Raw genomic sequence first — 57,671 nt, 5'->3', positions numbered from 1 at the left:
CGACCATCGACCATCGAGGATTGAGGAGAACGACGTGGGGACCGTAACGCTCGGCGTTTCGATCGCGGTCCCGGAGCCCTACGGCAGCCTGCTCCAGGAGCGGCGCGCGAGCTTCGGGGATCCTGCCGCGTACGGCATTCCCACCCACGTCACGCTCCTCCCGCCGACCGAGGCCGAGGCGGCCGACCTGCCCGCGATCGAGGCGCATCTCGCGCAGATCGCCACGGGCGGCCGCCCCTTTCCGATGCGGCTGGCCGGCACGGGGACCTTCCGTCCCCTCTCGCCGGTCGTCTTCGTCCAGGTCGTCGAGGGGGCCTCGGCCTGCTCGTGGCTGCAGAAGCGGGTCAGGGACTCCTCCGGGCCACTGGTGCGCGAGCTCCAGTTCCCGTACCACCCGCATGTGACCGTGGCGCACGACATCGCCGAGCAGGCGATGGACCGGGCGTACGAGGAGCTCTCCGACTACGAGGCCGCCTGGACCTGCGGCTCCTTCGCGTTGTACGAGCAGGGCCCGGACGGCGTCTGGCGCAAGATCAACGAGTTCCCGTTCGGTGCCGGGGAGGGCGCGCCCGCCGTGCCCGCGCAGGGCGGCTCCTCCGTGGACGAGCCCTCCCTGCACCCCTGAGCGGCCCCGGCGGGCCCTCTTCACCCCCTGAGCGCCCCGGCGCCCGAGGATCAGACCGGCAGGCGTCGGAACAGCGGGCGCGGTACATGCCGCAGTGCCGACATCACTACACGCAGTGACCCCGGCACCCACACCGTCTCCGAACGCCGCCGCAGACCCGTCACGATCGCCGCCGCGACCGCATCCGGAGTCGTTGCGAGCGGCGACGCCTCCAGCGGTGCAGCGGCGAACCGTGCCGCGGTGTGCCGCGGTGTCGCGGGCCGGGCCGCCCTTGCCGACCGTACGACGCCGGGGCGTACGACCATCACATGCACCCCCGTGCCGTACAGCGCGTCCCCCAGCCCCTGTGTGAACGCGTCGAGGCCCGCCTTGCTGGACCCGTAGATGAAGTCGGCACGGCGCACGCGTTCGCCGGCCACCGAGGACAGCACCACCAGCGAGCCGTGCCCCTGCTCCTGGAGTGCTCCGGCGCACACCAACCCGGCGGAGACGGCCCCCGTGTAATTCGTCCGGGCGACCCGGACCGCGGAGAGCGGCTCCTCCTCGTCACGCTCCTGGTCGCCCGCGATACCGAAGGCGAGGAGCACCATGTCGATGTCGCCCTCGGTGAAGATCTTGCCGAGGGCGGTCTCGTGGGACTCGGAGTCGAGGGCGTCGAAGTCGACCGTGCGGACATCGGCGCCGCGTGTGCGCAGTTCGGCGGCGGCCGACTCCAGTCCGGGCGAGGGGCGGCCGGCCAGCCAGACCGTACGGGTCCGGCGGGCGATCAGCCTGCGCGCGGTGGCGAGAGCGATCTGAGACGTGCCGCCGAGAACGAGCAGGGACTGCGGGGCACCGAAGGCGTCCTTCACGGAAACACTCCTTGCGGATGAGGGGGCGAGGGGGCGAAGGGGGATGAGAGGGCGGAAGACCGCAGCGGTCAGAGCGACAGGCGGCGCGACAGATCCGAGCGGAACGCACCGTTCGGGTCCAGCTCGGCGCGCAGCGACCGGAATTCGGCCAGTCGTGGATACATCGCGGCCAGCATCTGAGGCCGCAGCCGGGAGTCCTTGGCCAGGCAGACCCGGCCACCGGCCTCCGCCACCTCCTCGTCCAGCGAGTCCAGGAACCCGGCCAGGCCCGGCAGCGCGGCGGGCAGATCGAGGGCGAGCGCCCAGCCGGGCATCGGGAACGACAGCCAGCCCGGGTCGCCTTCGCCGAACCGTTTGAGTACGGCGAGGAACGACGGGCAGCGCCGCCGGGAGATCCGGCGCACGATCCGGCGCAGTGTCTCCTCCTGTCCGTGCCCGACGACGAACTGGTAACGCACGGATCCGCCGCGCCCAGGGATCCGGTTCCAGTGCGGCAGGCAGTCCAGGGGGTGGAAGAACGCGGACAGCTTCTGGAGCTCGCCGATGCGGTACCTGGGGGCGCTGCGGTAGTGGAGCTCGTTGAAGAGGGCGACGGAGGTACGGCCGAGCAGCCCTTCCGGTACGAGCGCGGGTGCGACCGGCAACTGTCCCGGGCGGAACGCGAGCGGTGTGCGCCGGGCGCGCGCCGGGAGCGCATACCGGGGCACGTGCTCCCCTCGGGTGAGTACGGAGCGCCCCGTCGCCCGGCCGCGGGCGAGGAGATCGATCCAGGCGGCCGAATAGCGGTAGCGGTGGTCCCCGGCGGAGAGCCTGGCCAGCAGGTCGTCCAGGTCGACGGTCCGTTCGGTGTCCACCGACATCCAGGAGCTGGTGACCCGGTGGCACCGGAGCGTGGCGGAGAGGATCACGCCCGTCAGACCCAGGCCGCCCGCGGTCGCGTCGAAGAGATCGGTGCCGGGCCGGACCGTACGGATCTCGCCCTCGGCGGTCAGCAGCTTCAGCTCCTGGACGTGCCGCGAGAAGGAGCCGGAGAAGTGATGGTTGCGGCCGTGGACGTCGGCGCCGATCGCGCCGCCCACGGTGACATGACGGGTGGCCGGTGTGACGGCGACGAACCAGCCGAGCGGCAGCAGGACTTCCATCAGCCGGTGCAGGCTGACCCCGGCGTCGCAGACCACCAGGCCGGTCCCGGCGTCGATGGTGCGGATCCGGTTCAGCGCGGTCATGTCGAGGACGGAGCCGCCCGCGTTCTGTGCGGCGTCGCCGTGGGACCGGCCGAGCCCCCGGGCGATGGAACCGCGGGGCCCGCAACCGCGTACCGTCGCCGCCGCCTCCTCGTACGTACGGGGGCGGAAGCGCAGCGCGGTCGTCGGGGCGGTACGGCCCCAGCCGGTCAGGGACACGGTGTCGACAGACATGGTGGTGACCGTATCGCCCGAGAAAACCCTTTCGAGGGATTTGTTACAACACTCACCGATATGGGTGATTGAGGAAGTGGCAGTCCGTACGGCAGCGAAAGGGATGCCGGTTTTCCGTGCCCGGGAGGGTAGTCGTACGTCATGGACTGGCTGAAAAACCTCCCTGTCATCGGGCCGATCGTCTCCCGGCTGATGGCGACGCACGCCTGGCGCTCGTACGAAACGCTGGAACGGGTCCACTGGGCCAGGCTCGCCGCCGCGATCACCTTCATCAGCTTCCTGGCGCTCTTCCCGCTGATCGCGGTCGGTGCGGCGATCGGTGCCGCACTGCTCTCCACCGAGCAGATCCACAAGATCGAGGACAAGATCGCCGAGCAGGTGCCGGGTATCTCCGACCAGCTCGGCATCAGCAATCTTGTCGCTCACGCGGGCACGGTCGGGCTGGTCGCCGGTGCGCTGCTGCTCTTCACCGGCATCGGCTGGATCGGCGCGATGCGGGGCTGTCTGCGCGCCGTGTGGGGCATGGACGACATGGACCTGGGTAATCCGGTCATCCGCAAACTCAAGGACGTCGGGCTGCTCTTCGGACTGGGTGGGGCGGCGCTCGTGACTCTCGCCGTCTCCTCGGCCGGTTCCGTTGCCGTCGGCTGGACCGCCGGTCTGCTGGGCATCTCGGACCACGGCGCGGGCGGTGTGGTGCTGCAGGTGGCCGCCTTGGTCGTGGCGGCCCTCGCCGACTTCCTGCTGCTGCTCTATCTGCTGACGCTGCTGCCCGGCGTCGAGCCCCCGCGGCGCAGGCTACTGGTCGCCGCGGCGATCGGCGCGGTCGGCTTCGAAGTTCTCAAGCTGCTGCTCGGCAGCTATATGAAGGGCATCGCGTCGAAGAGCATGTACGGCGCCTTCGGGGTGCCGGTCGCGCTGCTGCTGTGGATCAACTTCACGGCAAAGCTGCTGCTGTTCTGCGCCGCCTGGACGGCGACGCGGAACAGCAAGGACACCGAGCAGGACTCCGCGGCCGTCAGCGACGGGGGAGGCGGCGCACCAGGTCCGGCAGCGGCCAGCGCCGGTTGACCAGGAACACCCCGCCGGCCAGCAGCACCAGGACGCCTCCGGCGATTCCCAGCGCGATCCCGACGCCCCCGTGGCCGCTGTCGGCGGCAGCGGCCTCGGTGTCGTGCGAGGGGCCGTTTTTGCCCTTGTCCTCCTCGTGCGCCGCCGCGGGACCCTTCCCGGTGCCGGTCCCGGTACTGGCGGACTTCGGGGGCACCAGTTCGCCGACCGGGGTCACCTTGCCGCTCGCGGCGAAGCCCCAGTCGAGGAGGCTGGCGGCTTCCTTGTAGACGGCGTGGCGCTCATTGGACGACGGGTTCATGACGGTGACGAGCAGCACCTTGCCGTTGCGTTCGGCGACACCGGTGAAGGTGTTGCCCGCGTGCGTGGTGTAGCCGTTCTTGACCCCCGCAATGCCCTTGTACGGGTCGACGCCGTCCGCACCGGTGAGCAGCCGGTTGGTGTTCTGGATCTTGAAGCTCTCGCGCTTCCCCTTCTTCTCCGCGCCGGGAAAGTCCGCCTCGGCCGTCGAGCAGTACTCCCGGAAGTCCGCCTTCTGGAGCCCGCTGCGGGCGAACAGCGTCAGGTCGTACGCGCTGGAGACCTGATCGGGCGCGTCGTAACCGTCGGGCGACACCACCTTCGTGTCGAGCGCCTGCAACTCCACGGCGTGTGACTGCATGTCGGCGACGGTCTTGGGGATGCCGCCGTACATCGAGGACAGCACATGCACCGCGTCATTGCCCGAACGCAGGAACACCCCGAGCCACAGGTCGTGGACCGTATAGCTGAGGTTTTCCTTGACGCCGACCAGGCTGCTGCCCTCGCCGAGATCGGCGAGGTCCTCCTCCTGCACCGTGTACGTCCGGGTCTTCGGCTGCAGTCCGGGCATCACGGTGTCCGCGAAGAGCATCTTCAGGGTGGAGGCGGGGGGCAGCCGCCAGTGCGGGTTGTGCGCCGCGAGGACCTCGCCGTTCTCCGCGTCCGCGACGATCCAGGACCTGCCCGTGAGGTCCTTGGGCAGTACCGGGGCGCCGACCCCCAGCTTGACCTGCGTGCCGGTCCGGCCCAGCAGCTCGCCACCGACCCGGGACATACCGGCGGGTGGTTTCGGCCGGTTGGCGGGGGTGTCCTTGTTGACCGCCGATGCCGGACTGACGACAAATGTGGACAACAAGGCGGCAGAAGTGACCGTCAACGCGATCTTTTTCAGAGCAGGCACGGTCGGAAACGTACAGGGCGAAGATATGAATGTGGGTACGGATGGCTTGACCCGCCGTGTGTACCGCCGGGACAGCCCACCCCGGGCGACTTCGCCGGAGCGCGGCGGAGATACTGGGGCCATGAAGCTCAGCCGCCCCGTCTCCTGGTTCCTGCTCGCCTTCGGGGTGTGGAGCTGGTTCATCTGGATCACTTTCGTCAAGAACCTGTGGAAGGACGGCAGCGGACTCGCCTTCGACGACGCGGGTGACCCGACTGCGTACTTCTGGGTTCATCTGCTGCTCGCCATCACGTCCTTTCTCCTGGGGACGGCCGTTGGTGTGATCGGGTTCCGTGGGGTCAGGGCCCTGCGCCGCGAAGATGCATAACAAGCCGTACGACGGGCGGGGGAGCGCAAGTGGCAGTGGCCGGTCTCGCGGTGGCGGCAGTCGTGGTGCTCGCGCTGCTCGTCGGCGTGCACCGCTATCTGTGGCGCCGCTTCGTCGGTGACACGACGGCCGAGGGCAGCGCCCTGCGCCGGACCGGCACGGTGGCCGCCTGGCTCCTGCCGCTGCTGACCATCGGCGCCCTGGTCTCCGGCCGTACGGGTGCGCCCTTCTGGCTCCAGCGGGTGCTGGCCTGGCCGGGGTACCTGTGGCTGGCCGCGCTGCTGTATCTGACGCTGGCTCTGCTGGTGGGCGAGGCGGTACGGCCGATTCTGCGACGGGTGCTCGCGGGCCGTGCGAACGAGTCGAGCCGGTCGAATCGTCCGTCGGTGACGAAAGTGCTCACGCCCGAGGCCGCCGGCGCCCCCGCAGCCCCCGCAGCGGACATCCTCGTCGCCGACGCCCCCGCAGCGGACACCCTCGCCGTCCCCACGCGCCGTCTGTTCGTCGCGCGGGCCGTCGGGGGCGCCGCCGCCGTCGCCGGGCTCGGCACGGTCGGCTACGGCACGTACGGCGTGCTGCGCGGGCCGCGGGTCAAGCGGATCACCGTCCCGCTCGCCAAGCTGCCCCGCTCCGCGCACGGCTTCCGGATCGCCGTCGTCAGCGACATCCACCTCGGCCCGATCCTCGGCCGCGCCCACACCCAGCGGATCGTCGACACGATCAACCGGACCCAGCCGGATCTGGTCGCCGTCGTCGGGGATCTCGTCGACGGAACCGTCGCCGACCTCGGTCCGGCCGCGGAGCCGCTCGCGCAACTGAGTGCCCGCCGGGGCAGTTTCTTCGTCACCGGTAATCACGAGTACTACTCCGGCGCCGCCCAATGGGTTGATCATGTGCGGGAATTGGGTCTTCATCCCTTGGAGAATGCCCGGACCGAGATCGACGGATTCGATCTTGCGGGTGTCAATGACGTTGCCGGGGAGAGCGAGGGGCAGGGGCCCGACTTCGATCGCGCGCTCGGTGACCGGGACCGTACCCGCGCCGCCGTCCTCCTCGCCCACCAGCCCGTCGTCATCCACGATGCCGTCGCCCACGGTGTGGACCTCCAGCTCTCCGGCCACACCCACGGCGGCCAGCTCTGGCCGGGCAATTTCATCGCAGGGCTGGCCAATCCCACCGTCGCCGGGCTCGACCGCTACGGCGACACCCAGCTGTACGTCTCGCGTGGAGCGGGCGCCTGGGGACCGCCCGTACGGGTCGGTGCACCCTCCGACATCACCGTCGTGGAACTCGCCTCCCGGCAGGCCTGACACTCCGTCGATGGCCTGTTACAGACCTTGTTGATCGGCCCAAGGTTTCAAGTGCCGAACAAAAGGCTATGAGTACCAGTTTTGCTCTTCCAGATGTGAAAATCGTGTGATTGGCTGAGCGCGAGCATGCGGTGATGTGCGGATCTGAGCGCAACGCCGAGGTGGGGCTGGTAAGGGAGAGCACGACAATGCGGTCGATCCGGCTACGGATTCTCGCGATTCTCGCGGTTTTGGTCATCGCAGGCGTCGGCGCCTGGCAGCTGCTTCCCTCGGATGAGGTGAAGAAGGACCCGATCGCGGTCGGTACGACGGACGAAGTCACCTCGCTCGACCCGGCGGGTGCGTACGACGCCGGCTCCTGGGCGATGTACAGCAACATCTATCAGTCCCTCATGACGTTCAAGTCCGGGGCGATCGTCCCCGAACCCGACGCCGCGGAGAGCTGTGGGTTCATCGGCCAGAAGCTCCAGACGTACCAGTGCAAGCTGCGCGACGATCTGTCCTTCTCCAACGGCCGCAAGATAACCGCCGCCGATGTCAAGTACTCCATCGAGCGCATGATCAGGATCAAGACGGATGTCGGTCCGTCGGTGCTGTTCCCGAGCCTCAAGAACGTGGTGTCCGAGGGCCGCACCATCACCTTCAACCTCTCCTCGCGCGATGCGACCTTCCCGCAGAAGCTCGCCACGGGAGCCGGTTCGATCGTCGACCGCGAGTCGTACCCGCCGAACAAGCTCCGGGCCGGAAGCACGGTCGACGGCTCGGGCCCCTACATCCTGAAGTCGTACCGTCCGGGCGTCACCGCCGAACTGGTTCCCAACCCCCGGTACAAGGGTGCGCTGAGCAAGACCGGTGTCCCGGTCACCGTGCACTACTTCAAGGAGTCGGACGCACTCCTGGCGGCATGGAAGTCCGGACAGGTCGATGTGACGCACCGCCAGCTTCCGCCGGCCACGCTCGCCGAGCTGAACCCCGGCGACCCCGATCTGCGCGTCACCGAGGCGGACAGCGCCGAGATCCGCAATCTCGTCTTCAACGTCCGCGCCGGCTCCCCGTTCGCCGACAAGAAGGTCCGCCAGGCCATCGCGTCGCTCATCGACCGCGGGCCGCTGGTGACCGACGTCTACAAGGGCACGGTCGAACCGCTCTACTCGCTGATCCCGCAGGGCTACATCGGGCACAGCACACCCTTCTTCGACGCCTACCCCGCGCCCGACCTCGCGCGCGCCAAGAAGCTGATGAAGGAGGCCGGCGTACAGACGCCGCTGCACTTCACCTTCGGCTACCGCGGCGGCGACGAGGCGTACGCGACGGAGACCGCGGAACTGCGCCGCCAGCTGGAGGCGAGCGGCCTGTTCAAGGTCACGGTCAAGGCCGTCGACTGGCAGAAGTTCCAGAAGGAGTACGCGGCCGGCAAGTACGACGCGTACACCGTCGGCTGGCTCCCCGACTACCCCGACCCCGACACCTTCAGCCAGCCGCTGGTGGGCCACAGCAACAGCCTCCACAACGGCTACTCCAGCAAGAAGATGGACGCCCTGATCGGCGCCACGCTGCAGTACAGCGACCGCAGCCGTACCTCGGCGGACTTCAAGGAGCTCCAGGCGCTGGTCGGTGAGGACGTGCCGCTCGTGCCGCTGTGGCAGAAGAAGGACTACGTCGTCAGCACGACCGATGTCTCCGGTTCGCAGTACCTCTCGGACGGCACCGGCCTCTGGCGGCTGTGGGAACTGAAGCGGATCTGACGGTCCGCCGCGCCGGACCCGGCGCGTACGACAGGATCCGAGGGGCGGCCTCCCGGCACTGCAGGGAGGCCGCCCTTCTGCCTGGGGCCTGCCTAGGCCCGACGCTTCGCGGCGCCGGGCAGGAATTCCTCGAGCACTTCGTGAATCTGCCGCACCAGAGGTCGCAGCACCCGGAACCGGGAGAGTGCGATGGCACGGGCACCGATCGGGGCGGAGCGCTCGACCAGGCGGCGGCTGCGTTCGGTGTGCTCCGTCCGGTCGTACACCCAGTAGAGCACCAGACCCATCTGCATCAGCCACATCAACTGCGGCAACAGCTCGGCCAGTTCGGGATCGGTCTTGGCGTCCGAGCCGGCCAGGCACCGCCGGTGGATGGAGATCGCCGCCTCGCGGGCCGCGACCGAATCCGCCGAGAACGGGCTGAGCGGGCTCTCCGGGTCGGCGGCGTTCTTGAAGAACTGGGCGGCGAAGCGGTGGTACGGCTCCGCCACGTCCAGCCACGTGAGCAGGACCCCGCGCATCCGCACCGCGAGGTCCTTGTCGCCGTCCAGGACCGGCTGGACCGCCGCTTCGTGCTCGGCGGCGAGCCGGTCGTAGAAGCCCTGGACGAGGTGTTCCTTGTTCGTGAAGTAGTAGTAGGCGTTCCCGACGGAGACGCCGGCCTCCTGGGCGATGGCCCGCATCGTCGTCTTGTCGTAGCCGCGTTCCTGGAAGAGCCGGAGCGCGGTTTCGAGGATGAGTGTGCGGGTCTGCTCGCTCTTGGGAGCCTTGACTTCCTTCACGTCCTTCGCTTCCTTCACCACAGTCCCGAGGGTATCCGCCCCGGTCAGTCCCCGGATCCGGGGACCGTACAGGCACTGTCCCCGGCGCCGCACGGTGTCGCGGTCAGCGACCGGTACTTCGCGGCGGCGAGCACGGTCGCCCGGGCGAACGGGCGGCCCGCCGGGGTGGTCAGCCAGTGGGATCTGGGCCGGTGTTCGGCCAGCGCCCAGAGGCAGACGATCCATGCGTCGGTCCCGCGGTAGATCTGCCCCCGGTCGCCGATCACGGTGATCTCGGCGAGCGTCCCGGCGTGATCGAGTCCGGGGAAGCAGCGTCGTGCCTCGTCGGAGGCCGCCGGGACGAGGTCGAGCGGGACGAGTTGGCGCTGCTTCAGCAGCCACTGGCGCAGATGGACGCAGAGCGAGCACTGTGCGTCGTACAGCACCGTGAGGCGTTCGACGGACAGTCGCTGCCCGCCTGTTCCGGCCGTCATGGCGCGCTCAGGCCCCGGTGGTGGGTGCGGCCCACGGACCGTTTCCCGGACCTGTCCAGCCCTGCGGCGGTACGGGCGGGGTCTGCTCACGCTCCATCAGTCCCCTGCGGCGGATCTTGTTGAGCACATAGACGTTGCCGAGGTGCAGCACGCCGAGGACGAGCAGGACGACGCCGAGCTTCACCGACAGTGCCTCGAAGAGCCCGCGGGCGTCGGCGACCCCGTCGTCGTTCCTCAGATAGAGGGTGACGAAGCCCAGGTTGACCAGGTAGAAGCCGACCACCAGCAAGTGGTTGACGGCATCGGCGAGTTTCTCGTTCCCGTGCAGCACATCGGCGAGGAACACCCTGCCGTTGCGGCTGAGCGTGCGCGCCACCCAGATGGTGAGCGCCACGCTGATCAGCAGGTAGATGACGTACGCGACAACAGTGAGGTCCATGCCCCACCCTCCCTTGAACGCGTTCAAAAGCTGTTGTCATGGACTGTAGACCTGTCTTTGAACATGTTCAAGCGGGTACCTCGGCGGCTCGTTCTTCCCGTTTGCCGGGCGCCCCGAAGCGCCGTACGCCCGGCACCGCCGCCGTCGCCAGACAGGCGGCGCCGACCGCCACCGCGGCGACGGCCAGGGGGACTTCGGCGCCCCAGGCCGAGGCGGCGAGCGGGGCCAGGGCATATCCGAGCGGCATCGCGCCGAGGGAGAGCAGCCAGTCGTACGAGGTCACGCGGGCCAGGGCGTGCGCGGGCACGGCGGACTGGACCGAGGTCTCCCAGACCGGGTTGAGGAAGCCGAGGCCGGCCTGTGCGATGCCGTACGCGGCGATGGTCACGACAACGGGTGCGTGGACGGCGAGCAGGCCGAGCGGGAGGGCGTACGTGGCGAGGCCCAGGTTGGCGATCAGGACCGGGCGGCGCGGGTGGGCCCGGCCGGCCAGCAGGGAGCCGAGGAGCAGGCCGACCGCGCCGGTCTGGAGGAGGGCGACCCAGACGCCCTTGCCGCCCAGCTCCCGGACGAAGAGCGCCGGACCCACGGTCATCAGGACGGCCGCCGCGCCGTTCCAGACGGCGTGGGCGATCAGGCTCGTCCAGTACCAGTCGCGGCCCCTGACCTCGCTCCAGCCCTCCTTGAGGTCGGTGAGCAAGGAGCGCCGGGGGATGGGTACGTGCCGGACTTTCATGGCGGACAGCAGCGCCGCGCTCACCGCGAAGCTCGCGCCGTCCAGCACGAAGGCCCAGCCCGGGCCCGCGGTGAGGACCAGGGCTCCGGCGAGGGCCGGGCCGCCGAGCCGGGTCGCGCTGTTGACCACCGCCATCAGTGAGTTGGCGCGCAGCAGCCCCGACTCCGCCACGGTGCCGCGGATCAGCGGTGACACGGTCGGCATCGCGAACGCCCCGGCGGCGCCACCGATCGCCTCGGCGAGGGCGATCTGCCAGAGCGCGGGGGAGCCGCCGAGCAGCTCCGCGCCGACGAAGAGCTGGGTCACGCACCGTACGAGATCGGTGGTGAGTGCGACGGTGCGGGCGTTGAAGCGGTCGCCCACGACGCCGCCCAGTGGCAGCAGGAGAAGCTTGGGGATCATCGCGCACCCAAGGACCAGGGCGAGTGCTCCGGTCGATCCTGTGGCCAGATAGACGGCCAGGGAGAGGGCGGTGGGGATGGCGGAGTCGCCGAGGAGGGAGAGGGTGCGTCCGATGAAGAGCAGGCGGAAGGCGCGCGTGCGCAAGGGGTGCGGCATGCGCGTAATCTATTTCGGTATCGAATTATTCGTCAACGAAATATCTTGTACCGAAGCATAGTTGGGGGCCGGGCGTACGCTTTCCCCATGGAGCGACGCGACTGGACCGACGGACATGTGGAGCGCTGGAAGCCCGTCCTTCCCCACCTCGATCCCGATGTCGAGGGCGCGGTGACCCGTATGAAGAAACTCTCCGTCCATCTGCGCCGGGTACGCGAACAGTCCCTGGTCGACTTCGACCTTGACCGCCAGGAGTTCGACACGCTCCACAAGCTGGCCGGACGCGGCGGGAAGGCGGCCCCCTCCGAGCTCGCCGCCGACCTCGACCTCGCGCCCGCCTCCGTCACCGGCCGGCTGGACGCGCTCGAAAGGCGCGGCTTCGTCCGCCGTACGCCCTCCACCACCGACCGCCGACGGGTCGATGTGGAACTCACCGACGAGGGCCGCTCGACCTGGCTGGGCGCGATGGATGTCCTCGGTCACGAGGAGTACCGGCTGCTCGGCGTCCTCGACAAGGACGAACGCACGCTGCTCAACGACATGCTGCGGCGCATCATGGTGGTCGCCGAGGACCGGGGCGGCGCCGAGTGGGACTGAGGCGCGGGGTGCCGGGCGCTCAGCCGGCTTCGTCGTCAGGGTCTTTGACGACGTGATCGGCCGGCTCCGCCCGGAATTCGTCCAGATCCTGCGCCAGGATGCGGCCGGGCATCTCGTTCCACTGCGCGGCCGCCTGCTCCACCGACGAACGGAAGCCGCGCCGCAGGGGGAACGCGGCGACCGGCCGCAGCAGCAGGCGCCCGTGCAGGGTCGGCGTGACATCGACGTACCGTCCGCCCGTCCGGCAGCACGATGTCCCGACCCCGGGCCCGGATGGATTCGGCGAGATCGCAGACCAGCCCGGCGTACGCGTGGAGCCGGTCACGATCCGGCGCGACGACGGTGACGGGGTGCTGGAGGCGGCCCATCCCCGCGGACCGTCAGATGCTCATCGCGCGGGCCGTGTTGAGCTGCGCCATCACCATAGGGAAGGTCTCCGGGCCCATCGCCGGGATCATCGTCGAGTGGTGCCTGCCGCCGCTGGTCACCGAGACCTGGATGAAGCCGGTCGTCTGCTTCTCCTTCATCAGGAGGAAGAGCAGACCGACCAGGCAGAGCAGCGCGAAGACGATCGCGAGCACGATCGCGACCGTCGGGATCTTCTCCTCGGTGCGCGACAGGTCCGTGGCCGTCCACACGGCGCCCTTGAGGGGCATCGTGCCGGCCGGCGTCACGATCTGGTCGTTCATGACGGCGATGTCGCCGAACGTCAGCATCGGCACACCGCCGCCGGGCAGTGCGCCCGGCTGCTGCGGGAAGCCGTAACCGGGCATGGTCGGCTGGGCCGCCTGGCCCTGCGGGTAGCCGTAACCGGGGCCGGGCTGGGCCGCGGAATCGGGCAGCTGCTGCGGGTAGCCGTAGGCCGGCGCGCCCGAGCCGGGCGGGCCATGCCCCTGGCCGTCCGCGACGGTGGGCGGATTGCCCGGCTGCTGGGGAGGCCCCCACTTGTATGAGTCGTCCGCGTACGGATTCGGATCGCTCAACGTTCCCCGCTTTCGATCAAGCCTGTGCGCCCCGTGCCTTGCTGCGCCGGAGGCGGCGAACCGGTGTCCGGTTCCGCATGACCGTACCGTCAAGACCCGAGCGATGCAGCAAGAGGCCCCGCTTCCCGCAGTGTTCGTGCGGAGAACGGGGCCTCGGATGCAACCGGTGCGCCGGTGGCGGTCAGAAGCGGCGCGTGATCAGCGCCCGCTTGACCTCCTGGATCGCCTTGGTGACCTCGATGCCACGCGGGCAGGCGTCCGTGCAGTTGAAGGTGGTGCGGCAACGCCACACACCGTCACGGTCGTTGAGGATCTCCAGACGCTGCTCGCCGCCCTCGTCACGCGAGTCGAAGATGAAGCGGTGCGCATTGACGATCGCCGCCGGGCCGAAGTACTGGCCGTCGTTCCAGAACACCGGGCACGAGGACGTGCACGCGGCGCACAGGATGCACTTGGTGGTGTCGTCGAATCGCTCGCGGTCCTCGGCGGACTGCAGACGCTCGCGGGTCGGCTCGTTCCCCTTGGTGATGAGGAAGGGCATGACATCGCGGTACGCCTGGAAGAACGGGTCCATGTCGACCACGAGGTCCTTGAGGACCGTGAGGCCCTTGATGGCCTCGACCGTGATCGGCTTCTCCGGGTTGATGTCCTTGATCAGCGTCTTGCAGGCGAGCCTGTTCTTGCCGTTGATCCGCATCGCGTCGGAGCCGCAGATGCCGTGCGCGCAGGAGCGACGGAACGTCAGCGTGCCGTCGACCTCCCACTTGATCTTGTGAAGGGCGTCGAGAACACGCTCCTTCGGGTCGATCTCGATCTGGAAGTCCTGCCACTGGGCCTCGTCGGAGACCTCGGGGTTGAAGCGGCGGATCCGGAAGGTGACCGTGATGTACGGGGAGGCGGCGGACTCCGCTTCCACCTTGTCCATAGTCGGGGTAGCCATCAGTACTTACGCTCCATCGGCTGGTAGCGGGTCTGGACGACCGGCTTGTAGTCGAGCCGGATCGACTCGGTGCCGTCGTCGGCGACCTCGCGGTACGCCATGGTGTGGCGCATGAAGTTGACGTCGTCGCGGTTCGGGTAGTCCTCGCGGTAGTGACCGCCGCGGGACTCCTTACGGGCCAGCGCGGAGGTCGCCATGACCTCGGCAAGGTCGAGCAGGTTGCCCAGCTCGATGGCCTCCAGGAGGTCCGTGTTGAACCGCTTGCCCTTGTCCTGGATGGACACGTTGAGGTAGCGCTTGCGCAGCTCGGCGATCTTGTCGACGGCCGTCTTGATGGTCTGCTCGGTACGGAACACCATCACGTTGGCGTCCATGCACTCCTGCAGCTCCAGACGGATCGTCGAGACCCGCTCGGTGCCCGTCGAGTTGCGCAGCCGCTCGACCTGGTCGACGACCATCTGCGCCGGGTTCTCGGGAAGCTCGACGAAGTCGTTCTTCGCGGAGTACTCGGCGGCGGCGATGCCCGAGCGGCGTCCGAAGACGTTGATGTCGAGCAGCGAGTTGGTGCCCAGACGGTTGGCGCCGTGCACCGAGACGCACGCGACCTCGCCGGCGGCGTACAGGCCCGGGACGACGGTGGTGTTGTCGGCCAGCACCTCGCCCTCGACGTTGGTCGGGATGCCGCCCATGGCGTAGTGCGCGGTCGGCTGGATCGGAATCGGGTCCGTGTAGGGCTCGATGCCGAGGTACGTACGCGCGAACTCGGTGATGTCCGGGAGCTTGGCGTCCAGCTGCTCCGGCGGCAGGTGCGTGAGGTCGAGGTAGACGTGGTCGCCCTCGGGACCGCAGCCGCGGCCCTCACGGATCTCCGTGTAGATGGAGCGGGACACGACGTCACGGGAGGCGAGGTCCTTCATGACGGGCGCGTACTTCTCCATGAAGCGCTCGCCGTCCTTGTTGCGGAGGATGCCGCCCTCACCACGGGCGCCCTCCGTCAGCAGGATGCCCATGCGCCAGATGCCCGTCGGGTGGAACTGGAAGAACTCCATGTCCTCCAGCGGCAGGCCGCGGCGCCAGGCGGCGGCCTGGCCGTCACCGGTCAGGGTGTGCGCGTTGGACGTCACCTTGAAGAACTTGCCGGTGCCGCCGGAGGCGAAGATGATCGCCTTCGCCTGGAAGACGTGGATCTCGCCGGTCGCCAGCTCGTACGCGACGACGCCCGCGGACTTCTTCAGCCCGGTCTCGGGGTCCTCCTGGAGCAGGAGGTCCAGGACGTAGAACTCGTTGAAGAACTCCACGCCCTCCTTGACGCAGTTCTGGTAGAGCGTCTGGAGGATCATGTGGCCGGTGCGGTCCGAGGCGTAGCAGGACCGGCGGACCGGGGCCTCGCCGTGGTTACGGCTGTGGCCGCCGAAGCGACGCTGGTCGATCTTGCCCTCGGGCGTGCGGTTGAACGGCAGGCCCATCTTCTCCAGGTCGAGAACGGAGTCGATGGCCTCCTTCGCCAGGATCTCGGCGGCGTCCTGGTCGACCAGGTAGTCGCCACCCTTGATCGTGTCGAAGGTGTGCCACTCCCAGTTGTCCTCTTCCACGTTGGCGAGCGCGGCGGCCATGCCGCCCTGCGCGGCGCCCGTGTGGGAGCGGGTCGGGTAGAGCTTCGTGAGCACGGCGGTACGGCTGCGCTTCGTGGACTCGATGGCCGCGCGCATGCCGGCGCCGCCGGCGCCGACGATGACGGTGTCGTACTTGTGGATCTGCATGATTTCCTCTGGTCCCTCTGGCCCGGCGCCTAGCGGATGTTCGGGTCGAAGGTGAAGATCACCAGCGTGCCCAGCAGGACGGTGAACACCGTGGCGGTGTACAGCAGCATCTTCAGCCAGAAGCGGGTGTTGTCCCGTTCGGCGTAGTCGTTGATGACCGTACGGAGGCCGTTGGCGCCGTGCAGCATGGCCAGCCACAGCATCGCCAGGTCCCAGACCTGCCAGAACGGCGAGGCCCAGCGGCCCGCCACGAAGGCGAAGCCGATCTTGGAGACGCCGCCGTCCAGCACCAGCTGGATCAGCAGGTGGCCCAGGACCAGGACGACCAGGACGATGCCCGACAGGCGCATGAAGAGCCAGGCGTACATCTCGAAGTTGGTGCGCGAACCCTTGGGGGTCTTGCCGGTCCGCTTGCGCGGCGGCTCGATGACCGGAGCCGGGTGGTCGACGTCGTAGAGGCGGACGCCCTCGACGGAGCCGATCGCGGCGGAGGACTCGGTGGACATTGGCCTCAGCTCCCGAAGACTTCGCGTACGGCGTGGCCGAGGACGGGGTACAGGGCCCCGACCATCAGCACGACCCAGACACCCACGACGGACCAGAGCATCTGCTTCTGGTAGCGCGGGCCCTTGGCCCAGAAGTCCACGGCGACGATGCGGAGACCGTTCAGCGCGTGGAAGAGAATGGCGGCCACCAGGCCGTATTCGAGGAGCGCGACGATCGGCGTCTTGTACGTGGCCACGACGTCGTCGTAGGCCTCGGGGGAAACGCGGACGAGAGCGGTGTCCAGGACGTGTACGAACAGGAAGAAGAAAATGAGGACACCGGTGACTCGATGAGCCACCCAGGACCACATGCCTTCCCGGCCGCGGTACAGCGTTCCAGCCGGCACGGAAGAACCCTCCGGGAGCGGGGATTGGGGCCGGCCGGCTTGACTGTCGGTCTGACCCGGCCGGGTACGGTCCACCGGCCCCGGCCATCGTAGCGACGCTTTGTCGGTTCGTTCGCGCGGGGGCCTCTGGTGTGATCAAAGTGGCAATCAAACAGCCACGGACGGGCTAGAACGGACTGGTCGACAGGGCTGACCGGCACCGTTCCGTTATGAACCCGATACCAGCTCGATGATGCGGCCCCGGGCGAGTCGCCGCATCTCGTCCGCGGTGACCACCCGCTCCTGGTCGGGGTCGTGGGCCAGCCTGGCCCGGATTCCGGCGAGTACCTGGTCCGGCTGTTCGGCAGGCTCGAATCCGTCCAGGCAGATCACGAAGACATGACCGAAGCGGCACTCGTACGCCGCGTGCGCGGCCCGGAGCGCCAGATGGGCGGAGTACGGCGCGGCGTGGTGCAGTCCGGGGGAGACCTCGGCGGCGAGTGCCTCGGCGAGATCCGGCGGGGGCAGGTCGTAGCCCGCCTCGTCGGCGGCGGCCAGCAGTGCGTCCAGGTCGGGGTACGGGCGGTGGGCGGCCACCCGCACGGCCCAGCGCCGGCTGCCGCAGCAGTTCAGCAGGGCGGCCTCGGCCTCGGCGGATGGTGCGGTGTTGAAGCGGTCGAGTTCCGGGGCGTCGGCCCGGTCCTGTGCCGGACCGGCGTTCTGGACGGGTACGGCCGTCCGGGTGGCCGGTCGCCGCAGTCGCTTCGGGAGGCCGGCGTGGGACTCGCTGGACCTGGACAGCGTGGGGCTCCTCGAATCAACGGCATCTGTGAGCCTGGAGTGGGGCGGGACGGGTGAGACCAGGCGGATGCAGGGTGAAGGGAGAGACGAATGTGCCTCAAAGGTAGCGAGGCCGGGCAACGGTCGTCCGACGGATGCGCGAACTTCACCCGGACGGGAGAGTTTCGGAACATCTGCTGGACCGCATTTCAAGGAGATTGCCCGGCTATCTCCTGACTTATGCTCTATTTCCCATCGATACCGGAGGTTTCTGACCGATGTCGCCCTCACGCGGCGCTCTTGTGGCCGGTGCGGTCCTCACCGCGGCGGCTGCCGCGACGATCGCCGTCGTCGTCTGGCCGGAAAGCTCCGACAGCGGACTCGCGGGGGAGTCGGAGTCCCGCACTTCCTCGCGCGCCTCGGCCGCCCCCTCGCCGACCCGGAGCTACCCGCTCTCCACTCCGCCCCGCACCATCCCCGCCGTACGCGAACACATTGCCGCCCGCGGCCCCGGCTGGCGGCCCGGCCCGGCCGCCGGGGTCGTGATCGCCGACGGCAGCGGGACGCTCGCGGACGAGGGTCAGCTGCTCGCCAGGGAACTGAAGATCCGCTACCGGGGTGACGTCCCCGCCCGCGCGGGCGATGTGGAGCTGGCCCTCACTCCCGGCAAGGGCACCCCGGAGTCGTACACCCTCAGAACGCACGACGGACGGGTCACGATCAGCGGCCCCGACCAGGCCGGTGTCTTCTACGGAACCCGAACCCTGAAGCAGTCGGTGCGCGCCGACGGCGAAATGCCCGAGGGCGAGGTACGCGACCGCCCCGACCGGCCGCAGCGTGGCCTCAACCTCGACATCGCCCGCAAGTACTACACCGTCGCCTGGATCGAGGACCGGCTGCGCGAGATGGCCGACCTCAAGCTCAACCAGCTCGGCCTGCACTTCTCCGACGACCAGGCGTTCCGTATCCAGTCCGACACGCACCCCGAAGTGGTCTCGCCGCAGCACCTCACCAAGGCGGAGGTGCGGCAGATCCTCGGACTCGCGGGCCGGCTGCACATCGAGGTCGTCCCCGAGATCGACTCCCCCGGCCATCTGGGCGCGGTCCTGCGCGCCCACCCCGACCTCCAGCTGCGCAATGCGTCGGGTGTGCGCTCGACCGGATCGCTCGACATCTCCGATCCGGGGGCGGCGAAGCTCATCGATGAACTCCTCGGTGAGTTCACCGAGTTGTTCGGCGGTCGGTACTGGCATCTCGGCGCCGACGAGTACCGCGCCCTGATGGCGAAGGACCCGGCCGCCTCGTACCCGCAGCTGCAACGCGCCGCCCAGCAGAAATACGGACCACAGGCCGGCATCAAGGACCTCGCCACCGGCTGGCTCAACGACCGCGCGGCGGTGGTGCGCCCGCACGGCAAGCAGCCCAAGGCCTGGAACGACGGCTTCTTCCGCGACGGAGTCGTCCATGCCGACAAGGACATCGAGGTCGAGTACTGGACGGGCAAGGAGTACGGCGCCCGGCTGCCGGAGGAGTATCTGCGCGAGGGACGACGCGTGGTGAACCTCAACGACGAGTTCCTCTATTACGTACTCGGTCAGCCCAACAACTTCGTCTACCCCACGGGCAAGCGGATCTACGAGCAGTGGACCCCACTCGTCCTGCGCGGCACCCAGCCTGTCCCGGCGCGCTACTCCGGCCAGATCCTGGGCGGCCGGTTCGCGGTCTGGGGCGACCTCCCGCTGGCGCAGACCCCGGCGCAGGTGGCGCAGGGCATCCGGATGCCGCTGCGGGCGACGGCCCAGAAGCTGTGGAACCCGGGCAAACCGGCGCTGAGCTGGGATCAGTTCCGGGCACTGGCCGCGCGGATCGACGGGGTGGGCTGAGCGGGGCGGACCGGATTCCCCGTGGACAGGGCGGTGGGCCGAGGTTACGTTCGCATGCCGCGCGCTCCGGGGAGACGCGCGCGTTCCTGCGTTCCTGGCTCAGAACCCTGGGGGGTTTCACATCGTGCTGTGCTCCACCTGTCGTCTCAGACCGCCGGTCACCGCGGACGGACGCTGTCTTCTCTGTGCCGGACCGGCCGGGGCGGGGGCCCCGGTGCCGCCGGTCCCGGCCTTCGTCGCTCCGCAGCAGTATCTGCGCTCGCCGGACGGGCTCGCGAAGGCCGTCGTCATCCTGCTGGCCGTCGTCGCCGTGGCCGACCTGCTTGCCGTGGCAGCGGGGCTGAACATCCGCAGCCTGCTCGCGAACGGGCTGGAGAACGACTTCGCGACCTACGACGACGCGGAGGCGACCCTGGCGGACAATCTGTACGGGTCCGCCGGTGTGCTGCAGGCCGTCACGACCCTGGCCACCGGCATCGTCTTCATCATCTGGTTCCGGCGCGTGCGGATGAACGCCGAGGTGTTCGACCCGAGCGTGCAGCCGATGTCGCCCGGCTGGGCGGTCGGCGCCTGGTTCGTCCCGGTCGCCAACCTGGTGCTGCCGCGCCGGATCGCGGGCGGCATCTGGACGGCGAGCGCCCAGACCAACACCGACGGCAGCTGGCGCACGGTCCCGGCCGCCCCGATGAATCGGTGGTGGGGGGCGTGGGTCTGCTCACTGGCCTTCTCCTGGGTCACGTCCCGGCAGTACATGAAGGCCGAGGAGACGCAGGAGATCATCGACGCGGTGGGGCTGGTGATGGTGTCCGACGCCCTCGACATCGTGGCGGCGGTGCTCGCGATCCTCTTCGTACGCAAGCTGACCCGGATGCAGGGGGAGCGGGCGGCCCTCGGCGTGTATCCGCTCGGCGCACAGCCGTCAGCAGGCCAGACCTACTGAGGGACGTGATTCGGCCTCAGCGGTGACGATTTTGAGTCACTCGGCGCTGAATGCGGTAACGGGAAGCGCCGCATCCTCGTGCGTGCACGCACGAGGACGGGCCGACGGGAGACGCCGATGAGCCTGCTGGAACTGATCGCCGCCGCTGACGAGCGGGGGCTGGCCGCGAGCGCGGTCGCCTGCCTCGACCGCTGCCTGCCGCAGCCCGCCGACGGGGCCGATCCGGATCCGCTGCGCCCGCTCTGGGCGGGGTGCGCGGACGGCTCAGGATGGCCCGACCGCCTCGCGGCGGTCCGCGCGGCGCTGGATGCCGCGGCCGTTACGGAGGGGGCGGCGCCACAGATCCGGAAGCTGCTGGGCGAGGCACCCGTGGACCGGGCGGCGCCGGAGCTGCGCGAGTGGGCTGATGCCTGTTCGCTTGCCGCGCTGAAGACCCACTGCCGGTTCGATGCCCAGGGCGGGGACGAGGCCGAGTCCGAGGACCGCATCGAACTGCTGAACCGCTGCCGCACCGAAGGCCCGGAAGGCGCCGGTCCGCTTCTCGCCGGTGAACTGCGTCGCCAGATCCAGATCCTGGAGACCCTCGCGGAGACCACGGGCACGGTGGGCAGCGGTGCCGCCCTGCGCCGGGTGGTCGACCTGTCGACCGAGGGCCGCCGGGTGCTGCGCGCGGTGGTGTCGCGCCAGGCCCGCGGCCGGGCCTGACCCGAAAGGCTCCGCACAGAGCTGGAGCCCCTCGGGTCGGACCGAGGGGCTCCAGCGTGTGTGTGAATGAGGCGGGCGGCCCGGGTGCTACGGGGCCAGGGGCGGTCCGATCCGGATCCGAACCGCGATGCGCCCCATGCCCTCCCGAAGCCCGGCACGATCCCGAGCACGAGGCGTCAGCCTGCCATTGCGAGAGCGCGTATCGGTGGGATGACCGATGTGCGGGGGGCGGGGGCGTGGCCATAGTCCTCGGGAGATCGTTCGCGGGTGGCCGTGGTGCGCCCGGTTTTGGAAAGGACCCTTCTGTGGACACGTATGCGGATCTGGTGTTTCTCGGCGGGCGGGTGGTCACGGTCGATGCGGAGTTCTCCGTCGCCTCGGCCCTGGCGGTGACCGGTGGGGTCATCAGTGCTGTCGGTGGGCGGGACGACGTCGCGCCGCTCGTCGGACCCGGCACCCGCGTCGTCGACCTGCGAGGGGCGACGCTGCTTCCCGGTATCAACGATTCCCATCTGCACGGATGCGCCTTCGGCATGTCGACGCCGCCGCTCTCCCTCGACCTCGGCCATCCCGCCGTGTCCTCCCTCGCGGACGTGGCCGAGGCGGTACGGGAGGCCGTCGGGCGGGTTCCGGGCGGGCAGTGGATCACGGGGCACGGCTGGGACACCGGTTACCTCGACGAGTGCGTCTTTGATCCGTCGCGGCTGCCCTCGCGGCGTGACCTCGACGCTGTGAGCCCGGACCACCCCGTCGTCCTTTACTCCTTCTCCGGGCACGCCACCTGGGTCAACTCCAAGGCGCTGGAGCTCATCGGGGTGGACCGGGACACTGCCGCGCCGCCCGGCGGGGCCATCGTCGTGGACGAAGCCGGGGAGCCGACCGGGCTGCTCCACGAGGGGGCCCAGGCACTCGTCCAGAACGCGCTGCCGCCGCTCAGTCGGCAGGAGCGGACCGGCGCGATCAGGTCGACCCTCGCCACGCTCGCCCGGCTCGGCGTGACCAGCTACACGGAGCCCGGACTCGGCCCCGGCGGCGACGGCATCATGCGGGGTGCGCTCGGTGCGGAAACCCTCGACGTCTACCGCCGGCTGCTGGCCGACGGCGAACTGACCGCCCGCCTCGGCGTCCTGCTCCTGCCCACCGGTATGGCCGGCACCGCCGAGGAGTTCGCCCGCACCCTCACCGCGCTCGGCAAGCCCGGCGACGCCGATCCGCGCCGCCTCGCGATCCTCGGGGTCAAGATCTTCGCCGACGGCATCGTCCCCAACAAGACGTCCTGGATGCACGAGCCGTACGTAGGCGGCGGCTGCGGCTCCCTCTGCGTCGGCGGCGAGACCGACGCCGAGCGGACCGCCGAGATCGATGCCATGATCCGGCATGCCCACGCCGCCGGGCACCAGTTGGGCGTCCACGTCACCGGCGACCGGGCCTGCGACACCGTCGCGGACGCCTTCGCCGCGGCCATGGCCGAGCACCCGCGGCCCGACGCCCGCCACTACGTGATCCACGGCGACTTCCTCACCGCGCACAGCATGAAGGTGCTGGCCGCGCACGGCTTCGGCGTCAACATGAACCCCACCATCAAGTGGACCGTCGCCGACATGGAGGAGGAGTTCGTCGGCGCCGAGCGGGCCGCGTACGCATGGCCCTACCGCGATGCCATCGACGCCGGCGTGCGGGTCGCGAGCGGGTCCGACGCCCCCGTCACGTCCCCGGACTGGCGCCAGGGCGTCGCCACCATGATGCTGCGCGAGTCGAAGGCCGCCGGCCGGGTCAGCGGCCCCGAGCAGTGCATCGGCCTGGCCGAGGCGATCCGCACGTACACGATCGACGCGGCCTGGCAGGACTTCGCCGACGACTGGAAGGGCTCCCTGGAGCCGGGCAAGGTCGCCGACCTCTGCGTGCTCGACGGGGATCTGCTCACCGCCGACCCCCACGACATCCCGGAGATGCCCGTCGTCCTCACCGTCGTGGACGGGCAGGTCGTGCACGACACGCTTCGCGATTGACCTATTCCGGGCACATGATCATCCTTGGAGGATGGCAGCGGAGCGGAGCGGGGCGGACATCCTGGACGCGGCCGTCCATGTCCGTGAGGCCGCCAGGAGCGCCACGAGCGGCGCGAGCGGCGTCGACACGGTCCTGGCGGCGCTGTCGGAGGTGATGGAGTACGACCACGCCTCCCTGGCCCGGTGGGATCCGTTGCGTCGGCGCCACACCACCCTGGCCGGGAGCTACCCGGACGATGCCACGGCCTACATCGAGACCCGCCTCCACCACGACCCGGTGTTCCCCGTGCTCCGCAGCCCGGCCCGAGGCGGTCTCTGGCTCAGGGACGTCCCCGGGCAGCTCCTGGCGGCATCCCCGGGCTTCCAGGAGGTGCTGTGTCCCCTCGGCATCGAGGACGGCGTGGCCCAGTGCCTTTTCGCCGCCGACGGCCGGTACGTCGGCATGCTGAACGTCAGCACCCGCCGGCCGCGGCGCACGCCCGATCCGGCGCGCGCCGTGGTCACGCTGCTCACCGAGGCCCTCGCCGCGGCCGTCGCCCCCCACGCAGGCCCGCCGCCCGAGGCCCTCGCCGCGGCCGACCCCGCCGCGGACGTGCGGCACCCGACCGCGCGGCGGCCTGGCGGACTCTCGCCACGGGAGCTCCAGGTGCTGGCCGAACTGACCGCCGGCCGCACCAACCGGGAGATCGCCGAGCGGCTGTACATCGCGCCGCGCACCGTGGGGACCCACATCGAGCACATCCTCGCCAAGCTCGACCTCCCCAACCGCGCGGCCGCCGCCGCCCGAGCCGCCGCCTGGGGAATCGAAGCCTCCCGCTGACGCGAGCCCGGCAGCGCAAAACGCTCGGACCGCGGGCGTGCCCCTGTGGGGCACTCCGTCGGGCAGGACGATCAGGACTCTGCCGCCGCCGAGGGAAGCAAGACCGGGAGCGACGGCAAGGGCAGGACCGCTGTCGACTGAATCGCCGACCGGTCCGTCACCGGGTAGGAGGGGCATCCTCCGGGAACGGCGCTGGACGGGATCCCGGCCCGGCCGAACAGAGAGAACCGAGGGGGAAAGAGGACGACCGGGGCCGCCACCCCCCACAGGAGAGGCCCCGGTCGTCTTCCGCGGGGCCGTAGGACGACCCCGTACTCTTCTCAGCGCCGTCGCTGCGTTTTCTGTCACACCGCCCTGTGTCGGAGGAATGTTGCAGGTTGTACAAGTCATGGACGTGACCCCCGCGAAGGACGTAGCGTGCTGAGTCGCGCAGGGTGGCGCGGCAGTGATGACCAGCTGCGATTCGGGACAGCAGGGCAGGTTGAGGGAGTGCTGGGGGACGACGCGGAGCTCACTGCCGCGGTGCTCGCGGCACAGGACGGGGACGAAGACGCCTTCCGTACTGTGTACCGCGCTGTACAGCCGCGACTGTTGGGCTACATACGGACACTCGTGGGGGATCCGGACGCCGAGGACGTGGCGTCCGAGTCCTGGCTGCAGATAGCGCGCGACCTCGACCGGTTCAGCGGCGACGCCGACCGCTTCCGCGGCTGGGCGGCACGGATAGCCCGCAACCGTGCCCTGGACCATCTGCGGATGCGCGGCAGGCGCCCCGCGATCGGCGGCGACGAGTCGGAGCTGTCGGAGAAGCCGGCCGAGTCCGACACCGCCGACGAGGCGATGGAGGCCCTGGCCACCGGCCGTACGATGTCGCTCATCGCCCAGCTGCCCCAGGACCAGGCCGAGGCCGTGGTGCTGCGGGTGGTCGTCGGCCTGGACGCCAAGAGCGCGGCCCAGACGCTGGGCAAGCGGCCGGGGGCGGTACGCACCGCGGCGCACCGGGGGCTGAAGCGGCTGGCCGAACTGCTGCGCACGGACGACGCGGACAACGCCGGCGGCCGCCCCGATGACGGGGCCGTCGAGGGCGGCGACGGCCGTGCCGAAGGCGGTGCGGGCATCGCCGCGGACCGTGTTCCCGCGGGCGATCCGGCGGATCCGCCCGCCCCTCGCACAAGCGCGGCAGGTCGGACGGCGGAACTCGGCGCCGTGCCCGCCCAGCGCCCCTCCCACAACGGTTCGGCGGCACCGGCCGGTGTGACGCATTCGCGTCCGTGGACGCAGAAGGACATGTGATGGCCGACGAGCACTACGAATGGCTTGACAAGGACGCGGCGGAGAGATTGCTCCGCGGCGAACCGGTCGATCCCGTGGGCGGTCAGTCGCGTACAGAAGCGGAAGGGCTCGCGGCAGTGCTGGAGGCTGCCGCACGGGCCGCCCGCCCGGCCACCGGCGAACTGCCGGGCGAGGCCGCGGCGCTCGCCGCCTTCCGCACCGCCGCGCAATCCGCGCGCGCACGGACACGGGCGGCGAACCCGCAGGTGAAGGGGTACGCCGAGAAGACGGGCGAACCGGCACCGGCCGACACACTCGAACCGGTGCACATCCGGCCCGCCTCCGGCGGCTTCGCCCCGCACCGCCCCTCGTCCTCCGCGGGCTCCGGCCGTACCCGCTCCCTGGGCTGGAGCCGGCCCATCCGCTTCGGCCTGGTCGCCTCCTTCGCGGGCTGCGCGCTCGGCGGGGTGGCCGTGGCCGCGAGCACCGGGATGCTCCCCGGACCGTTCGGCGGGCACGCCCCCGTACCGGCGACCTCCGTCTCCGCCGCGGCGACGCCCGAGGAGCTCGGCTCGGGGGCCGTCACCGACGAGAGCCCGTCCGCACAGCCGCCCGCCTCCCCTGAGACGGGGCCCTCCACACCCCCGGCGGATCCCTCCGCCCCCACCGGTGACCGGGACAACGGCAGAACCGGCAAGGGCGAGGACCGCAAGGGCGACGACAACCGGAAGCCCGACGGCACCGCGAGCGGAACCCCGAACGGCACCGAGAACGGCAAGCAGCCCGACGGCTCCGGGAACGGCAACTCCGGCGACTGGTACGCCAAGACGCTCAAGGCCTGCCGGGACTACCGCAAAGGCAAGCTGGACGACGACCGCAGACGGTATCTCGAAGCGCTGGCGAAGGGCGCCCGCAATCTGGACCGGTTCTGCGACCGCATGATTGCCAAGAACGCGGACGGTCAGAACAGTCCCGGCAGCGACAGCGACGGCGAGCAGAGCAACGACGAGGATTCGAACGGGGACAGCGGCGGCTCCAACACGCTCCCGGCGATCCGGTTCACCACCCCGCCGTCGCCCTCGACCACGGTCTCCTCGCCGGCAGCGGACCGGGCGTCCCTCGGTGCCGTCGGATCACCCGGCTGAGAGCCGCGCGCGCCAGTCCCTTTCAAGCCGTCCACCACCAGGTGTGACGTTTTTCGAGGCCACGGCGCAGTACAGAGTGAGCCGACTGGTCATCGGCAGCGCACAGAGCCGGGGTTCCCCCCGTACCTGCGGCTCAGCGCATTGGCGCGGGCGGGACACGTTCCCCCGGTCCCGTCCGCGCCCCTTTCCTTCCGGCCGGGCAGGCCCTACCCGTAGACGACGACCTTGTCGCCCGTCCTCACCTGGGCGAAGAGCGAGGCGATCTTTCCCTCGTCGCGGACATTGACGCAGCCGTGCGAGGCGCCGCTGTAGCCACGGGCCGCGAAGTCCGCCGAGTAGTGCACCGCCTGGCCGCCGCTGAAGAACATCGCGTACGGCATGGCCGTGTGGTAGATCGTCGACACATGGTGCCGTGACTTCCAGTAGACGGAGAAGGTGCCTTCGCGGGTCGGCGTGTACTGGGAGCCGAAACGGACGTCCATCGACGAGACGACGCGGCCGTCGATCATCCATGACAGCGTCCGGCTGTTCTTGCTGATGCAGAGCACCCGGCCCGTCATGCAGCGCTTGTCCGGCTTGGTGACGGGCCGGGTGGTCGGCGGATTCAGCTCGGCGGCCGTCGGCGCGTGCGTCATGCCGAGCAGCTTCTGCCAGGTGACGGTGTCCGTCCTGCCCGTACGGGAGAGGCCGCGCTTGCCCTGGAAGGACTGGACGGCGGCGACCGTGACGGTGCCGTAGTAGCCGGTGGGGGAGCGGTCGAAGTGGCCGATCTGCCGCAGCCGGGCCTGCAGTTCCCGCACCTGCTTGCCCTCGGAACCGCTCGCCATCAGCGTCGTGCCCTGCGGGTCCGGCTTCGGCGTGGGCGTCGCGGTGGCCTTCGGGGACGACGACGGTGCGTCCGGTGAGGGCGACTGCGCCGCCGGGGGCTTGGCGTCGTCGGTCGCCGTGGCCCGGGGCGGTGACGACGGGGCCGCGGACGCGCTGTCGGCGGGCTGTGCCTTGCAGCCGGCGGTCGCGGTGGTCATGGCGAGAACGGCGAGCGCCGCCGTGGCCGTGGTCCCCGCCCAACCCCGTGTCCTGACCCGCGCCCTGCGCCGTGACGTGCTTCCGGTGATGCTGCGTATCATCTCGGCCCCCTGCTTCTCCGGGTTTCTCCGGTGTCCCATTGGACGGATTCCCGCTCTGCCCGGTTGCCAAAGCCCGCGCATGATGGGGAGAGCGGCGGCGAGGGTCGTGGGGGAGGGCTGTGAGCAAGGTCCCAGCCCGTGCACCTCCACCGGTCTCGTGCCCGCCGCTACAGTCCGTCGCGGGAATCATTGGTTACCAGTAAGTAGCTTTGTCGAGCAGCTTCAGCGGGAGGCACAGCAGATGACGCGCGAGTCGGAGTCGGGACTGCCCATCGAGCCGGTGTACGGGCCGGACGCACTCGACGGGTGGAACCCCGACGACAAGCTGGGAGAGCCGGGTGCCTACCCCTTCACGCGCGGTGTCTACCCGTCGATGTACACCGGCCGGCCATGGACGATGCGTCAGTACGCAGGTTTCGGTACGGCCACGGAATCCAACGCCCGCTACAAGCAGCTGATCGCCAACGGCACGATGGGCCTCTCCGTCGCCTTCGACCTGCCCACCCAGATGGGCCACGATTCCGACGCGGCGATCGCGTCCGGCGAGGTCGGCAAGGTCGGGGTGGCGATCGACTCGATCGACGACATGAGGGTCCTGTTCGGCGGAATCCCGCTCGACAAGGTCTCCACCTCGATGACGATCAACGCGCCCGCCGCGCTGCTGCTCCTCATGTACCAGCTGGTCGGTGAGGAGCAGGGCGTCCCGGCGGACAAGCTGACCGGCACCATCCAGAACGATGTCCTCAAGGAGTACATCGCCCGCGGCACGTACATCTTTCCGCCGGGGCCCTCGCTCCGGCTGACCGCCGACATCTTCAAGTACTGCCGGGCCGAGATCCCGAAGTGGAACACCATCTCGATCTCCGGCTACCACATGGCGGAGGCCGGGGCCTCGCCCGCGCAGGAGATCGCGTTCACCCTCGCGGACGGCATCGAGTACGTACGTACCGCCGTCGCGGCCGGCATGGACGTCGACGACTTCGCCCCGCGTCTCTCCTTCTTCTTCGTCGCCCGCACCACGATCCTGGAGGAGGTCGCCAAGTTCCGTGCCGCCCGCCGGATCTGGGCGAGGGTGATGAAGGAGGAGTTCGGCGCGAAGAACCCCAAGTCGCTGATGCTGCGCTTCCACACCCAGACCGCGGGCGTCCAGCTCACCGCCCAGCAGCCCGAGGTCAACCTGGTGCGCGTCGCCGTCCAGGGCCTGGCCGCGGTCCTCGGCGGTACGCAGTCGCTGCACACCAACTCCTTCGACGAGGCGATCGCCCTCCCGACCGACAAGTCCGCCCGCCTCGCCCTGCGTACCCAGCAGGTCCTGGCGTACGAGACGGACGTCACGGCCACCGTGGACCCGTTCGCGGGCTCGTACGTCGTCGAGAAGATGACCGACGATGTCGAAGCTGCCGCCCTGGAATTGATGCTCAAGGTCGAGGACATGGGCGGTGCGGTCAACGCGATCGAGCGCGGCTTCCAGAAGAACGAGATCGAGCGCAGCGCGTACCGCGTCGCCCTGGAGACCGACAGTGCCGAGCGTGTGGTGGTCGGCGTCAACCGCTTCCAGCTCGACGAGGAGGAGCCGTACGAGCCGCTGCGCGTCGACCCCGCGATCGAGGCCCAGCAGGCGGCCCGGCTGGCGAAGCTGCGGGCCGAGCGCGACCAGGGCGTGGTCGACGAGGCGCTGGGCCGGCTGAAGAAGGCGGCCGAGGGCACGGACAACGTCCTGTACCCGATGAAGGACGCCCTCAAGGCACGGGCGACGGTGGGCGAGGTGTGCAATGCGCTGCGGGAGGTTTGGGGGGCTTATGTGCCTACGGTTGCGTTCTGAAGTGATGTCCGCCCGCGGGAGTGATCTCTCGCTGAATGTCCATGGCCCCGGATGAGCTCTGACCTGTCGGTTGTCGAGGCCGATATCAAGGACGCTCATGTCATGAAGAACTGCTACGCCGCCCATGCCTTCCGCATGGTGGTGGCGGTGACCTCGACCAACTGGGCGGACGACCTCGGCCCCAAGGTCGAGGACTACGCCCAGGCGGGCATTCCGGTCTACGTCGTGGCCGATCGCAAGCATGACCAGGTGCTGCTCTGCAGTGACCCGCGGGGCGGCGAGTACAAGAACAAGGTGCCCCACAAGCGCGGGACGTCGTTCACCGTGCCGGACGTGGTCGGTGTCGAGATGAAGCTCTCGGTGGACCGCCTCCTCGACGGCGACGAGGCCTGACCGGATTTCCCCGAACCCCCCGAACGGAGTGTCGTACCCGCGTGCGACACTCCGTTTCATGCTGGGTGTCACCGATCTTCCGACCTATCTCGCCGGCCTGGTGCTGATCGTTCTTCTGCCGGGGCCGAATTCGCTGTACGTGCTGTCCGTCGCCGCCCGGCGCGGTGTGCGGACCGGCTATGTGGCGGCGGCCGGGGTGTGGACCGGGGACACCGTGCTGATGACGTTGTCCGCGCTGGGGGCCTCGTCGCTGTTGCAGACGACGCCGGTGCTGTTCGCCGTCGTCAAGTTCGCGGGTGCGGGCTATCTGACCTGGCTGGCGATCGGCATGCTGCGGGCCGCGGTGACCATGTGGCGCGAGCGGCACCGGCGGATGGCCGAGCTGACCGAGGAGAGCGCCGGAGCCGAGACCGCCGCGGCGATGGAGCGGCCGTACCGGCGGGCGCTGGTGGTCAGCCTCTTCAACCCGAAGGCGATCCTGTTCCTGATCTCGTTCTTCGTGCAGTTCGTCGACCCCGGCTACGCCTACCCGGCGCTGTCCTTCCTGGTGCTGGGCACCCTGCTGCAGATCGCCAGCTTCCTCTATCTGTCGATGCTGATATTCGGCGGCACCCGCCTGTCCGCCGCGTTCCGCCGCCGCAAGCGGCTGTCGGCGGGAGCCACTTCGGCGGCCGGTCTGCTGTTCCTGGGGTTCGCGGCGAAGCTCTCGCTCAGCAGCGTGTGACCGCGGCGAAGCTCTCGCTCAGCGGTGTGCGGCCGCGGCGACGCCGAGCGGGGCCAGGTACGCGGCCAGGCCCGAGGTGTCCTTGCCCGCCCAGCCGGTGCAGTCGTCGGGGCGGATGAGGAACAGGCCCTTTCCGTAAGCCTCGTAGGCTTCCGTGCGGCGCACGCGGACCAGGTCGCCGCCGGACGCCGGGAGTTCGGTGTCCGTGCCGACCGCCGGCAGCGTGAAGTGCGGGCCGCGGAAGATGTCGAAGAGGCGCCGGCCCGGCCCGCGGACGCCTCCTGGACGCTTGCCCAGGTCGTTCACTCTGCGGGTGCGGGCCGAACGGGTAGCTGCGGGCCACCGCGTCCCGGCACAGACGGTCAGGACGGGGGCGGCGCCGCCCTCTCGGCCCCGCCCCCACGCCTCGGATCAGTTGTCGGACGGCTTGGGCAGGGCCCGGGCCTGGAACCGGGGTGCGTCCTGCGCGGTGCTTGCGGCGGTGCGCGCAAAGCTCGGCTGGACCTGGTAGATGCGGGTCTGGTTGTCGGCGGTACGGAAGGTGTAGGCCCAGGTCGGGCCGTTGCTGGTGGTGTAGGTGAAGGTGGTCGGCACGGTGGCGGCGGCCTCGGACGACGGCTGCTGCCAGGGGCGCCAGATGCCACTGCCCTGGGTGGTCTCGCCGGTGTTGTGGATGGTGCCGTCGGTGCCGCGCGCGGGTCCTTGTCGGGGTCGTCGTTCTCGGCGCCGGGAGCTCAGTCCAGGGTGTCCGCCGGTCAGGCGCCCCCGTCGGCACGGCCACCCCGTTACGCCCCTGCTCACGCCCCCAGGCGCAACGCCGCGTGCAACCGGGCGCTCTGGGTGGTCATGGCTCGCTTCAGGCGCGGGCCGACCGGCTTCTCCACGTACCGGTGGATCAGCCAGGCGAGGATCAGCAGCGAGCCGACCGCGCCGAACAGTGTGGGGACCGGGGGCAGGCCCCAGCCGCGGTGCAGGATCCGGATGGCGAACCAGCCGAGATGTTCGTGCACCAGGTAGAACGGGTAGGTCAGGGCGCCGGCGACCGTGAGCCAGCGCCAGTTCGCCCAGCGCAGCCACCCCAGCGCCACCGCTGCGACCGAGAGGAAGGCGGCGGCGACGATCAGTTGGATCACGTACGGGGAGCGGTGGAAGTCGCCGTCCATGCCCGGGTGCCAGAGCGCGGTCACGGAGTAGCGCTGGCCGAGGAGAAAGCTCATCACGACGATTCCCCACAGCAGCAGGTCGCTGCCGTACCGGTGGATCAGGTACAGGGCCAGGCCGCCGATGAAGAACGGCGCGTGGTCGCGCATGACCAGTTCGTCCGTCAGCGGGGTCTGGGCGACCCGGGCGAGCACCCCCGCGAACGTCCACAGGCAGCAGAAGGTCACCACTCTGCGGTAGGTGACGCCGCGCCAGACGACGAAGAGCGCGAACAGCACGTAGAAGCGCAGCTCGACCCAGAGCGTCCAGCACACGCCCAGCACCCGGTCCGCGCCCATGGGCTGCTGCAGCATCGTCAGGTTGAGCAGCAGTTCGTCCGAGCGCAGTGGTCTCACGACGACCGGCAGGACGATCGCGGCCGCCGTCACGAGGATGATCGCGGCCCAGTACGCCGGGTAGAGGCGGGCGACCCTGGACCGGAAGAAGTCGCCCAGCGAGCGCCCCCAGCTGCTCATGCAGATGACGAAGCCGCTGATGACGAAGAAGAACTGCACGCCGAGACAGCCGTAGACGGCCGCCTGGGAGAGGGTCGGGAACATCTGGCCCGGCGACTGCCCCCAGGACTGGGCGACCGGGCCGTCCTTCCCCGCGAAGTGGTACAGGCAGACCATGAGGGCGGCCAGGATGCGCAGTCCGTCCAGCGCCCGCATCCGGCCTGCGCCCGCGCCGGAGCGCGGATTGCGCGGGGCGGGGGGTGCGGACGGGGCGGGTATCGCGGCAGCCGCAGCGGACCGGGTTTTCGTGGGCGCTTCGGCCACGGTGATGCTCCTCTCCCGGAACGGACCGGGACGTGTGGAATCTGGAACCGGCCGCCCCGGGCCGCTCGGCGGACGGACGGCCGGGCTGCTGCCGTGCCGGGGACGGCCGGAGGATCGCCGTCATCGCGGCGGCGGAGCACGGACGGCCCGCTGACCACCTCGTCCGACGGCAGGGCGGGTCAGCCCGCCGCCGCCCGCTTCAGGGTGCGGGCCTTGCGGGCGATCCGGCGCACCGTCGCGTTGTGCGGGATGAACGCGAGCTGTGCGGGTAGGGCTCCGGGCAGCCCCAGCGCGGTCAGCCGACGCCGTTTGAAGTATCGCCAGAGGTTGTCGCGGTGCCCTGTGAGATACCGCTCGGCCTCAGGGCGCAGCGCGGCCTGGATCTGCGGTTGCATGGCGTAGCCGACCGCGCTGAGCAGGCCGGTCGGCTCGCCCCGGACCTCTTCGGCGGAGGGCAGTGACCAGCCGGTGACCGCGGACGGGTCCTCCAGGTCGGGCAGGAGCGCGTCGACGATCGTCAGCGGGATGCGGTTGCTGTTCTGGTACGGGGCGAGCCGTTCCAGCAGGGGGCCGGTGCCGACGCGGGCGACCGGGAGCCCGTAGAACGAGGCGGCCGTCAGCAGCGCGGTGGAGAAGCAGCCGACGACCAGGGCAGGACGCATGGTTTCGAACAGCGTCTCGGCGAGGACCGGGCTGTCGAGAACGGTGAGGTCGGCGCCGAGCCGTTCCGCCTCTTGCTCCAGCGACCGCGCCCAGTGGGCGGGCGCGCTGGGGTGCGGCTTGAAGACGACCCGGGTGTGGCCGAGGGCGACGGCGCCGCGCAGCATCCGCGCATGCAGGTCCTCCTCCTGCTGGGGCGTGAGAATGCCCAGCGTGGAGAGGTACTGGCCGAGCAGCAGGGCCGGGGCGGGGCCGCCGTCGGGGCCGGGGACGTCCGCCGATCCGGCGAGCTCGTCCAGCACCTTCAGGAAGACATCGGTCGGTACGATCTCCGACGCGACGCCGAACTCGGTGAGCAGCAGCGGCCGCAGGCCCGGCACCAGGTCCAGGTGGAGCAGCCGGCGGATGCGGGTGCCGACCAGCTGGTCGAGCTTGCTGCGGGTCGGCCCGTAGCTCATCAGCCCGTCGGCGTAGATGTGCACCGGGCTGTCGCCGAAGATCACCGCGAGGGCCTGGGAGGGGTTGGCCTGGATGGACTCGCAGGCGATCTCGACCGGTTCGTCGCCGAGGTGCCACGCCCGGCGTACAGCCCGCTCCCACAGCGAGGCGTCCTGTTCCCGGGGCGACCAGCCCGCCGGGTGGAACGGCCGGATGAAGTCGTTCCAGGAATGCACCGTGTCGAATTCGGACTCCAGTTTCTCGAATCCGGGCCTGCGATGGAGCGGTGTGCCCAGTTCGGGAGAAGGCGAGGTGTCGCTCACGACGAGGATGCGCCGGTGCTCCGAGCGCGGACCGAACTGGCCCGCGCGCAATGCCGCGACGAGTGTGGCGGCGGCGTACTGCGTGCACGCGGAGAAGATCTGGGTGGTGGACCGGCCGACCGGCGCGGTGTACATGCCGGACATCAGGCCGCGACCTCCCGGGAAACGGAACGGCGGCGTACTCGGCGCAGCTGGCCCGCACGGCGGTCGCCCAGCGAATTCAGCGTATCGGCGAGAATGTCCTGGGGCATGCGCCGCAGAGAAGCCGCACTCATGGAGCGCAATTTCCGTGCCACTGCTGGTTCGAACCTTTCGATGGATTCCAAGTGGTGCGCCATGACCGCGCAATAGGTGCGCACCGCCTTCGGCAGCAGCCGGTCCGCCTCCGGATCCCGCGCCGTCTCTTCGAGCACCTGGTCGAAGGCCCGGATGAAGTCGAGCTGGCGCACGTCGCCGATCTGGGTGAGTGACGACGCCACCCCGCGCCGGTAGAAGACCCCCGGCAGGCCGACCACCGCGAACGATTCGGCCTCGCGGTGCAGGCGCCAGATCCAGGGCCGGTCCTCGGCCGTGCGCAGCCCGTCCCGGAAGCGGAGCAGCCCCGACTCCACGAGCCTGCGGTGATACGCACCGGCCCAGGCGTAGGCGTAGTCCACGGGCGTCGACCGGTCGGACGGCAGGATTACGTCGCGCGGCCGCATGACGGTGTTGCGCAGACCGTGCGGGACCTGATGGACGGTGCGCGTCCGGTCCGTGAACTGCACATGGTCCGTGCGGACGAAGTCGCACCCCAGATCCGTGACGGCGGCCAGCAGCCGCTCGTAGTGGCCGGGAACGACCCAGTCGTCGCCGTCGAGAAAGGTGAGGTACTCGCCGCGCGCCGCATCGATTCCCGTGTTGCGTGCGGTGGCCAGGCCCCCGTTCTTCTCGTGTCTGACCAGGACGGCACCGGGGATCTCGCGCTCGGCGCGCTGGAGGATCTCCAGAGTCCCGTCGGTCGAACAATCGTCGACGAAGATGAATTCGAAATCATTTCGAGCATTGGCCCGCAGACTTCGCAAGGTATCGGGGGCATATGTCCGCACGTTGTAGAACGGCACGATGACGGAGAGCTTAACCACGCGTCACACGCTAGGCGGAGGCCCGTCATTTGCCTTGGCCCCGGAAAGGACGGCAGGTGAACGAAGAATGTCGAAATGATGAACCGGTCGATCCCTTGCCCCGTGTGGGGCTTTTGCGCGGGCGATTCGCCAAGCGTCGTCGGGCTGTTAACCAGCTGTTGCCGTCACGTTGGGCCGCGAATCAAAATGCCTTCCTAAGTTCTGGGACGTGCCCCCACGTACCGAAAAGACGACCGCCCTCCGGGTAGCCGTACTCGCCGACTCCGACACCCGCTGGAAATGGGGCGCGCTCACCGCGCGCCGCCTCACCGCCGGCGCGTCCGGGACCTCGGCACAGCGCGTCGAGATCAGCGGACTGCTGCTGCGCGGCCGGGCCACCCCGACCCCGCGCCAGCTTGCCGAGGTCGGCGACGTCGGTATCGACGCCGACCGGGTGCGCGAGGTGACGGCCGTCGAATTCCTGCACACGGTCCGGGACGAGGACTACGACGTCGTCGTGCTCGCCCTCGTCGGGGGAGCCGTCCAGGCGATGCTGCACGGTCTGGCCGCGCTGCGGCTGCCCGCCAGGCCCGTCGTCGTCACCGGCTACGTCGGCGTCGTCTACGAGAAGCTCGCCGACGGACTCCTGCTGCGGCACGGCGCGGATGTCGTCCTCGCCAACTCCCGCCATGACGCCCAGCGTTTCCGCGCGGTGTACGAGGGAGTGGGCACCGACGCCTCGGCCGTCACGGAGGCCGCGCTGCCGTTCCTCGGCGGGGAGCCGCACCGCCCGCAGGAGGGCCGCGACACGGTCGTCTTCGCCGCCCAGCCCTCCGTACCGGCCTCCCGCGCCGACCGTACGTATCTGCTGCGCAGGCTCGTCGAGCACGCCAGGCTGCACCCGAACCGCGAGGTGCTGCTGAAGCTGCGCTCCAAGCCCGGCGAGCACACCACGCACATCGAGGAACTCCCTTACCAGCGGCTCGCGGAGAGGCTGCCCGGCGGGCTGCCGCCCAACTTCCGCCTGGTGTACGGGCACATGGGCGAGGTCCTGGACCACACCGACCTGCTGGTCACCGTCTCCTCGACCGCCGCGCTGGAGTCCCTGCACCGGCGCATCCCGACCGCGATCCTCACCGACCTCGGCGTCCGCGAGGCCCTCGGCAACCACCACTTCATCGGCTCCGGCCTGCTCACCTCCTGGGACCACCTGGACGGCGGCCACCGCCCGGAGCCCGACGGCGAGTGGCTGGCCGGACAGGGCGTCGCCGCCGACGGCACGTACGCCACGGCCTACGACAACGCCCGCGCACGCGTCGAAGCCCTGCTCGCCGCCGCCCGCCTGCCCGACCTCGCCCCGTACTACACACCCGCCACCGCCCCCGGCTACCTCCCCGGCATCCTCGCCCGCCACCACCTGGCCCCCGACGGCCACCCGCTGCCGGGTGCCGAACGGCCCCGCGAGGTCAGCGGAGTGCGCGGCGCGGTCCGTGACGCGGTGCGCGAGGCGGCGCGGGGCGCGTACCGGCAGGGCGTCCAGCGGGTCGCCCCCGTCATCCGGCGGATGGGCGAGCTGTGAACACCTCCACTTCCACCACGACACCAGGAGCAGCGATGACGCCGCCCACCGTGCTCGCCGTGATCCCCGCCCGCGGCGGATCCAAGGGCGTCCCGGCCAAGAACCTCGCCCAGGTCGGCGGCGTACCGCTGGTCGCCCGTGCCGTACGCGCCTGCCTGGCCTCCCGTGAGGTCACGGACGTCGTCGTGACCACCGACGACGCCGCCATCGCCGACGCGGCCCGCGCAGCCGGCGACACGCTGGGCGCCCCGGAGCGGGTGCACATCGTCCAGCGTCCGGCGGCCATCGCGGGGGACAGGTCGAGCAGCGAGGACGCGGTGCTGCATGCCCTGGACGCGTACGAGGCGATGCACGACCGGAAGGCCGATGTGGTGCTGCTGGTCCAGTGCACCAGCCCCTTCGTCGTACGGGAGGACATCGACGGCGTCGCCGCGGCCGTCGCCCGCGACGGCGCCGACACGGCGGTCACGGTGGCCCCGTTCCATGGTTTCCTCTGGCGCGACGGCAGTGCGCCGGAGGAGGGCAACTACGGCGTCAACCACGACAAGTCCGTCCGGCAGATGCGCCAGGACCGTCCCGAGGACCTGCTGGAGACCGGCACCGCGTACGCCATGAACGCCGCGGGCTTCCGTATCCACCGCCACCGCTTCTTCGGCCACACCGCCCTGGTGCGCACCGACGCCGCCCGGGTCCTGGAGATCGACGACCCGCACGACCTGGCCCGCGCCCGCGCCCTCGCACCGCTCCTGGACCCCTCACCGCTGCCCACCCTGGACGACATCGACGCCGTCGTCCTCGACTTCGACGGCACGCAGACCGACGACCGGGTCCTGATCGACGCCGACGGACGCGAGATCGTCGCCGTGCACCGCGGCGACGGCCTGGGCATCGCGGCCCTGCGCAAGGCCGGATTGCCGCTGCTGATCCTCTCCACGGAACAGAACCCGGTCGTCGCGGCCCGCGCCCACAAGCTCCGCATCCCGGTCCTGCACGGCATCGACCGCAAGGACCTGGCGCTCAAGCAGTGGTGCGACGAACAGTCCATCGCTCCGGAGCGCGTCCTCTACGTCGGCAACGACGTCAACGACCTGCCGTGCTTCGCGCTGGCCGGCTGGCCCGTCGCGGTCGCGAGCGCCCATGACTCGGTACGTGCCGCGGCGCGCGCCGTCACGACCACCCCTGGCGGCTTCGGCGCCATCCGCGAGATCGCGGCCTGGCTGCTGGGCCCCACCCTCACGACCACAGCTCCCACCCAGTCCCCCAAATAACCCCCCCAGCAACTCACCCCCCAAGCACCCCCAAGCACCCCCCAAGCACCCCCCAGTCCCCCCAAGTAAGGAACGCACCTCATGAGCACCTCCCGTCTGCGCACCCTCGGCACCCGCACCGCAGGCCCGGGCCGGCCCGTCTACATCACCGGCGAGATCGGCATCAACCACAACGGCGACCTCGAGAACGCCCTCGCGCTGATCGACGTGGCCGCCGATGCCGGCTGCGACGCCGTGAAGTTCCAGAAGCGCACCCCGGAGATCTGCACCCCGCGCGACCAGTGGGACATCGAGCGCGACACCCCCTGGGGCCGGATGACCTACATCGACTACCGCCACCGCGTCGAGTTCGGCGAGGCCGAGTACCAGGCCATCTCCGAGCACTGCGCCAAGCGCGGCATCGACTGGTTCGCCTCCCCGTGGGACACCGAGGCCGTCGCCTTCCTGGAGAAGTTCGACGTCCCCGCGCACAAGGTGGCCTCGGCCTCCCTCACCGACGACGAACTCCTGCGCGCCCTGAGGGCGACCGGCCGCACGATCATCCTCTCCACCGGCATGTCGACCCCGCGCCAGATCCGCCACGCGGTCGAGGTCCTGGGATCGGACAACATCCTTCTCTGCCACGCCACTTCGACGTACCCGGCCAAGGCCGAGGAGCTGAACCTCCGCGTCATCAACACCCTCCAGCAGGAGTACCCGAACGTCCCGATCGGCTACAGCGGCCACGAGACCGGCCTCCAGACGACCCTCGCCGCCGTCGCCCTGGGCGCCGCGTTCGTCGAGCGCCACATCACCCTCGACCGCGCCATGTGGGGCTCCGACCAGGCCGCCTCCGTCGAGCCGCAGGGCCTCACCCGCCTCGTCCGCGACATCCGCACCATCGAGGCCTCGCTCGGCGACGGCATCAAGAAGGTGTACGAGTCCGAGCTCGGCCCGATGAAGAAGCTCCGCCGGGTCGCGGGCGTCGTCGCCGAGAGCGCCGAGACGGCCCCGGCCGCCGAGCCGGTCGCGGTCTGACGGGCCGACCGGTGAACCTCGCCTTCGTCGAGAGCCCGGTCCAGCTCCTGAACGTCCTGGAGTGGGCCTACAGAGAGGGAGGCGACGGCCATGTCCTCACGGACATCACGGTCGTCGTCCTCCCCCCGGTCGACCCGATGTCGCGCGGCCAGCTGCGCCGGATGGCGGAGCTGGCCCGCGACGAGGGCGTCAACGTCCGTTGGCAGGAGGCACGCGGCGGCGCCGGCGCGCCCCTGAAGACCCTGCGTTCACTGGCCGGACTGCTGCGCAGCGCGGAGCGGATCGTCATCGGCGACCCCTTCTCCCGCTACGTCCAGCTCCTGCTCACCGTGGTCCGCGCCCGCCGCCTCACGGTGGTCGACGACGGCACCGCCACCATGGAGTTCGTCGCCCAACTGGCCCGCGGAGAACGCCTGGTGCGCTGGCACCGCAAGGGAAGCTCGAGCCCGCGCGAACTGGTCCTGGCCCCGGTAACGGCCCGCGCCCGCAGCCGCTTCACCCCGTCCGCCACTCGTACGGTCGAGGTCTTCACGGCGATGCCGGTCGAGGCTCCGCCCGGCGTCACGGTCACCCCCAACACCTTCGCCTGGATCCGCGCCCGCTTCGGCCCGCCGCTGCTCACCAAGGGCGCGGACCTGGTCGGCACCTCGCTCGTCGAGACGGGCGTGGTCGACCGGGCCCAGTACCTTGAGGCCGTCGCGGCCCTGGCCCGCACCCACGGGGCCACCCGCTACTTCGCCCACCGCCGCGAGTCCACCGACAAGCTCCACGCCCTGGAGGCCGCCACCGGCCTGGAGATCGTCCGCCCCGACCTCCCCCTGGAACTCATCGCCCGCCGCGGCCCCATCGGCCGTACGGTCCTGAGCTTCCCCTCCACGGTCGTCCACACCCTGCCCCTCGCCCTGGTCGGTACCGAGGTCAAGGTCGCGGTCTGTGACATCGCCCCGGAATGGCTCCGCGACACGGCGTCGCCGCGCGCCCAGGGCTTCCTGTCGGGGGTGACGGAGACGGCTCGCGACGTGCAACGGCTGGCCCCGTGGCGCGCCACGGCAGTGACAGAGGCGTAGGACGTATCAGGGGGACATCCGTGGCCCCGCCCACCTGTCGGCCCCCGCCAGGAACGCGGAATACCCGCGGTGGGCCCGGTCATATCCCTGCGGCAGCGCTTACGGGCGACGTTAGACTGCGTTTTTACGCAAGGGATAGTCCATGGTATTCGTCTTCATTTTTTTTCCGCAATTCTCATCGTGGGCAGCATTTCCTATATCGCCCGCCTCTTCAAACGCGACCACGAGATCCGCGCGCACGGCCGGGACATCCGGGCCCTGGTGGAGGACGTCCGCCACCTCGGCTCGAACGACGGCGGAAGTGTCAACATAAAATACCGTCTCTCCTGGCAGGAGGGCGGCGTGACCAAGGGCGTGGAAGGCCGCGACACCATTTCCTCCTTCCGTTCGTCGAGGGTCCAGAAAGGGTGCGAGGTCGATATCAAGTACCTGGACGACGGCCACATCATGTTCGTTTTCGACGAGTAGGCGCTGACATGGAACGGGTGCCGATGGAAGCCCGCTTTGCCGGATAGGAGCAGAAAATCCCACTGGCTGGACGCATGGCCTCTGCATAGAGTTCTGCGGGATTCCCTTCTTCGGGGAATCTTCATCTTCTTGTGATCGGGGTGGGGATTATGTGGAGACGTTTGTGCGGTCGAAGAGGGACTGGGGCGGTGGCCGCCGCCGCGTTGGGCCTCATCGCAGTAGGGGTGCTGACGCCGCAGGCGACGGCGGCGGGACCGGCCGGCCTGCCGCGGATGGCTCAGGAGGGCCAGGCGGTCATGGGGCGCTGGCAGTTCGAGGAGACGACTCCCGGCACACCCGCGAGCACTCCGGACACCGCGGAGCAGTCCCCGCCGATGAACCTGTACGGGGAAGTGCAGCTCGGGCCGGGATGGATCGACAACAGCGGTCTCCAGTTGAACGGCGTCGATTCCTATGCCGAGGTCCCGGCCGTGCCGGTCGACACGAGTTCGAGTTTCACGGTGACCGCATGGGCTCAGGCATCCGCGCTGCCGGACCATCCGATGACCGTGATCAATGCCGCGGGAAACGCGCGCAGCGCCTTCGAGCTGCGCTTCCGGTCGGCTCCCGGTGATCCCGAAGGGTATGGACGCTGGGAGTTGACGCTGCCCGACGCGGACAGCGCAGGGGCTGTGACCAGGCAGGTCACCAGCACGGAGTTCTTCGATGTCCGTGACTGGAACCACCTGGCGGTGGTCTACGACAGCCGCGCCGAGCAGGCCCGGCTCTACGTCAACGGCGTACTCCAGGAAATCAGGTGTGCCGACGACGACGGAGACGGCCGGCCGGACGACAGCACGTGCCAGGACCAGGTCGCCTGGGCGGACGACGTGCAGACGTTCAAGGCCGACGGGCCCCTGCAGGTGGGACGTGCGATGTCGGACACCGCGGGCGAGCACTTCGCCGGAACGATCGACGACGTCTGGGTCTTTCAGGGAGCGTTGAACAGTAGCCAGGTCAGCTATCTCGCCGGTTCCTGGTTCGACATTCCGACCGAGGTTCCGGCCGGCAGCTGATGTAGCCGAGCGTCGGCGCCGACGCTGTCGAACGCGGCGCACCCCGAGGGTTGCACAGCAACCCAAAAGCGGGCGCAACGTGGTCAGTCGGACCTGTTCCGGGGGTGACTGACCATGCGATTCCACGAGGAATCGGGCATCGGCGACCGCACGGCCCGGCTGCGCCGACGGCGGAGGGATGCCGTGCGCGTGGCGGTGAGCCGTGGGGACCGGCTCCATGGGCCCGAGGAGCCGCCGCTGTCGGCCGCACGGTCCTGTGCTTCCCCTCCACGGTCGTCCACACGCTGCCCCCGCCCTGGCCCGCACCGAGACGAAGGGCGCAAAGTCCTCAGACGGGCATGACCTGCACGTCGTAGGAGGGGATCCACTTGTCGCGGGTCAGGACGGTCATACCCTCGGTCTGGGCCTGTGCGATCAGTATCCGGTCGAACGGATCGCGGTGATGTGCGGGCAGTCTGGCCGCCGGGGTGGCGGTCGATGCCAATGCCGTACGCAAGCCTGAGCGGGGTGTCATGGGGCACCCTGACCGGTAAGTGGCGTACACCAAGGGTTCGTTGGGGGAAAGCCCCGATAGCGGGCAGGGTCGGCCGGGCGCGAGCATCGACGCATGACGACGAGGCGGATGACGACCGAGCGACAGGGTGGTACGGCCGGTACGGATGGTACGGCCGGGGTGACGGTCGGGGCGGCCTTCCTTGCGGGACCCGCCCTGATGGCGGGGTACGGGGCGGTGCGGCTGGTCGGACGGGCCGTCGGTGATTACGGGCCCGGGGTGTGGTGGACGACGGCGCATCTGCTGTTCCTGGCCGGGGTGCTCGCCTTCGTGCCGGTCTTCCTGGGGCTGCGGAGACTCGCCGGGGAGCGCGGGGGCAGGCGGGTCGCCGTCGAGGTGGCGGCCTGGGCCGGGCTGGCCGGGGCGGCGGCGGTGGCGGTCCAGGCGGTGATCGACCTGGCGGTCGGGTTCGTCGCGGCGGACAAGCACGCTATGGGCGAGATTTTCGAGCGGGTGCAGGACGTGCCCGGTGTGATGCCGTTGGTCTACACGGTGGTGCCGATGCTGTTCTGGTTCGGACTGCTGGGCCTCGTCACTCTGCTCGCGTTCTTCCGCCGGGACCTGGTCCGGGCGTGGGCTCCGGTGGCCGTGCTGGCCGGGGTCGTGCCGGCGGCCGTGAGCCTGGATCTGCTGCCGATCGGTGCCCTGTGCATCGGTCTGGCGCTGCTGCCGGTGCGTCGCAGCCAGTAGAAAATCGGTGAGTTTACCCACCTCCATCTCACGCCACACGCTCCGACGCCACATTTTGTTCGTCTATGCGGCTGAACTTTTGTTGATCTGTGGTCAGTTGAGGGGTCAAGGGCCTTACTCTTCACCAGGTGAACCAGTTGATGTCCCGTGATTCCGATGCCCGAACGTCCGGGGACGAGGCGCTGCCCGGCACCCTGCCCGAGGCCCTGCGTGCCGAACTGATCGCCTTCCGCCGCGATCTGCACATGCACCCCGAGCTGGGCAACCAGGAGTTCCGTACCACCGCGGCCATCAAGGCCCGGCTGGAGAAGGCGGGGCTGGAACCACGGGTACTCGACACCGGGACCGGGCTCCTGTGCGACGTGGGCAGACGGGAAGGCGACCCGCGGCCCATGCTCGCTCTGCGCGCGGACATCGACGCTCTGCCCATCCCGGACACCAAGGCGGGCGTCCCGTACCGCTCCACCGTCCCCGACCGGGCGCATGCCTGCGGGCACGACATCCACACCACCTCGGTCCTCGGCGCCGGGCTCGTGCTCGCCGAGCTCGACCGGCAGGGGCTGCTGCCGCGGCCGGTGCGGCTGATCTTCCAGCCGGCCGAGGAGGTGCTGCCCGGCGGTGCGCCCGACACGATCGCGTCCGGGGCACTGGAGGGTGTCGGGCGGATCATCGGAGTGCACTGCGACCCGAAGGTGGACGTGGGGCGGATCGGGCTGCGGGTCGGGGCGATCACCTCGGCCTGCGACCGGCTGGAGGTATCGCTCGACGGCCCCGGTGGGCACACCGCGCGGCCGCATCTGACCACCGACCTGGTCACCGCGGCCGCGAGGGTCGCCACCGAGGTGCCCGCCCTGCTGGCCCGCCGGGTCGACGCACGGGCCGGGCTCGCCGTCACCTGGGGACGGCTGGAGGCCGGTCACGCCTGCAATGTGATCCCGCAGCACGCCGAGCTGTCCGGCACCGTCCGCTGCCTGGACCTGGCGGCCTGGCGGGAGGCGCCGGACCTGGTGCACGCGGCGATCGACGAGGTGGCCGGGATGCACCGGGCCAAGACGGTGATCAATTACGTCCGGGGCGTTCCGCCCGTTGTGAACGACGCCGCCGTGATCGATCTGCTGGCCGGGGCGATGACCGCCCGCCGCGGATCGCAGGCGATCGAGGACACCGAACAGAGCCTCGGCGGCGAGGACTTCTCCTGGTACCTGGAGCACGTCCCCGGAGCCATGGCCCGGCTCGGCGTCCGTACCCCCGGCGACACCGCCCGGCTCGACCTGCATCGCGGCGATTTCGACGCGGACGAGGAGTCCATCAAGGTGGGCGTAGAGCTGTTCACGGCGTCGGCACTTCTGGATGGCTGCTCCGCCTGAGCCTGGATCCACCGCGTGAACTCTGATCGTCGGTTTCGGGTGGGTTCAGGGTGATCTTCCGGTGGGCGGGCAGCATGAGGCTTGGCCGGCCCATGGACCTGCTTCACCTTGGAGTCGATGTCGACGAACGCCACCTCGTCGGTTCGCGGGGCCAGGCCGGCGTGAAGGGCCAGGTGGCAGGTGAACGCCCGCAGAGCGGACTCGAGTTGGCGTAGCCCCAGGTGAAGGCATGCGGGAAGGTGCACGGAGTGGACGGCGCGCGCACGCCCCCGAACAGGCGGGGCAGGTCGCCGTGGAGCGGCACATCCAGGTCTCGATGCTGTCCGCCCCGGAGACCATCCCGCCGATGATGGACAGCGCCTTTGCGTCGGCGGCCGTCCAGGCGCTGATGCCCGCGCCGGTGAGCTTGACGTTCTCGGCCACCAGAGCGGGCAGGCCGCACCGCTCCGGTGGCCGGACCGTGGGGACCGGCCCGGCATGCGCAGGGACACGCTGATGCGCGCGTAGTCCCCCGGCGCCCTGACCGGCGCGCGGCCCCGATCCGCGCGCCGCCCGACTCGTTGCGACGCCTGGCCGGCATACGGCTGTCAACGGGGCTGCATCAATTGGCGGTTGGCCGTCAGGGCAGATAGCCGCCACGCGCTACAGGCATCAACTCCCGTCCCACGGGCCAGACTCACCGCGGCGCCCGGAACCACCCCTTCCCCCGGGCGTCCGAGGAGTACCTCGTGATCAGACCTTCCACGGGAGGAAGAGCCGCCCTGCTCGCCGCAGGGCTCTCCCTGGTGCTGCTCTCCGCAGGGCAGACCGCCGCCGCGCCCGATACCGCCCCAGACACCGCGTCCGCACCGGCCACCTTCACCGGGGCCCAGGGCGCGAGCACCACCGTCACCCTCATCACCGGTGACCGCGTCACCCTCACCGACCTCGGCGGCGGCCGGAAGACCGTCACCGTCGACCGGGCCAAGGGCGCCACCGGGGCCGTCCGCAACGAGACCGTGAACGGCAGGGTCACCGTCATACCCGACGAGGCCCGTCCCTACTTGGCGGCCGGTGTCCTCGACCGGCGGCTCTTCGACGTCACCGGCCTCGTCGAGCAGGGCATCACCGGCGATCTGCCGCTGATCGTGACGCACGGCAAGGGTGCCCGCACCGCCGCCGCCCCGCGCGGCACCAAGACCGTCCGCGCCCTGCCCAGCATCGGCGGCGCGGCCGTACGAGCCACCGAACCAGCCGCCTTCTGGCGCGAGTTCATCGACTCCGCCCGCCCCGGCGCCCGCTCGGCCGGTGCCATGAAGGTCTGGCTCGACGCCCGGGTCAAGGCCGACATGGCCGACTCCAACGCCCAGATCGGCACCCCCAAGGCCTGGGAGGCCGGCCTGACCGGCAAGGGCGTCAAGGTCGCCGTACTCGACACCGGCGCCGACCTCTCCCACCCCGACCTCGACGGACGGGTCTCCGAGACCCGGTCCTTCATCGAGGGCCAGGAGGTCGCCGACCGCCAAGGCCACGGCACCCATGTCACCTCCACCGTCGGCGGCAGCGGCGCGGGCTCCGCGGGCAAGGAACAGGGCGTCGCCCCCGGCGCGACCCTCGCCGTCGGCAAGGTCCTCAACAACCAGGGCACCGGCACCGAGTCGCAGATCATCGCCGGCATGGAGTGGGCCGCCCGCGACATCGACGCGAAGATCGTCTCGATGAGCCTCGGCTCCAGCGAAGGCACCGACGGCACCGACCCCATGGCCCAGGCGGTGAACACCCTCTCCGCCGAGACCGGCGCCCTCTTCGTCATCGCCGCCGGCAACTCCGGCGCCCCGGGCTCCATCGGCTCACCCGGCGCCGCCGACGCCGCGCTCACCGTCGGCGCCGTCGACTCCGCCGACCGCGCCGCCGCCTTCTCCAGCCAGGGCCCCCGCTACGGCGACCAGGCCCTCAAGCCCGACATCTCCGCCCCCGGTGTCAACATTCTCGCCGCCCGCTCCCAGCTCGTCAGCGGCAGCGGCCTCTACACCTCCAAGAGCGGTACGTCGATGGCGACCCCGCACGTCGCGGGCGTCGCCGCGCTCCTCGCCGAGCGGCACCCCGACTGGACCGGCGCCCAGCTCAAGAACGCCCTCATGTCCAGCTCCAAGACGCTCACCGCGTCCTCGTACGCCCTCGGCGCGGGCCGGGTCGACGTGGCTGCCGCGATCTCCGCGAACGTCACCGCCACCGGCTCCGCCGACCTGGGCTTCTACTCCTGGCCGTACGAGTCGAACAAGCCCGTGACGAAGACCGTCACGTACACCAACTCCTCCGACGCGCCCGTCGAGCTGAACCTGGCCGTCGAGGGCATGCCGCAGGGCACCACCACCCTCGCCGACACCACCCTCACCGTCCCGGCCCACGGCACCGCGCAGACCACCGTCACCGGCGACGGCACCAAGGCCCCCGCCGGCAACAGCTCCGGCCGCATCACCGCCACCTCCGGCGGCACACCCGTCGCGCACACCGCGCTCGGCCTGGTCAAGGAGGAGGAGCGCTACAACCTCACCATCCATGTCAAGGACCGCGACGGCGCCCCCACCCCCGCCTGGCTCGGGGTGCAGCACCTGGTAGCAAACGAAGACCCGTTCCCGGCGTCCGTCGGCGAGTCCGGCACCGTCCAACTGCGCCTGAGGCCCGGCACGTACACCGTCAACACCTGGCTCGACGTCCGCGGCTCGCACGGCAAGGACTCCCTCGGCCTCGGTCTCCTCACCGATCCGGAGATCGTCCTCGACCGCGACCGCGAGATCACTCTCGACGGGCGCCAACTGCGTGAGATACGCGCCGAGGTCAGCAAGCGCACCGAGACCCGGCAGCTCCTGATGGAGTTCGACCGCAAGGCCAACGGGGCCTCCTACGGCGGCGCCGTCCAGGTCCCCCCGAAGTACGACTCGGTCTTCGCCGCGCCCACCACCAAGCCCGCGACCGGCACCTTCGAGTACCGGACGGTCTGGCGGCTCGGCAAGCCGTTGCTCGAGGCCGCCGCGGGCGGCGTCCGGCTCTCCGACGTCACTGCGCAGCCCGGCGCCACCTTCCTCGACGGCCGTCACCGTCTCGGCGTCGTCGATGCGGGCACCGGCACCGCCGCGGAGTACGCCGGCAAGGACGTCACCGGCAAGGCGGTCCTGGTCCGCCGCACCGAGGGCGCCGACCCCACGCAGCTCGCCCAGACCGCCCAGGACGCGGGCGCCAAGTTCCTGTTCGTCACCGACGACAAGCCCGGCCGGCTGATGGCGTGGTTCGGCACCGCCGACAGCGAGGACCGGCCGCTCGCCGTCGCCACCGTGAACGCGGCCGACGCCGCAAGGATCGCGTCCGCCGCGGCCCGCGGGAAGACACTCGACCTGACGGGCACCCGCTTCACCCCGTACACCTACGACCTCTCCGAGGGGCACCCCGGCGCCATCGGCACGGACCTCGTCTTCCGGCCCGGCAAGGACGAACTCGCCACGATCCACTCGAAGTACTACATGCCGACGGCCAAGAAGGAGATCGGCGGCGAGTTCCGCTACTCGCTCACCGACACCTTCCGGTACGGCTTCGGCTTCCAGGAGTGGATCGTCTTCCCGACCGAGCGCACCGAGTACGTCTCCACCGGCACCGGCCAGCGCTGGCACGAGTCCGTCAACCTGGAGAACTCGCTCGAGGAGCGCGGCGGCACCCCGTCCTACCGGGGCGGCAGCAAGGTCGAGCTGGAGTGGTTCAAGCCGGTCTGGCACCCGTGGCTCGGCACCGGCCTCGGCTGGGGTCAGCAGCGCTCCGGCAGCGAACTGCGCTTCAACACGCCCGGCTGGGGCGACTCCGGACCGGACCACACCGGCTTCGGCGACGTGTACAACGACCCGACGATGAGCCAGTACACCGAGGTGTACGTCAACGGCGAGCGGGTCGACCGCAGGAAGAGCTCCGGCGCCTACGCCCGGCCGGCCCCCGCGCAGGAGGCCACCTACAAGGTCGTCACCGACACCACGCTCGACCCGGCCCGCTGGCGGCTGGCCACCAAGGGCCACTCGGAGTGGACCCTCCGCTCCAAGGAGACCCCGGCCGACCGGTGGACCTACCTGCCGATGATCAACCTCGGCTTCGACCTCGACACCGACCTCGTCGGCGACGTCCGGGGCGGCAGCCGGGTGCCCGTACGGATCTACGCCGAGTACGTGAAGGGCGCGTCGGACACCGGTGTCCTCGGCGGCGGCTCCCTGGAGGTCTCCTACGACGAGGGGGCGACCTGGACGAACGTCGCGCTGCACTCGTCGCGCGGCGCCTCCTGGAAGGGTGAGCTGCGCGTCCCGAGCGGTGCGAAGTTCGTCTCGCTGCGGGCGGGCGCGAGCGACGACCGGGGCGGCTCGGTGAAGCAGGAGCTCATCCGCGCGGTGGGCGTGCGCTGACCATCCCGCATGCGACGCGCAGTTCGACCAGGTCCTGGGGCGCGGCCGGAGCTGTCCGGCCGTCCCCGGGACCTGGTCCGCCGACCATCCGGTGACGTGCACGGACTTGGCCGGCCGGGTCCTGTCCGGGGCTGACATCGCAAGGTCCTCCACCTCCCGCACCACCATGGGGCCCGTGGGGTTTGCGGCGATGGCGGTGCGGCGCGGTCCCGGGCGGCGGACTCCCTCCGGCACGGGTAGGTGGATGAGGTGGCAAAAACCGCTCAGTCCACCCACCTTCATCTCGTCGATCTGCTGGCCGGGGCGATGACCGCCCGCCGCGGTTCGTATGCGATCGAGAAAACCGAACAGAGCCTCGGCGGCGAGGACTTCTCCTGGTACCTGGAGCACGTCCCCGGAGCCATGGCCCGGCTCGGAGTCCGCACCCCCGGCGACACCGCCCGGCTCGACCTGCATCGCGGTGATTTCGACGCGGACGAGGAGGCGATCACGGTCGCGGTGGAGCTCTTCACCGCCTCCGCGTTGCTGGACGGCAACCATCCGTAACCGGACAGGTCACCCCTGGTTCGCGACGATCCGATAACGGCTTCCGTACAGGGCTTTATCTGACATCTACGCGCGTTACGATCTCGGCGAAACCAGCGCCGGAAGAGGCGCTTCGGTCAGGTTTGAAGGAGCCTTCCCTTGCGCCGGGTATCCAAGATCACCGCTGCGTGTGCCGTCACTGCGGCTCTCGCGCTCACCGCCACCGCGTGTGGCGAGTCGTCCACCGAGAGCTCCAGCTCCGACAAGGGCAAGATGAAGATCGGCATGGCCTACGACGTGGGCGGCCGTGGCGACAACTCGTTCAACGACTCCGCCGCGCGTGGTCTGGACAAGGCCAAGTCCGAGTTCGGTGCCGAGACGAAGGAGCTCACCGCCAAGACCGGTGAGACCCCTGCCGACCGCGAGCAGCGCCTCGAGTCGCTCGCCGAGGGCGGCTACAACCCGGTCGTCGCGATCGGCTTCGCGTACAAGGACGCGGTCGACAAGGTCGCCGCCAAGTACCCGAAGGTCAGCTTCGGTCTGGTCGACTCGGTCTCCGATGCGAAGAACGTCGCCTCCATCGTCTTCACCGAGGAGCAGGGCTCGTACCTCGCCGGTGTCGCCGCGGCGCTGAAGTCGAAGGACGGCCAGGTCGGCTTCATAGGCGGTGTGGACCTTCCGCTGATCAAGAAGTTCGCCGCGGGCTTCCAGCAGGGTGTCCTGGACACCAAGCCGAAGGCCAAGGTGCAGATCCAGTACCTGTCCACCGGTTCGGACCTGTCCGGCTTCGGCAGCCCCGACAAGGGCAAGGAAGCCGCCAAGGGCATGCTCGACAAGGGTGCGGACGTCATCTTCGCCGCCGCGGGCGGCTCCGGTGCCGGTTCGATCGAGGCCGTCGCGGGCAAGAAGGGCGCCTGGTCCATCGGTGTCGACTCCGACCAGGCCCTTGACCCGGCGCTGTCGAAGTACAAGGACACGATCATGACCTCCGTCGTCAAGAACGTCGACACCGGCGTCTTCGACCTGGTCAAGTCCGTCAAGGACGGCAAGCCGGTGACGGGCACGCAGGCGTACTCCCTGGCCAAGGGCGGCGTCAGCCTGACCACCACGGGTGACCACCTCAAGGACATCCAGGCACAGCTGGACGCCGCGAAGAAGAAGATCGTCGACGGCACCATCACGGTCAAGACCACGACCTGATCCGACCCGTCGATCGGGGCCCGGGTGAGCCGCTTCGGCTTCGCGCGGGCCCCGATTCACGTACGGCTTCCCTCGCCTCCGCGGTAGTCGTACGCACACTGTCTGCCACCTGTCATCAGGTGGCCAACGATTCGGCGGCGCTACGCGCGTAGCGTCCGCCGGGCGCGGTACCTTTTTCGCCCCCACCGCCTCCGTCCCATCGCCTCCGCCCTCCGCTCCTGCCAAGGAGAGTGCGTCATCAACGCGTCCAGCAGTCCTCATGCCGTGGAGCTCCGCGGCATCACCAAGCGGTTCCCCGGAGTCGTGGCCAACCACGACATCGACATCACCGTGCGCCGCGGCACCGTCCACGCTCTCGTCGGCGAGAACGGCGCCGGCAAGTCCACTCTGATGAAGATCCTGTACGGCATGCAGAAGCCGGACGAGGGCACCATCGCGGTGGACGGCGAGCAGGTCTCGTTCCACAACCCCGGCGACGCCATCGACCGCGGTATCGGCATGGTGCACCAGCACTTCATGCTCGCCGACTACCTCACGGTCCTGGAGAACGTCGTCCTCGGCTCCGAGAAGCTGTACGGGATCGGTGACCGGGCCCGCGCCAAGATCAAGGAGATCTCCGACGCCTACGGTCTCGGTGTCCGCCCGGGCGCCATGGTCGAGGACCTCGGGGTCGCCGACCGGCAGCGCGTGGAGATCCTCAAGGTCCTCTACCGCGGCGCCCGCACCCTGATCCTCGACGAGCCCACCGCCGTCCTCGTACCGCAGGAGGTCGACGCGCTCTTCGACAACCTGCGCGAGCTCAAGGCCGAGGGCCTGACCGTCATCTTCATCTCGCACAAGCTGGGCGAGGTCCTGTCGGTCGCCGACGAGATCACCGTCATCCGGCGCGGTACGACGGTGGGCACCGCCGACCCGAAGCGCACCACGACCAAGCAGCTCGCCGAGCTGATGGTCGGCAGCGAACTCCCGTCGCCGGAGACCCGCGAGTCGACCGTCACCGACATCCCGATGCTGACCGTCGAGGGGCTGCGGCTGACCGCCACCGACCCGGACGGCGTGGTGCGTTCGGTGCTCGACGGCATCGACTTCACCATCCACAAGGGCGAGGTCCTCGGCATCGCGGGCGTCGAGGGCAACGGCCAGTCCGAACTGGTCGACGCGATCATGGGCATGCGCCACCTCGACACCGGCGTACTCACCCTGGACGGCGTCGACATCTCCCGCACGCCGACCCGCAAGCGCCGCGAGGACGGCATGGCCGTCATCCCCGAGGACCGCCACCGGCACGGACTGCTGCTGGAGGCCCCGCTCTGGGAGAACCGCATCCTCGGCCATGTCACCGAACGCCCCAACAGCAAGGGTGTGTTCCTCGACCTCAAGGGTGCCCGCGCCGACACCGAGCGGATCGTGCGCGAGTACGACGTCCGCACCCCCGGTATCGAGGTCACCGCGGCCTCCCTCTCCGGCGGGAACCAGCAGAAGCTGATCGTCGGCCGCGAGATGAGCCACGACCCGAAGCTCCTGATCGCCGCGCACCCCACCCGGGGCGTGGACGTCGGAGCCCAGGCGCAGATCTGGGACCAGATCCGCGAGGCGCGCCGCGAAGGACTGGCGGTGCTGCTGATCTCCGCCGACCTGGACGAGCTGATCGGGCTCTCCGACACCCTGCGCGTCATGTACCGCGGCCGGCTGGTGGCGGACGCCGACCCGGCGACCATCACCCCGGAGGAGCTCGGCTCGGCGATGACGGGCGCGGCCACCGGCCACCTCGAAGCGCCGGACGAGACACCTGCGCCGGACGACTCCGGTGCCGAAAGCACCGACACCGACCCCCGGAACGGGGGAGAGGACCGATGAAGAAGATCGACAAGGAGCGGCTGCTCCTGGGGATCGCGGCCCCCGTACTCGCGATCGTGGTCGCCTTCCTGGTGACCGCACTCGTGCTGGCCGCCACCGGCAAGGAGCCGTTCAGCGCCTTCGGCATCATGTTCGACTACGGGATGAAGTCGGACAGCCAGGTCTACATCCTGAACAAGGCGACGACGTACTACCTCGCGGGTCTCGCGGTGGCCGTCGGCTTCCGGATGAACCTCTTCAACATCGGCGTCGACGGCCAGTACCGCCTCGCCGCCTTCTTCGCCGCCGCGGTCGGCGGCGCGCTGACCCTGCCCGGCGCCCTGCAGATCCCGCTGATCATCCTCACCGCGATGATCGTCGGCGCGATGTGGGCCGGTATCGCCGGCGTCCTCAAGGTCACCCGGGGCGTCAGCGAGGTCGTCTCGACGATCATGCTGAACGCCATCGCGACGGCCATCATCGGCTATCTGCTCCAGCAGGGCCGCCTCGGCCACCTCGACAAGGCCGGCACGAAGATCTCCACCAAGCCGCTCCCGGAGTCCTCGCACTTCTTCGAGCTCCCGACCACCCCGGCGCCCGTCTGGGGCTTCATCGTGGTCGCGGTCGTCGCGGGCATCGCCTACTGGTTCGCGCTCTCGCGCACCCGGTTCGGCTTCGACCTGCGCACCGTCGGCCAGTCCGGCTCCGCGGCCGAGGCCAGCGGTGTCGACGTGAAGAAGATGGTCGTCACCTCGATGCTGATCTCCGGCGCCATGGCCGGTCTGGTCGGTATGCCGACCCTCCTCAACGACAGCTTCGAGTACAGCGGCGACTTCCCGGTCGGCATCGGCTTCACCGGTATCGCCATCGCCCTCCTCGGCCGCAACCACCCCATCGGCATCGCGCTCGGCGCACTGCTCTGGGGCTTCCTCGAGCGCGGCACCGGCAAGCTCGAATTCGAGGGCTACGACAAGGAGATCGTCGGCGTGATCCAGGGCGTCATCGTCCTGTGCGTCGTCATCGCCTACGAGGTCGTCCGCCGCTACGGACTCAAGCGCCAGCAGAGCAAGGTCGGCGCGGAACTCGCCGCACAGGCCGCCCGTAACTCCGACCAGCAGGAGGTGTCGGCGTGACCGTCACGGCGACTTCCACCCCGCCCCCCGCGGCCCCCAAGGTCTCCGGCGGCAAGGGCGGCCGCACCCGCCTCTCCTTCCCCGTCGTCCTGCTGATCATCGCGGGCGCGCTGCTCGCGCTGTCCGCAGTGCGCGCCATCACCGGCGCGCAGGACGTCACCTCTGCCGGGCAGATCAGCGCGGCGCTCGCGATGGCCGTGCCGATCGGGCTCGCCGGTCTCGGCGGCCTCTGGGCCGAGCGGGCCGGTGTGGTCAACATCGGCCTCGAAGGCATGATGATCCTGGGCACCTTCTTCGGCGCCTGGGCCGGCTGGCAGACCAACCCGTGGCTCGGCGTACTGGCCGGCGTCATCGGCGGCATGCTCGGTGGGCTGCTGCACGCCGTAGCGACCGTCACCTTCGGCGTCGACCACATCATCTCCGGTATCGCCATCAACATCCTGGCGCTCGGCTTCACCACCTACTTCGCCAAGCTCTGGTTCAACACGGGCGAGGCGGCGGCCAAGGGCGGCAGCCCCAAGCAGTCGCCACCGGCCGACGACATCACCTCGGTGACGATCCCGGGCCTCTCCGACTGGCTGCACTCCATCGAGAAGCACCACTGGTTCTTCGTCTCCGACCTGGCCGGCGTCATCGGCGGCCTGGTCACCAATGTGTCGCTGCTGACGGTCCTGGCCGTGGTCCTTTTCGCCCTCACGTTCTTCGTGCTGTGGAAGACCTCGTTCGGGCTGCGGCTGCGCTCCTGCGGCGAGAACCCGGTCGCCGCCGAGTCGCTCGGCGTGAACGTCTACCGGTACAAGTACATCGCGGTGATCGTCTCCGGCGGCATGGCCGGCCTCGGCGGTGCCTTCCTCTCGCTCGTCACCTCGCACATCTACAACGAGGGTCAGACCGGTGGCCGCGGTTACATCGGTCTCGCCGCGATGATCTTCGGTAACTGGCGGCCCGGCGGGCTCGCCATGGGCGCAGGCCTGTTCGGCTTCGCCGACGCGCTCCAGCTGCGCAACGGCGGCGAGTCCGTCCACGCGCTGCTCCTGCTGCTCGTGGTCGTGCTGGCCGTGCTCGCCGCCTGGAAGCTGTACCGCAAGAGCTTCGTGCAGGGCGCGGTCAGCGCGGTCATCGCCGCCGCGGTGCTGGTCTGGTACCTCGCCACGGACACGGTGCCGACCGAGTTCGTGAGCGCCACCCCGTACATCGTCACGCTGCTCGTCCTCTCGCTCTCCGCGCAGCGGCTGCGGATGCCGAAGGCGGACGGCATGCGCTACCGCAAGGGCCAGGGCAAGTGACGGCCGCCGCGGAGGTCGACTGGGCGGCGCTGCGGAGCGCCGCGCGGTCCGTCATGACACATGCGTACGTTCCCTACTCGCACTATCCGGTCGGCGCCGCGGCCCGCGTCGACGACGGCCGTACGGTGTCCGGCTGCAACGTCGAGAACGCCTCGTACGGCATCGGGCTGTGCGCCGAGTGCGGCCTGGTCTCCCAGCTCCATGCCACCGGTGGCGGGCGGCTGACCCACTTCACCTGTGTGGACGGGGCGGGCGAGATCCTGGTGCCGTGCGGCAGGTGCAGGCAGCTGCTGTACGAGTTCGGCGGGCCGGAGCTGATCCTGGAGACGCCGGACGGCTTGCGCACGCTCGACGAGATGCTGCCGCAGGCGTTCGGACCGGACCATCTGAAGTAGAGAGGCCGGCCGAAGCAGAGGCCATCTGCAGCAGCACCACCGTGGCCCTCCTGCCCGTCGGGAGGGCCACCCCCATCTCAACCCTCTATGCGCGTAGAGTCATTCAGGACTCTTGCGTACGTACGTACCGGCCGGAAGGACTCCCAGGACATGGACGCCATCTCCGTCATCCGCACCAAGCGCGACCGGGGCGAGCTGACCCCCGAACAGATCGACTGGGTCATCGATGCCTACACCCGCGGCGAGGTCGCCGACGAGCAGATGTCCGCGCTGGCCATGGCGATCCTGCTGAACGGTATGAACCGTACGGAGATCGCCCGCTGGACCGCCGCCATGATCGCCTCCGGTGAGCGGATGAACTTCGACTCGCTCTCCCGCCCCACCACCGACAAGCACTCCACCGGCGGCGTCGGCGACAAGATCACCCTGCCGCTCGCCCCGCTGGTCGCCGCCTGCGGCGCCGCCGTGCCTCAGCTCAGCGGCCGCGGACTCGGCCACACCGGCGGCACGCTCGACAAGCTGGAGTCCATCCCCGGCTGGCGCGCCCACCTCTCGAACGCCGAGATGCTGAACGTCCTGGACACCACCGGCGCCGTGATCTGCGCCGCCGGTGACGGGCTCGCCCCCGCCGACAAGAAGCTGTACGCGCTCCGCGATGTCACCGGCACCGTCGAGGCCATCCCGCTGATCGCCAGTTCGATCATGTCCAAGAAGATTGCCGAGGGCACCGGCGCACTCGTCCTGGACGTCAAGGTCGGCTCGGGCGCCTTCATGAAGACCATCGAGGACGCCCGCGAACTGGCCTCCACCATGGTCGCGCTGGGCACCGACAGCGGAGTTCGGACGGTCGCGCTGCTCACCGGCATGGCCACCCCGCTCGGCCTGACCGCGGGCAACGCCCTGGAGGTGCGCGAGTCGGTCGAGGTGCTGGCCGGCGGCGGCCCGAAGGACGTCATCGACCTCACCCTGGCCCTCGCCCGCGAGATGCTGGACGCGGCCGGGCTGAGGGACGCCGACCCGGAGAAGGCCCTCGCCGACGGCTCCGCGATGGACGTCTGGCGCCGGATGATCTCCGCCCAGGGCGGCGACCCGGACGCCACGCTTCCGGTCGCCCGCGAACAGCACGTCGTGACGGCCCCGTCCACCGGCGTACTGACCCGCCTGGACGCGTACGACATCGGCGTCGCCGCCTGGCGCCTCGGCGCGGGCCGCGCCCGCAAGGAGGACCAGGTGCAGGCGGGCGCGGGCATCGAACTGCACGCCAAGCCCGGTGACACGGTCACGGCCGGACAGCCGCTGCTGACGCTGCACACCGACACCCCCGAGAAGTTCGACTACGCGCTGAAGGCCCTGCCCTCCTCGTACGACATCGCCCCGGAGGGCACGGAGTTCACACCGACGCCGGTTGTGCGCGAGCGCATCGCGTAACTGCGCAGCCGCGCGCCGCACGTAACGCGAACGGCCCGCCGGGGCGGAGGAATCCGTCCCGGCGGGCCGCTCTCATGCGGTCGGTGCGCCTATCGGCCCACTCACTTGCCGAAGTACGCGTTGTAGATCGACACCGACGACTTGTTGCCCTGCTTGTCCGTGACATTGGCCCGGTACGAGATGGACTTGCCCTTGGCCGGGTTCTTCACAGAGAGCTTGCCCGACTTGACCGCGGTCTTCTTCCAGGTCTTGCCGGCGTCGTAACTGACGTACACCGTCAGCGACTTGAGGTTCTTGCCGGCGGCCGAACCCTGCACCGTCACCGGCACCGAAGCGGTCCTGCCCGCCGTCACCCTGCCGTCCGGCGTCACATGGGGTGTGAAGCGGACCGTGGATGCCGGGAGCTTCGCGGAGCGTGCCTTCTTGGACTTGAAGGTCCAGCTCGCGTCGATGCGGGTGGACAGGGTGCCGATCTTGGCGCTGCGCCGGACCGAGGTCGTCAGCCTGTAGTCCGCCGAGGCGGCCGGGACGCTGAACGGCTGACCGGAAAGCGGGTCCTGGTTCTCGGCGAACTTCTTGCCGTTGCGGTAGAGGACCGTCTTCACCGAGGTGTAGTCCGTGTAGCCCTCGTTGCCCTTGCCGTCGGCGTGCAGCGGGACGACGGCCGTCAGGTCGTTGCCCTCGCGGACGATGCCGTCATTCGTGGTCATCCGCGGTCCGAAGACACCGGTGTTGACGGTCTTCGAATAGGTCTTGCCGCCCGTGAACGTCTGCTCGGGACCGAGCAGGTACATGGACTCGCCGATCGGGTGGCCCTGCGCGTCGAGGCCGGCAATCTGCGTGAAGTCGAAGCTCCACTTGGCCTTGTCGGCGGTGGAGACATGGACCGAGCGGGTGCCGGGAAGCTTCTGCCGCGCCGGTTGGATGGGGGGGAACGACCCGCCCCCGTCGGGCAGGCTGCCCCACGCGTTGATCGCACCGGTCTTGCCGCTCACGCCGGGCGTCCCCATGGCCACCTTGACCGCGGCGAACTGCTTGGCCGTCAGCTTGCGGGAGTAGCCGTCCGAGAGCTGGGTCACCGGGCCGCCGAGCACGATGTCGTACTCGCTCGACGCGCCGTTGTACCAGGTGCCCGTCCAGTGCTGGGACAGTGAGCGGTCGGTCAGCTTCGGGCCTACGTGCGCCGTGCGGAAGTTCTTCTGGTCCGGCACGGCGTAGCCGAAGGCCGCCGAGTAGTTCTTGTCGCCGATCGTGTAGTCGGTCGCGACGTAGCCGGGCTTGAGCCCCTTCACAGGCAGGGTGATGCTGACCGGCTTGGTCCTGCGGGCGTCGAACGTCACCGTGGTGTTCTTGGTGACGTTCAGTTTCGGCTGGGCGAACCAGTCGCCGCCCTTGTAGACATCATCCGAGCCCAGCACCTGGTCCGCGCTGAGCGAGTACAGGCCCTTGGGCACCCGCACCTTCACCGAACCGTCGGTGATCTCGGGCATGAGCCACATGTCGGAGACGGAGTCGTCGAGGCCGAAGAGATCGGCTCTCGCG

The 57,671-nt window shown here is 70.0% G+C and carries 54 protein-coding genes and 1 pseudogene (1 of these 55 only partly in view); 33 read left to right on the top strand and 22 right to left on the bottom strand.

Translation table 11 applies throughout. From position 1 onward, the window contains the following. Positions 1-34 precede the first annotated feature (34 nt). Complete coding sequence (locus OG609_RS15665; protein ID WP_327273396.1) at positions 35-625, top strand: 2'-5' RNA ligase family protein; 591 nt, start codon at positions 35-37, stop codon at positions 623-625. Positions 626-675: 50 nt separating this feature from the next. Here the strand turns inward: OG609_RS15665 and OG609_RS15660 are convergent, their stop codons facing one another. Further along, entirely contained in the window at positions 676-1,476 is an 801-nt protein-coding gene (locus OG609_RS15660; protein WP_327273395.1) for a decaprenylphospho-beta-D-erythro-pentofuranosid-2-ulose 2-reductase, read from the bottom strand. Positions 1,477-1,544: 68 nt separating this feature from the next. Continuing rightward, positions 1,545-2,894 (bottom strand): FAD-binding oxidoreductase, encoded by a 1,350-nt coding sequence (locus OG609_RS15655; protein ID WP_327273394.1) that lies wholly within the window; start codon positions 2,892-2,894, stop codon positions 1,545-1,547. A gap of 141 nt (positions 2,895-3,035) precedes the next feature. Between OG609_RS15655 and OG609_RS15650 the strand changes: the two genes are divergently transcribed. Further along, on the top strand, positions 3,036-3,965 hold the full coding sequence (locus tag OG609_RS15650) for a YihY/virulence factor BrkB family protein (RefSeq protein WP_327273393.1): 930 nt from the start codon (positions 3,036-3,038) through the stop codon (positions 3,963-3,965). Here OG609_RS15650 and OG609_RS15645 read toward each other — a convergent pair. Next, positions 3,913-5,166: a D-alanyl-D-alanine carboxypeptidase family protein gene (locus OG609_RS15645; protein ID WP_327273392.1), complete on the bottom strand. Its 1,254-nt coding sequence runs from the start codon at positions 5,164-5,166 to the stop codon at positions 3,913-3,915. The genes OG609_RS15650 and OG609_RS15645 overlap by 53 nt on opposite strands. 121 nt (positions 5,167-5,287) lie before the next feature. Here OG609_RS15645 and OG609_RS15640 point away from each other — a divergent pair, with 121 nt between their 5' ends. From OG609_RS15640 to OG609_RS15630, 3 genes are all read left to right on the top strand, one after another. After that, on the top strand, positions 5,288-5,533 hold the full coding sequence (locus tag OG609_RS15640; protein WP_327273391.1) for an SCO4848 family membrane protein: 246 nt from the start codon (positions 5,288-5,290) through the stop codon (positions 5,531-5,533). Positions 5,534-5,562: 29 nt separating this feature from the next. Next, complete coding sequence (locus tag OG609_RS15635) at positions 5,563-6,843, top strand: metallophosphoesterase (protein WP_327273390.1); 1,281 nt, start codon at positions 5,563-5,565, stop codon at positions 6,841-6,843. 188 nt (positions 6,844-7,031) lie between these two features. Then, positions 7,032-8,588: an ABC transporter substrate-binding protein gene (locus tag OG609_RS15630; RefSeq protein ID WP_327278066.1), complete on the top strand. Its 1,557-nt coding sequence runs from the start codon at positions 7,032-7,034 to the stop codon at positions 8,586-8,588. Between the two features lie 92 nt (positions 8,589-8,680). Here OG609_RS15630 and OG609_RS15625 read toward each other — a convergent pair whose 3' ends face one another. From OG609_RS15625 to OG609_RS15610, 4 genes are all read right to left on the bottom strand, one after another. Further along, positions 8,681-9,391: a TetR/AcrR family transcriptional regulator gene (locus tag OG609_RS15625; protein ID WP_327273389.1), complete on the bottom strand. Its 711-nt coding sequence runs from the start codon at positions 9,389-9,391 to the stop codon at positions 8,681-8,683. Between the two features lie 23 nt (positions 9,392-9,414). Then, the gene (locus OG609_RS15620) at positions 9,415-9,843 is read right to left on the bottom strand and encodes a thiol-disulfide oxidoreductase DCC family protein (protein WP_327273388.1); all 429 of its coding nucleotides are present in this window, start codon (positions 9,841-9,843) and stop codon (positions 9,415-9,417) included. A gap of 7 nt (positions 9,844-9,850) precedes the next feature. After that, the gene (locus tag OG609_RS15615; RefSeq protein WP_327273387.1) at positions 9,851-10,282 is read right to left on the bottom strand and encodes a hypothetical protein; all 432 of its coding nucleotides are present in this window, start codon (positions 10,280-10,282) and stop codon (positions 9,851-9,853) included. Between the two features lie 67 nt (positions 10,283-10,349). Continuing rightward, a complete protein-coding gene (locus tag OG609_RS15610; protein ID WP_327273386.1) occupies positions 10,350-11,576 on the bottom strand; it encodes an MFS transporter in 1,227 nt (408 codons plus the stop codon). An 87-nt stretch (positions 11,577-11,663) separates the two neighbouring features. On the opposite strand from OG609_RS15610, the gene OG609_RS15605 reads away from it, so the two are divergent. After that, on the top strand, positions 11,664-12,173 hold the full coding sequence (locus OG609_RS15605; protein ID WP_114246209.1) for a MarR family winged helix-turn-helix transcriptional regulator: 510 nt from the start codon (positions 11,664-11,666) through the stop codon (positions 12,171-12,173). A 19-nt stretch (positions 12,174-12,192) separates the two neighbouring features. Here the strand turns inward: OG609_RS15605 and OG609_RS15600 are convergent, their stop codons facing one another. The 7 genes from OG609_RS15600 to OG609_RS15570 form a co-directional block, all read right to left on the bottom strand. Continuing rightward, the gene (locus OG609_RS15600) at positions 12,193-12,498 is read right to left on the bottom strand and encodes a hypothetical protein (RefSeq protein ID WP_327273385.1); all 306 of its coding nucleotides are present in this window, start codon (positions 12,496-12,498) and stop codon (positions 12,193-12,195) included. A gap of 55 nt (positions 12,499-12,553) precedes the next feature. Further along, positions 12,554-13,156 carry a hypothetical protein gene (locus tag OG609_RS15595; protein ID WP_327273384.1) on the bottom strand — a complete coding sequence of 201 codons (603 nt, stop codon included), beginning with the start codon at positions 13,154-13,156 and terminating at the stop codon, positions 12,554-12,556. 181 nt (positions 13,157-13,337) lie between these two features. Continuing rightward, on the bottom strand, positions 13,338-14,096 hold the full coding sequence (locus OG609_RS15590; protein ID WP_327273383.1) for a succinate dehydrogenase iron-sulfur subunit: 759 nt from the start codon (positions 14,094-14,096) through the stop codon (positions 13,338-13,340). Next, on the bottom strand, positions 14,096-15,856 hold the full coding sequence (gene sdhA / locus OG609_RS15585; RefSeq protein ID WP_327273382.1) for a succinate dehydrogenase flavoprotein subunit: 1,761 nt from the start codon (positions 15,854-15,856) through the stop codon (positions 14,096-14,098). Before sdhA ends, OG609_RS15590 begins: the two co-directional genes overlap by 1 nt. 29 nt (positions 15,857-15,885) lie before the next feature. After that, positions 15,886-16,362: a succinate dehydrogenase hydrophobic membrane anchor subunit gene (locus OG609_RS15580; protein ID WP_327273381.1), complete on the bottom strand. Its 477-nt coding sequence runs from the start codon at positions 16,360-16,362 to the stop codon at positions 15,886-15,888. Positions 16,363-16,367: 5 nt separating this feature from the next. Further along, positions 16,368-16,748 carry a succinate dehydrogenase, cytochrome b556 subunit gene (gene sdhC / locus OG609_RS15575; RefSeq protein WP_093900148.1) on the bottom strand — a complete coding sequence of 127 codons (381 nt, stop codon included), beginning with the start codon at positions 16,746-16,748 and terminating at the stop codon, positions 16,368-16,370. A gap of 207 nt (positions 16,749-16,955) precedes the next feature. Further along, the gene (locus OG609_RS15570) at positions 16,956-17,486 is read right to left on the bottom strand and encodes a 2-oxo-4-hydroxy-4-carboxy-5-ureidoimidazoline decarboxylase (RefSeq protein WP_327278065.1); all 531 of its coding nucleotides are present in this window, start codon (positions 17,484-17,486) and stop codon (positions 16,956-16,958) included. A 299-nt stretch (positions 17,487-17,785) separates the two neighbouring features. Here OG609_RS15570 and OG609_RS15565 point away from each other — a divergent pair, with 299 nt between their 5' ends. The 7 genes from OG609_RS15565 to OG609_RS15535 all read left to right on the top strand — a co-directional run bounded on the left by OG609_RS15565 (position 17,786) and on the right by OG609_RS15535 (position 26,281). Beyond that, positions 17,786-19,390, top strand: coding sequence for a beta-N-acetylhexosaminidase (locus OG609_RS15565; RefSeq protein WP_327273380.1), 1,605 nt, complete (start codon positions 17,786-17,788; stop codon positions 19,388-19,390). Between the two features lie 214 nt (positions 19,391-19,604). Further along, positions 19,605-20,330 carry a DUF4328 domain-containing protein gene (locus OG609_RS15560; RefSeq protein WP_327273379.1) on the top strand — a complete coding sequence of 242 codons (726 nt, stop codon included), beginning with the start codon at positions 19,605-19,607 and terminating at the stop codon, positions 20,328-20,330. A gap of 117 nt (positions 20,331-20,447) precedes the next feature. After that, on the top strand, positions 20,448-21,035 hold the full coding sequence (locus OG609_RS15555; protein WP_327273378.1) for a hypothetical protein: 588 nt from the start codon (positions 20,448-20,450) through the stop codon (positions 21,033-21,035). A gap of 305 nt (positions 21,036-21,340) precedes the next feature. Beyond that, entirely contained in the window at positions 21,341-23,044 is a 1,704-nt protein-coding gene (locus tag OG609_RS15550; protein ID WP_327273377.1) for an amidohydrolase, read from the top strand. Positions 23,045-23,075: 31 nt separating this feature from the next. Further along, positions 23,076-23,864 carry a LuxR C-terminal-related transcriptional regulator gene (locus OG609_RS15545; protein ID WP_327273376.1) on the top strand — a complete coding sequence of 263 codons (789 nt, stop codon included), beginning with the start codon at positions 23,076-23,078 and terminating at the stop codon, positions 23,862-23,864. Between the two features lie 489 nt (positions 23,865-24,353). Beyond that, positions 24,354-25,157 carry an RNA polymerase sigma factor gene (locus OG609_RS15540; protein ID WP_327278064.1) on the top strand — a complete coding sequence of 268 codons (804 nt, stop codon included), beginning with the start codon at positions 24,354-24,356 and terminating at the stop codon, positions 25,155-25,157. Further along, entirely contained in the window at positions 25,157-26,281 is a 1,125-nt protein-coding gene (locus OG609_RS15535) for a hypothetical protein (protein WP_327273375.1), read from the top strand. Before OG609_RS15540 ends, OG609_RS15535 begins: the two co-directional genes overlap by 1 nt. Before the next feature lie 206 nt (positions 26,282-26,487). On the opposite strand, the gene OG609_RS15530 is transcribed toward OG609_RS15535, so the two are convergent. Then, positions 26,488-27,306 carry a L,D-transpeptidase family protein gene (locus OG609_RS15530; protein ID WP_327273374.1) on the bottom strand — a complete coding sequence of 273 codons (819 nt, stop codon included), beginning with the start codon at positions 27,304-27,306 and terminating at the stop codon, positions 26,488-26,490. A gap of 343 nt (positions 27,307-27,649) precedes the next feature. Here OG609_RS15530 and OG609_RS15525 point away from each other — a divergent pair, with 343 nt between their 5' ends. Genes OG609_RS15525 through leuE form a run of 3 tightly spaced genes read left to right on the top strand, consistent with a single transcriptional unit; the run spans position 27,650 to position 30,347 of the window. Further along, a complete protein-coding gene (locus tag OG609_RS15525; RefSeq protein ID WP_327273373.1) occupies positions 27,650-29,230 on the top strand; it encodes an acyl-CoA mutase large subunit family protein in 1,581 nt (526 codons plus the stop codon). A 51-nt stretch (positions 29,231-29,281) separates the two neighbouring features. Then, positions 29,282-29,623 (top strand): Uma2 family endonuclease, encoded by a 342-nt coding sequence (locus tag OG609_RS15520; protein ID WP_327273372.1) that lies wholly within the window; start codon positions 29,282-29,284, stop codon positions 29,621-29,623. A 58-nt stretch (positions 29,624-29,681) separates the two neighbouring features. Beyond that, a complete protein-coding gene (gene leuE, locus OG609_RS15515) occupies positions 29,682-30,347 on the top strand; it encodes a leucine efflux protein LeuE (RefSeq protein ID WP_327273371.1) in 666 nt (221 codons plus the stop codon). 18 nt (positions 30,348-30,365) lie between these two features. Here the strand turns inward: leuE and OG609_RS15510 are convergent, their stop codons facing one another. The 5 genes from OG609_RS15510 to OG609_RS15490 all read right to left on the bottom strand — a co-directional run bounded on the left by OG609_RS15510 (position 30,366) and on the right by OG609_RS15490 (position 34,868). Next, complete coding sequence (locus tag OG609_RS15510) at positions 30,366-30,653, bottom strand: hypothetical protein (RefSeq protein WP_327273370.1); 288 nt, start codon at positions 30,651-30,653, stop codon at positions 30,366-30,368. 105 nt (positions 30,654-30,758) lie between these two features. After that, positions 30,759-31,148, bottom strand: coding sequence for a hypothetical protein (locus OG609_RS15505; RefSeq protein WP_327273369.1), 390 nt, complete (start codon positions 31,146-31,148; stop codon positions 30,759-30,761). Beyond that, positions 31,145-32,218, bottom strand: a complete 1,074-nt coding sequence (locus OG609_RS15500) for an acyltransferase family protein (protein WP_442818076.1) — start codon at positions 32,216-32,218, stop codon at positions 31,145-31,147. The genes OG609_RS15505 and OG609_RS15500 overlap by 4 nt, the downstream gene beginning before the upstream one ends. Positions 32,219-32,505: 287 nt before the next feature. Beyond that, the gene (locus OG609_RS15495; RefSeq protein ID WP_442818075.1) at positions 32,506-33,882 is read right to left on the bottom strand and encodes a polysialyltransferase family glycosyltransferase; all 1,377 of its coding nucleotides are present in this window, start codon (positions 33,880-33,882) and stop codon (positions 32,506-32,508) included. A gap of 8 nt (positions 33,883-33,890) precedes the next feature. Then, positions 33,891-34,868 carry a glycosyltransferase family 2 protein gene (locus OG609_RS15490; RefSeq protein ID WP_327273367.1) on the bottom strand — a complete coding sequence of 326 codons (978 nt, stop codon included), beginning with the start codon at positions 34,866-34,868 and terminating at the stop codon, positions 33,891-33,893. 208 nt (positions 34,869-35,076) lie between these two features. Here OG609_RS15490 and OG609_RS15485 point away from each other — a divergent pair, with 208 nt between their 5' ends. The 6 genes from OG609_RS15485 to OG609_RS15460 all read left to right on the top strand — a co-directional run bounded on the left by OG609_RS15485 (position 35,077) and on the right by OG609_RS15460 (position 41,301). Beyond that, a complete protein-coding gene (locus OG609_RS15485) occupies positions 35,077-36,426 on the top strand; it encodes a DUF6716 putative glycosyltransferase (RefSeq protein ID WP_327273366.1) in 1,350 nt (449 codons plus the stop codon). Positions 36,427-36,461: 35 nt separating this feature from the next. Next, entirely contained in the window at positions 36,462-37,694 is a 1,233-nt protein-coding gene (locus OG609_RS15480; protein WP_327273365.1) for an acylneuraminate cytidylyltransferase, read from the top strand. Positions 37,695-37,775: 81 nt separating this feature from the next. Continuing rightward, entirely contained in the window at positions 37,776-38,711 is a 936-nt protein-coding gene (locus tag OG609_RS15475; protein WP_327273364.1) for an N-acetylneuraminate synthase family protein, read from the top strand. 11 nt (positions 38,712-38,722) lie between these two features. Continuing rightward, positions 38,723-39,778: a hypothetical protein gene (locus tag OG609_RS15470; protein WP_327273363.1), complete on the top strand. Its 1,056-nt coding sequence runs from the start codon at positions 38,723-38,725 to the stop codon at positions 39,776-39,778. Positions 39,779-39,958: 180 nt separating this feature from the next. Further along, a complete protein-coding gene (locus tag OG609_RS15465; RefSeq protein WP_327273362.1) occupies positions 39,959-40,246 on the top strand; it encodes a hypothetical protein in 288 nt (95 codons plus the stop codon). Positions 40,247-40,434: 188 nt separating this feature from the next. Continuing rightward, positions 40,435-41,301 carry a LamG domain-containing protein gene (locus OG609_RS15460; RefSeq protein ID WP_327273361.1) on the top strand — a complete coding sequence of 289 codons (867 nt, stop codon included), beginning with the start codon at positions 40,435-40,437 and terminating at the stop codon, positions 41,299-41,301. 328 nt (positions 41,302-41,629) lie between these two features. On the opposite strand, the gene OG609_RS15455 is transcribed toward OG609_RS15460, so the two are convergent. After that, positions 41,630-41,815: a PIN domain-containing protein gene (locus OG609_RS15455; RefSeq protein ID WP_327273360.1), complete on the bottom strand. Its 186-nt coding sequence runs from the start codon at positions 41,813-41,815 to the stop codon at positions 41,630-41,632. A 93-nt stretch (positions 41,816-41,908) separates the two neighbouring features. On the opposite strand from OG609_RS15455, the gene OG609_RS15450 reads away from it, so the two are divergent. From OG609_RS15450 to OG609_RS15400, 11 genes and pseudogenes are all read left to right on the top strand, one after another. Further along, entirely contained in the window at positions 41,909-42,544 is a 636-nt protein-coding gene (locus OG609_RS15450) for a hypothetical protein (protein ID WP_327273359.1), read from the top strand. 140 nt (positions 42,545-42,684) lie between these two features. After that, positions 42,685-43,911, top strand: a complete 1,227-nt coding sequence (locus tag OG609_RS15445; RefSeq protein ID WP_327273358.1) for an amidohydrolase — start codon at positions 42,685-42,687, stop codon at positions 43,909-43,911. Between the two features lie 229 nt (positions 43,912-44,140). Beyond that, complete coding sequence (locus OG609_RS15440; protein ID WP_327273357.1) at positions 44,141-44,407, top strand: hypothetical protein; 267 nt, start codon at positions 44,141-44,143, stop codon at positions 44,405-44,407. A 232-nt stretch (positions 44,408-44,639) separates the two neighbouring features. Further along, entirely contained in the window at positions 44,640-48,326 is a 3,687-nt protein-coding gene (locus OG609_RS15435; protein ID WP_327273356.1) for a S8 family serine peptidase, read from the top strand. Positions 48,327-48,611: 285 nt separating this feature from the next. Further along, positions 48,612-48,872: pseudogene (locus OG609_RS15430) on the top strand (amidohydrolase); the annotation flags it as partial. Between the two features lie 138 nt (positions 48,873-49,010). Further along, the gene (locus OG609_RS15425; RefSeq protein WP_327273355.1) at positions 49,011-50,051 is read left to right on the top strand and encodes a BMP family lipoprotein; all 1,041 of its coding nucleotides are present in this window, start codon (positions 49,011-49,013) and stop codon (positions 50,049-50,051) included. A 264-nt stretch (positions 50,052-50,315) separates the two neighbouring features. After that, on the top strand, positions 50,316-51,908 hold the full coding sequence (locus OG609_RS15420) for an ABC transporter ATP-binding protein (protein ID WP_327273354.1): 1,593 nt from the start codon (positions 50,316-50,318) through the stop codon (positions 51,906-51,908). After that, on the top strand, positions 51,905-53,020 hold the full coding sequence (locus tag OG609_RS15415) for an ABC transporter permease (RefSeq protein ID WP_327273353.1): 1,116 nt from the start codon (positions 51,905-51,907) through the stop codon (positions 53,018-53,020). Before OG609_RS15420 ends, OG609_RS15415 begins: the two co-directional genes overlap by 4 nt. Further along, positions 53,017-54,306 (top strand): ABC transporter permease, encoded by a 1,290-nt coding sequence (locus OG609_RS15410; RefSeq protein WP_327273352.1) that lies wholly within the window; start codon positions 53,017-53,019, stop codon positions 54,304-54,306. Before OG609_RS15415 ends, OG609_RS15410 begins: the two co-directional genes overlap by 4 nt. Continuing rightward, positions 54,303-54,701: a cytidine deaminase gene (locus OG609_RS15405; protein ID WP_327273351.1), complete on the top strand. Its 399-nt coding sequence runs from the start codon at positions 54,303-54,305 to the stop codon at positions 54,699-54,701. The genes OG609_RS15410 and OG609_RS15405 overlap by 4 nt, the downstream gene beginning before the upstream one ends. Positions 54,702-54,851: 150 nt before the next feature. Then, a complete protein-coding gene (locus OG609_RS15400; protein ID WP_327273350.1) occupies positions 54,852-56,129 on the top strand; it encodes a thymidine phosphorylase in 1,278 nt (425 codons plus the stop codon). A gap of 101 nt (positions 56,130-56,230) precedes the next feature. Here OG609_RS15400 and OG609_RS15395 read toward each other — a convergent pair whose 3' ends face one another. Beyond that, on the bottom strand, positions 56,231-57,671 hold the final stretch of the coding sequence (locus OG609_RS15395; protein WP_442817966.1) for a S8 family peptidase. It continues 1,901 nt past the right edge of the window; only the last 1,441 of its 3,342 coding nucleotides appear in the window; the start codon falls outside the window, past its right edge; it ends in the stop codon at positions 56,231-56,233.

It is taken from the genome of Streptomyces sp. NBC_01224, assembly GCF_036002945.1.
In the GTDB taxonomy this organism is placed as follows: Bacteria; Actinomycetota; Actinomycetes; order Streptomycetales; family Streptomycetaceae; genus Streptomyces.
The sequence above is the reverse complement of the archived record's forward strand: the minus strand, read 5'-3'. Positions and strand labels throughout refer to the sequence as shown.

Coding starts and splice junctions, on each gene's coding strand:
- OG609_RS15655 (WP_327273394.1), bottom strand. CDS start 2,894: ATGTCTGTCGACACCGTGTCCCTGACCGGCTGGGGCCGTACCGCCCCG.
- OG609_RS15650 (WP_327273393.1), top strand. CDS start 3,036: ATGGACTGGCTGAAAAACCTCCCTGTCATCGGGCCGATCGTCTCCCGG.
- OG609_RS15640 (WP_327273391.1), top strand. CDS start 5,288: ATGAAGCTCAGCCGCCCCGTCTCCTGGTTCCTGCTCGCCTTCGGGGTG.
- OG609_RS15630 (WP_327278066.1), top strand. CDS start 7,032: ATGCGGTCGATCCGGCTACGGATTCTCGCGATTCTCGCGGTTTTGGTC.
- OG609_RS15620 (WP_327273388.1), bottom strand. CDS start 9,843: ATGACGGCCGGAACAGGCGGGCAGCGACTGTCCGTCGAACGCCTCACG.
- OG609_RS15615 (WP_327273387.1), bottom strand. CDS start 10,282: ATGGACCTCACTGTTGTCGCGTACGTCATCTACCTGCTGATCAGCGTG.
- OG609_RS15610 (WP_327273386.1), bottom strand. CDS start 11,576: ATGCCGCACCCCTTGCGCACGCGCGCCTTCCGCCTGCTCTTCATCGGA.
- OG609_RS15605 (WP_114246209.1), top strand. CDS start 11,664: ATGGAGCGACGCGACTGGACCGACGGACATGTGGAGCGCTGGAAGCCC.
- OG609_RS15590 (WP_327273383.1), bottom strand. CDS start 14,096: ATGGCTACCCCGACTATGGACAAGGTGGAAGCGGAGTCCGCCGCCTCC.
- sdhA (WP_327273382.1), bottom strand. CDS start 15,856: ATGCAGATCCACAAGTACGACACCGTCATCGTCGGCGCCGGCGGCGCC.
- OG609_RS15580 (WP_327273381.1), bottom strand. CDS start 16,362: ATGTCCACCGAGTCCTCCGCCGCGATCGGCTCCGTCGAGGGCGTCCGC.
- OG609_RS15565 (WP_327273380.1), top strand. CDS start 17,786: ATGTCGCCCTCACGCGGCGCTCTTGTGGCCGGTGCGGTCCTCACCGCG.
- OG609_RS15555 (WP_327273378.1), top strand. CDS start 20,448: ATGAGCCTGCTGGAACTGATCGCCGCCGCTGACGAGCGGGGGCTGGCC.
- OG609_RS15545 (WP_327273376.1), top strand. CDS start 23,076: ATGGCAGCGGAGCGGAGCGGGGCGGACATCCTGGACGCGGCCGTCCAT.
- OG609_RS15535 (WP_327273375.1), top strand. CDS start 25,157: ATGGCCGACGAGCACTACGAATGGCTTGACAAGGACGCGGCGGAGAGA.
- OG609_RS15530 (WP_327273374.1), bottom strand. CDS start 27,306: ATGACCACCGCGACCGCCGGCTGCAAGGCACAGCCCGCCGACAGCGCG.
- OG609_RS15525 (WP_327273373.1), top strand. CDS start 27,650: ATGACGCGCGAGTCGGAGTCGGGACTGCCCATCGAGCCGGTGTACGGG.
- OG609_RS15520 (WP_327273372.1), top strand. CDS start 29,282: ATGAGCTCTGACCTGTCGGTTGTCGAGGCCGATATCAAGGACGCTCAT.
- leuE (WP_327273371.1), top strand. CDS start 29,682: ATGCTGGGTGTCACCGATCTTCCGACCTATCTCGCCGGCCTGGTGCTG.
- OG609_RS15500 (WP_442818076.1), bottom strand. CDS start 32,218: ATGCGGGCGCTGGACGGACTGCGCATCCTGGCCGCCCTCATGGTCTGC.
- OG609_RS15495 (WP_442818075.1), bottom strand. CDS start 33,882: ATGTACACCGCGCCGGTCGGCCGGTCCACCACCCAGATCTTCTCCGCG.
- OG609_RS15480 (WP_327273365.1), top strand. CDS start 36,462: ATGACGCCGCCCACCGTGCTCGCCGTGATCCCCGCCCGCGGCGGATCC.
- OG609_RS15475 (WP_327273364.1), top strand. CDS start 37,776: ATGAGCACCTCCCGTCTGCGCACCCTCGGCACCCGCACCGCAGGCCCG.
- OG609_RS15455 (WP_327273360.1), bottom strand. CDS start 41,815: ATGACACCCCGCTCAGGCTTGCGTACGGCATTGGCATCGACCGCCACC.
- OG609_RS15450 (WP_327273359.1), top strand. CDS start 41,909: ATGACGACGAGGCGGATGACGACCGAGCGACAGGGTGGTACGGCCGGT.
- OG609_RS15445 (WP_327273358.1), top strand. CDS start 42,685: ATGTCCCGTGATTCCGATGCCCGAACGTCCGGGGACGAGGCGCTGCCC.
- OG609_RS15440 (WP_327273357.1), top strand. CDS start 44,141: ATGCGGGAAGGTGCACGGAGTGGACGGCGCGCGCACGCCCCCGAACAG.
- OG609_RS15415 (WP_327273353.1), top strand. CDS start 51,905: ATGAAGAAGATCGACAAGGAGCGGCTGCTCCTGGGGATCGCGGCCCCC.
- OG609_RS15400 (WP_327273350.1), top strand. CDS start 54,852: ATGGACGCCATCTCCGTCATCCGCACCAAGCGCGACCGGGGCGAGCTG.